Here is a 57,671-nt window from a genome sequence, read left to right as displayed (position 1 = left end):
ATGACGGAGACGCCATCGTCTTCTGGGGCGAGGATAGGGTGCGCCGGCGGCTGAGCTGGCGCGAGCTTTACGAGCGAGTCAGCCGTCTGGCGCAGGCTCTCGAAGCCGACGGCGTCGTGCCGGGAGACCGGGTCGCCGCCATCATGCCCAACCTGCCGGAAACCGTGATCGCGATGCTCGCCGCCGCATCGGTCGGGGCGGTCTTCACCTCCTGCTCGCCCGATTTCGGCGTACAGGGCGTGCTGGACCGGTTCGGGCAAGTCGGACCGAAGGTTCTCATCGCCGCCGACGGATGCTTTTACAACGGCAAAGCCCATTTCGCCGCCGACAAGCTCCGCACCATCGTGGCCAACTTGCCGAAGCTCGAACGCATCGTCCTCGTTCCCTATATCTCCGAGCGGCCCGAGCTAGAGGCGCTGGGCGAACGGGCGATTCGCTTCGACGATTATCTCGCGCCCTACCAAACGCGCGAGATTCCCTTCGCCCGGCTACCTTCCGACTCGCCGCTATACATTCTCTATTCGTCCGGCACGACCGGCATCCCGAAGTGCATCGTTCACGGCGCCGGCGGCACGCTGCTCAAACATTTGGAAGAGCTTCTGCTGCAATGCGATGTGAAACGGAACGATCGCGTGTTCTATTTCACCACCTGCGGCTGGATGATGTGGAACTGGCTGGCCTCCGCCCTCGCCTGCGGCGCGACGCTGCTCCTTTACGACGGTTCTCCCTTCCACCCCTCGGGCAATGTGCTGTTCGATTTCGCCGATGCCGAGGGCATGACCCATTTCGGCACCTCGGCCAAATACATTGACGCCTTGCTCAAGGCGGGATTGGAACCGAAGCGCACGCACCGGCTGACATCGCTGAGGACCGTTCTTTCGACCGGTTCTCCCCTGGCGCCGAACAGCTTCGACTACGTTTACGAGCGCGTCAAATCCGACGCCTGCCTGTCCTCGATCTCGGGCGGGGCCGATTTGATCGGCTGCTTCGTGGGCGGCAATCCGATGGGGCCGGTTCGGCGGGGCGAGATCCAGGCCAAGGTTCTCGGCATGGCGGTCGAAGTCTTCGACGAAAACGGCCAACCGGTCGTCGGCACGAAAGGCGAACTGGTCTGCACCAAACCCTTTCCTTCGATGCCGCTGGAGTTCTGGAACGACCCGGACGGAACCAAATACCGCGAGGCGTATTTTTCCATGTACCCCGGCGTCTGGCGGCACGGCGACTGGGCCGAGATCATGCCGCACGGCGGCATCGTCATTCACGGCCGCTCCGATGCGGTGCTGAATCCCGGCGGCGTGCGCATCGGCACTGCCGAGATCTATCGGCAAGTCGAAAGGCTCGACGAAATCGTCGAAAGTTTGGTCGTCGGCCAGAATTGGGATAACGATGTCCGCATCGTGCTGTTCGTGCGCCTGCGCGAAGGCCTGAAGCTGGACGAAGCGCTGGCGGCAAGAATCCGGAGGCAGATTCGCGAAAACGCGAGCCCGCGCCATGTTCCGGCCAAGATCGTGCAGGTCGCCGACATTCCCCGCACGCTCTCCGGCAAGATCGTCGAACTCGCAGTACGCGAGATCATTCACGGACGCCCCGTGAAAAACCGCGACGCGCTCGCCAATCCCGAGGCGCTGGAACTCTTCAGGAATTTGCCGGAGCTGGCGAGCTGAGGGATTTGAGCCGGGCGTGTCATGCCTGATGCCGTTCTCCCGCCCGGCCGAACGGGACGCGCGTTCGTGTCGGCAAAGGATTGCCGACCTACTTGGGTTTGCCTACAAGCGTAGGTCGGTAATCCTTTGCCGACGATGCCTGTATAACATCAATCAATCAAGCGGAGACACCCCGATGAATCAGCGCTCCACGAAAGAAATCTACTACGCCGACTACCTGCAACTCGAGCGTCTCTTGAGCGCTCAGACGCCCGAAAGCCGCCGGCATGGCAGGGAAGCCCACGACGAGATGCTGTTCATCATCACGCACCAGGCTTACGAGATCTGGTTCAAGCAAATCCTGCACGAACTCGAGTCGGTGCTCGGTGCATTCGCGGTCACGCCTTTGGACGAACACAGCATGGGCGTCATCGTCGCCCGTCTCGAGCGCGTCATTGCGATACAAAAGGTCTTGAATCAGCAAATCGACGTTCTGGAGACCATCACTCCGCTGGATTTTCTCGATTTTCGCGATTACCTGATCCCCGCTTCCGGATTTCAGAGCGTGCAATTCCGCGAGATCGAACTGCGCCTGGGGTTGGGCGTTCACGTTCCGCAACCGGTCACCGGCCGGCTCAGATCCGAGGATGTCGCATACCTGCGTGAAATCGCCAGCGAGCCAAGTCTTTTCGAACAGGTGGACGCCTGGCTGGCGCGCATGCCCTTCCTCAAGTTCGAGGGCTATGACTTTTGGGAAAGCTACCGTCAGGCGGTCATGGCTATGCTGGCGAAAGACCGGCGCTCGATCGAGACGAATCCTTTATTTTCCGATGCCGAGCGAAGCGCGCAGCTCGCCGAGCTGGAAAACACCCGGCGGAAATTCGATTACCTGCTCGATCCGGCAGGATTCGAGCGGCTCAAGGCGCAAGGCATGTTTCATCTCTGCCAAACGTCCGTGCTATCGGCCCTCTTCATCCAGCTTTACCGCGACGAGCCGATTCTGCACCTGCCGTTCCGCCTGCTCAGTCACCTGATGGACATCGACGAACAGTTCACCGCCTGGCGCAGCCGCCACGCCCTGATGGCGCAACGCATGCTGGGGAGCAAAATCGGTACCGGGGGAAGCAGCGGACACGAATATCTCCAGGAAACGGTGGACAAGAAGCGGATCTTCAAGGATTTGTTCAACCTCTCGACCTTTCTGATCCCGCGCTCGTCCTTGCCGGCCCTGCCCAAGCGGCTGAAGCAAAGTCTCGACTTCCACTTCACCGGAGAGAGGTGCAGCTGAGCCGGCAACATTTTGTATCGGTTTAGCGGTGAGGATCGTGAAATTCGTAGGTCGGCAAGGGATTGCCGACCTACTGGACCTTGACGGCGCTGCGCCAAACCTGAAAATGTGCTCAGGCCCACCCCCGCAGAGCCTTATCCAACAACTTAAACCTATCTACCGTTCGATGTTCGACGAGACAGAAGGCAGACATCGTCCACCGCTGGATCGGACGGACTAGGGCAGCGATGTCCATCCTGCTAAGCTGTCCAAATCACGCTCTTCACGTACACCCATGACCGATTTATCCGCCAGCGAACCGACGCCCTTCGAAGGATCGCTCACTCGTCCGGTGATGCGCGCCCTCCCCGAACTGCGGGAGCTTCTGATACTCGCGGAGCACGTGGTGGATGCGGGCTGGGATTGGGCGCAGGTGGAAGTTTTGACGGAGTTGCATCACGGTGAGGAATCGTTTCCGCTGCTGGCTTTTCGCTTTGGTCCATCCGATCCCGCCTTGCCGGCTCTGGCGCTATTCGGCGGGGTCCACGGGCTCGAACGTATCGGCACGCAGGTCGTGACCTCATATCTCCGGACCCTGGTGGAAATGGCTCGCTGGGACCGGGTGACCCGAGACATGCTCTCCACCACTCGCCTGCTGATCATGCCGCTGGTCAATCCGGTCGGCATGTATCTCAAACGGCGATCCAATGGCAACCGGGTCGATCTCATGCGAAACGCGCCGGTACGGGCGGAAGGATTATCCCGTTGGCATCTATTCGCCGGCCATCGCATTTCTCCCGCATTACCCTGGTATCAAGGGCAGGAAGACGCGCCCATGGAGATCGAAGCGCAAACCCTTTGCGATTGGGTGCGCCGCGAGATCTTTCCCGCCCGAACCGCACTCAGCATCGACGTGCACTCCGGCTACGGGAAGGTAGACCGCCTGTGGTTTCCCTTCGCGAAAACCCGGAAGCCCTTTCCGGCACTGGCGGAAGCCGTCGCCTTGAAGCACCTGATCGACAAGACCCATCCCAACCACGTCTATTGCATAGAGCCCCAGTCCCGCCAGTACCTCGCCCACGGCGACCTGTGGGATTACCTCTACGACGAATACAGAACCGTCCGGCCCGACGGCCGCTATATTCCCTTCACCCTGGAGCTGGGTTCGTGGCTTTGGGTGAAGAAGAACTGGTCGCAGGCATTCTCGGCCCTCGGCGTCTTCAATCCGCGCCTTCCTCACCGCGTGCGGCGGACCCTAAGGCGTCATCTTTTGCTGTTCGAGCTTTTCTACCGCGCCGTACGCTCGCCCGAGCCATGGACCGAGCTCGACGAAGCCGAGCGAGAGCGGTTAAGGCGTCAGGGCTTGGAATGGTGGTATGACGGATGATGAGACGCGCAAACGCCGGACCAATCGGCCGGGTGTCGATTGGCACGCACTGTGCCCATATGATTCGCCGACGCATATTCTGGTCTACGGTACATTTTCGTGCGTGCTGAATTCTCCTGTATGACGCGCAGGATCAGCGCGCCGCCGGGTTGTCTGCTGATTTCGCATCCTCCCTGGCGCTCGCCCGCTGGGCGCTTCACGCATCCAAATCGACTCCCGCCGGTGAAGTTCCTCTGCCGACCGCCGAACTTCCTGGCGATTTGGATCGCACGCTTACCCTTGATGTAGCCCACCACGTTCGAAACCGCATACTTCGGCGGAATGCTGATACACATATGAACGTGGTCGCCCATCAGGTGACCTTCAACAATTTTCGATTCCTTGTGCCCGGCGAGCTCCTGAAATATCTCTCCAAAATGCCGCTTGAGCGCACCAAAAATCAATTTCTTCCGCCGCTTCGAACCGTCCCCGCCGCAGAAGACCTGCAACAGGCCGCGCACTCCCCCTGGTTTTGCATGCTCTCCTCGATGGCCGCACCGGCGCGGCCTGCGTCGGCCAGGTCTTGAGCCGCTGTGAGCTTGGATGTCAGGGAGTCGGCGCTCCCCAAGCTGCCGATCGTCCCGAGTTCCTCTCCTGGAGCGGGCTGATCGTCTGCATGGTGCTGGGGATCGTAGTGACGACGTTCACGGTCACGGGGGCCGCGTGCGCGACCGAGGTCCCCGGAAACCCGACGATCCACAGCGTGTACGTGCCGGGCGTGACGGTGGACGCGACACCGATGGTGAGCGTGAAAGAGAAGGACCCATTGGGCGGGAGGGAGCCGATGTCCTGGGGGAAACCGGGCGCCGTGAAGCCGGCCGGCAGCGCCCCTCCGGTCGGCTGGGCGAAGATCCCGAGCTTCACGGCCTCTCCCGTGAACCCGTTCAGCGAATTCACCGTCACCGTCGCCAGGCCCTGTCCGCCTTGGGTGACGTTGATCGTAGGAAGGGGCGAGAAGGAGTAGTCGCTGACGAGGACGAGTTTGTCGGCGAAGCCATCGCTGGCGCCACCGCCGTACCTCGGCTGAGCGGCTCCCATCTGGTCTGCGTTGCTCGGTGGGATCTCGCCCGCCAGATAGACATTGAACCCCGAGATGGACGGCGGAACGGCGAGGGCGGTCGCGACGTCGGACGATCCAAAGGAGTTGAAGGACGAGGTTCGGAGGGCCGCCGGGTTCGTGATCGGGGTTTCGGCGAAGTCCTTCAGGTCGTACCCGAGTACCCACAGGAAGGCATCAGGGCCGGTGATCCCCTCCGGGTCTGTATCGAACGACCCCGCCACATTGACGACCGGTCCGAAGAACGAGCCGCCGATACCCAGCGCGAGCACCCGATCGAAGCCGCCGGCTCCCACAAAGCTCGCCTGGATCACGCTCGCCAGGCTGGAGTTGAGGCGAGCCACGAAGCCGTCCGTGGCCCCTCCGAACGTCGGTGTGTGCCCTCCCAGCGTTCCGGGGAAACTCGAGGCAGTGGTCTCTCCCCCCACGAAGACGTCCGGCCCTGAAACGGCTATGGCGTGCGCGATGTCCTGACCAAGCCCCCCGAGGTAGGTGGCCTGCACGAGCGAGGTCAAATCGCTGGTCAGGAGCGCCACGAAGGCGTCGGACTGGCCGTCGGGATAATGGATCTCCTGAGCGCCCCCTCCTGTCTTCGGAAAGTCCGTCGAGACGGTTTCCCCCGTCACGTAGACGAACCCCGCCGAGATCGCGATGGCGTTGATGAAATCGGAGGAGCGACCTCCCAGGTACGTCGCCTGCGTCAGGCTCTTCAGATCAGCGGAGAATGCGGCGATGAAGCCGTCGTTCGTGTTCTGCCCGACAGGGCGGATGATTGGGTCCCCGTTCAGCGGTTGAGCGCTGTTGAGAATCCTGACAAGATCATGCGAGGCCGTCCGGCCCGCCACGAACACGGCATAGGCGCCCCCGAAAAGAGCCACGCTGCTGGCGGCGTCCTCGTCGGTCCCTCCGAAGTAGGTCGCCTGGGTCAACGCCTTCAAGTCCGAGGTAAGGAGCGCGGCGAACGCATCTTTGCCCCCCGCGTTCTGCGGTCGGGCGCCTCCGGTCGTTCCCGGAAAGTCCGTCGATGTCGTCGAACCTGTGACGTAGATACCGGCTTCCGAGACCGCGAGGCCGCTCACGGAGTCGTCGCCGGTCCCCCCCAGGTACGTCGCCTGGATGATCGTCTTCAAGTCCGAACTGAGGAGAGCGACGAAGCCGTCGCTCGGACCCGCCAGGGCAGGTCGAGCCCCTCCCGCCGTCCCCGGGAAGTCCGTCGAGTCGGTAGTCCCCGCCACGAGCACGTTCGACGCCGTGGCCGCTGCGGCGGTGACGCGGTCCCCTCCCGATCCCCCGAGGAAGGTGGCTTGGATCAAAGGGTCGATCTCGAGGTCCTTCGTCCGATCGTACTGCCCGACTTCGAAGCGGTAGCTCGTTCCCTCGACCGCATAGGCGACCTCCACAGGGTGTGCGCGGCCCGCGACCGTCTGGTAGGCCTTCGGCCTGCTGAACACGACCGTGCCGAGCCCCGTGCCGACCTCCAGCTCGCCCTTGTCGTTCGCCCGGAGGAATGTCGCGCCAGAAATCCTCACTCCGATCTTCTCGGGCCTCGCGCCAGGCCTGACGTGGAAGAGTTTCTCGACGGTTGCGCCCGCCGCCCTCAGCTCGAGCTCGATCCCCTCGTACACCTCACCGAGGGTCACGCGATCGTAGGTCGGGACGTTCGTTCTCCAGGCGGATTCCTCACTCCCGATCAGATAGTTCACCTCGGTTGGGGCCTTCTCTGCGCCGTCCACCAAGGCAGCGGCGCCGCCGACGAGCGCCTCCTTCAGGGACCAACCCGTTGTCCCGGTCTTGCCGGACACCTTCGGGAGGTCGTACACGATCTCGCCGATGCGGGTGACATAGACAGTGCCGCCGTCGATCCCCGCATAGAACCTCACCCGCTCGTCGGTCTGCCCCTGGTTCGCGATGAAGGGGACGCTCGGATGAATGAGCTTCCCGCTCACCTGCGGCGAGGGCGAGCTCGAAGCGTCATGCGGCTCACCGCCATGCTTGGGCCGGGCGAGCAGGATCGCCCCCAGCAAGGCCAGCAGCCCCAGGAAAAAGTACCGTAAGCCCGGAAACCGGCCGCGGGAGCTCGGCTTCCTGTCCCTTTGCCGCGTCGAGTATTGCATGATTCCCTCTCCGGGATCGGACCTGTCCATGGCGCTCACCCCCCGTTTGGGCAGAATCTTAGCCTCGCAGAGTTTGAGTCCAGGAAAAATAAACGTCCTTTTTCTAATTCCTATGACCGGCTTCGCGGCATCAAATTCCGATCAGGGCTGTTCAATGCTTGATGCCCTGAGAGTTTATGAATCAGGCCCGTAAATACCCTCCTGGTATTTCGGGCCGCCGCCCAGGCCCGGTACACGCCCGGCCTGGGCTCACGCGGCTTGTCGCCGCGCCGGGGCATCCCTGCCCCGGATTAACCCGGCCTATATTTATAGGCCGGGTTAATAAGATGCGCTCCAGGTTAATGGCGTTGTCATAGAGAGCGGCAGCGATATTGGGGGCTGATCCCAAAATGGGAAATATAGTCCGCGTTGGGCGCAATAGGGTACTCCCGTATTGCGCCGCATGAGGAAGTTTCCCATGCGGCTCTACGGCCCTGTTCGATCTGTTCTACCGCGCCGTCCGCTCGCCGGAACCCTGGGTCGCACTTGGCGACGCCGAGCGCGAGCGGTTACGGCGTCAGGGGTTGGAATGGTGATATTAGGTGCCGCTGACGCGGCGCCCCCTTCAATCATGCTTCCAACCGTCGACCGCCAAGACGAAAAATACTCCGAGCCAAAACGGATCGCCTGCGGCGCTTGTCATCATTTCGTCACCAAACCGCAATATTTGCGTCATACCGCCTCCGTAAAGTGCCTTTCCATCGAAGCACAGACGGAAGGCTTACATGTCAGTACAAGACGCTATTTCTCTCTCGTCCCGTCCTCGCCGTTACGCCGCCGAAGTCGCCAGCGATCCGGCGACCGTCCGCGCAACCCAAGCCCTGCGCTACCACGTTTTCGCCGAAGAGATGGGCGCGCATCTGCATACCCGGATCGAGGGTCTCGATTATGACGAAATCGACGATTACTGCGATCATCTCTTGGTGCGCGACACCCAAACCGGGCAGATCGTCGCTTGCACTCGTTTGCTGGACGACATCCAGGCTGCGCGCCTGGGACGTTTCTACTCCGAGGGCGAATTCCAACTCGACGAGGTTCTGGCCTTGCCCGGACGCTTCCTGGAGATCGGCCGCACCTGCGTCGATCCGTCCCACCGCGGCAGCGTGGTTCTCGGAACCTTGTGGAACGGGCTGGCGGAATACGTCTACAACGGCCGTTTCAACTACCTGATGGGCTGCGCCAGCATCCCGCCTGGCCCCAGCGGCTTCGCCGTCGATGCGGTCTATCGGCAGATCGAGCCGCACCAGTTCGGCCCGTCGGAACTCTTGGTAAGGTCCAAAAATCCGGTTCCTGCGCACAAGCGCTGCGTCCAGGACGAAAGCGGCATTCCGCCTTTGTTGCAGGCTTATCTCAGGCTGGGCTGCTGGGTCTTGGGCGATCCTTTCTGGGACGAGGATTTCAACGTCATGGACGTGTTCATTCTGCTGGACCTCTCCCGCATGCAGGCCCGCTACGAGAAGCGCTTCATCGCCAGCAAACAGGAAAATTCGCGTGCAGCGCTGTCGGCAGTGGTTTAAAGCCCTGGCCATCGCCGCCATGTTCGTGGCCGGCATCGTGGCCGTCAGCACGGTCATGCCGGCCCTGAGGCTGCTATTGGGGAAGAAGTCGGCCGCCTTGAACGACGCCATCGTGGTGAGCTGGAACCGTGCCGTCTGCCGGATTCTCAATCTGCGCTTGCACATCCGCGGGCGGCCCGACGCGAACGCCCGATTAGTGGTGGCCAACCACATTTCCTGGCTGGACATCATCGCCCTCGGAGCGCAAGGCCCCTGCTTGTTCGTCGCCAAACGGGAAGTGGCGGATTGGCCGGTCATGGGCTACCTGGCGAAAGGCATCGGCACGCTTTTCGTCCAGCGCGGCGATACCGGGCAGAGCGCAGCCGTGGCCGAACGGATGGCCTGGCAATTGCGCCAGGGGAAACGCCTGGTGCTGTTCCCGGAAGGCACGACAACCACCGGCGACCGCGTGCTGCGTTTTCACGGCAAGCTGCTCCACCCGGCGCAGTTGGCGGGAGCGCACGTCCAGGCGGTCGCCCTGCGTTACGACGGCGCGGCGAAAGAATGCGCACCCTTCGTCGGCGAGGACGAATTTCTGCCGCATCTCCTCGACATTCTCAAGCTGGAACGGATCGATCTCCATGTGCACTATTGCCCCGCCGTTCCGCCCGGACCGGGCCGGAACGAGTTGGCGCAAACCACGCGGCAACAGATCGTGGCCGCGCTGGATGCCGGCCATTCTTGCCGCGGACTGGCCGTCATGAATTCTTAACCGGTCCGTCACGGCGCTTTAAGAAAATCGGTTTAAGTTCTTTGCCAGTTTCAACCGCAGCGAGGACTATCCATGAAGCTGAAATACCGTACCGTCTGGATTTCCGACGTACATCTAGGGACGAGGGGCTGCAAGGATGAATATCTCCTCGATTTTCTGCGGCACATCGAATGCGAACGCCTTTATCTGGTGGGCGATATCATCGATTTCTGGAAGCTCAAGAGCGGTGTTTACTGGCCCCGCCTGCACAACGAGATCGTCCGCACCGTCATGGCGATGGCGGCTCGGGGCACACGGGTGATTTACATTCCGGGCAACCACGACGAAATCTTCCGCGGCTATATCGGCACGGTGTTCAACGGCATCGAGATCCACGCCAGCGCGGTCCACGAGACGGCGACCGGACGCCGGCTTCTGGTACTGCACGGCGACGAGTTCGACGGCGTGGTCTGCTCCAGCCGCTGGCTGGCGGTTCTCGGCAGCGGCGCCTACGACTTCCTGATCGAGGTCAACCGCTGGTTCAATCACGTCCGCCGCATTCTCGGCTTTCCCTACTGGTCGATGTCGGCCTACATCAAGCACAAGGTAAAGAACGCCGTGAACTTCATCTTCGATTTCGAGCGGGCGCTGATTCACGAGGCCTATGAACAAAATCTGAACGGCGTGATTTGCGGCCACATTCACCACGCCACGATCCGGACGGCCGAGCACGGCACGCTGTACGGCAACTGCGGCGACTGGGTGGAAAGCTGCACCGCCCTGGCCGAAAGCCACGCCGGAACGCTGTCCGTCATCCGCTGGCTGGAAGAAAGCACCCAACTCCTGGAGGATCTCGCACTTGAAACTCGCCCTGATCACGGACGCCTGGCTCCCACAAACTAACGGCGTCGTCACCACGCTTCGCACGATCTCTGAGCAGCTCCGCGCGATCGGACATACGGTCGAAACCTTTACGCCGGATCAGTTTCGCAACTGGCCCTGTCCGAGCTATCCCGAAATCCGTCTGGCGCTGGGCTGCGGCTCGAAACTCCGAGCCCGGCTGAACGAATTCCAGCCCGATGCCATTCACATCGCCACGGAAGGCCCGCTCGGCATGGCCGCCCGGAGTTTTTGCAAACGGCGCGGGCTTCCCTTCACGAGTTCTTTCCATACCCGATTCGCCGAATATATCTATCTCCGCACCGGTCTGCCGCTCGCTGTCGGCTATTCCTTTCTGCGCTGGTTTCATGGCGAAAGCGAGCGCCTGATGACTGCGACGCCCACCTTGCTGGAGGAACTCAAGGCGCGAGGCTTCAAGAACCCGGTGCTGTGGTCGCGCGGAGTGGACACGGACTTGTTCCGTCCCCGAGACAAGGGTTTTCTGCCCGATGCCCGCCCCGTGCTGCTCTATGCCGGCCGGGTGGCGATCGAAAAGAATATCGAGGCTTTTCTCAAGCTGGATCTGCCGGGCGCCAAGTACGTGGTCGGCGACGGACCGCAGCGGGAGGAGCTCGAGAGCAAATATCCCGATGTCCGCTTCGTCGGTTACAAATACGGCGAGGAACTGGCCCGCTATCTCGCGGCCGCCGATGTTTTCGTTTTTCCGAGTCGAACCGACACTTTCGGCCTGGTGATGCTGGAAGCTCTGGCCTCTGGCGTTCCGGTCGCGGCCTTTCCGGTGGAAGGCCCGAAGGACGTGATTCTGAGCGGTCGGGTCGGCTGCCTGGACGAAGACCTCAAGAACGCTATCACCGAGGCGCTGAAACTCGATCCCAAAGACTGCCGCCAGTATGCCCTGCGCTATTCCTGGCGCGATTGCGCCCTCCTGTTCGAAAGCTATCTGGCGCCGATTCCGAAAAACGGCGCGCGTTCGACGGCGTGGTGGCAGCGGTATTCGTGATCTCCGTGCCCGAGCCATGGGCATCTGCACCCTCGCGATTGATGCCTGTCCTGAGCCTAGTCGAAGGGCGCTCCACTTCGTTCAGCACATCCTACGAGTTCTAAGCGCTGTCATGGATCGTTCATCTTTCCGTCACCGGATTGTCATCTGCCCCGGCTAAGGTTTAGGAGTAGCCCTTAGGGAGTAGCGTGCCATGAAATTCATGCAGACGATCCAAACCTACGACGTCAATCTGTTTCTCTGGGTAACGCAACGGAAATCCCGGCGCGTGCTGGTTCGCGGTGCGCGATGCGTCTCGAAGACCGGCGACGGGCACTTGTACCTGATCCTCGGCCTGGTGCTGGCATGGTCCGGGCAGCCTGCGGGCTCGGTTCTGCTGGCTTGCCTGTTAACGGGCTTCGCCATCGAGCGTCCGGTCTATTTCATCCTCAAGAATCTGTGCCGGCGCGACCGGCCCCAAGCCGCGCTGAATATTCCGAGCTTCATCATTCCGTCCGACCGTTTCAGCTTCCCGTCCGGGCACACCTCCGCGGCGTTCCTGGTAGCGACGTTGCTGAGTTTCTTTTATCCGGCCCTTGCGCCTCTGCTCCTAACCTGGGCTGTGCTGATGGGCATGGCGCGGGTGGTGCTCGGCGTTCACTTTCCCACCGACACGCTGATCGGCGCGCTGATGGGAATCCTTTTGGCCCTTCTGAGTTTAGAGATCCATCTTACGTGAAAGTGTTTTATGGCGTTCAGGCCACCGGCAATGGTCACATTACCCGAGCGCGAGCCATCGCGCCCAAACTCGAGCAAGCCGGAGCCGAAGTCACTTACCTGTTTTCCGGCCGCCCTTGGGAAAAGCTGTTCGAAATGGACGTCTTCGGCGACTACCAATGGCGTGCCGGTCTTACCTTCGAAACCAAAGCCGGCAATGTGCGGTACATCAAGACCGCATTTCGCAACAATCTTCCGAGCTTCGTCCGCGACGTCAAATCCCTGGACTTGAGCCAGTACGACATCGTCGTCAGCGATTTCGAACCGGTTACCGCCTGGGCCGCACGGCTGCAGGGCATCAAAACCGTCGGCATCGGCCATCAGTACGCCTTCGGCTACGATATCCCCAAGGCGAATGCCGATGTCATGGGAAATCTGGTGCTCAAGTATTTCGCGCCGGTCACGGTGGGCCTGGGCGTGCACTGGCATCATTTCCATCATCCCATCCTCCCGCCCATCATCGAGACCGATCTCGAACCCGCGGCGGTTCAGCCGGACAAAATCGTCGTCTATCTGCCCTTCGAAGACATCAATCAGGTCGTCCGCTTGCTGAAGCCGTTCCACGATCGTCAGTTTCACATCTACAGTTCGACCATGCCGGACGAACGCCATCCGCGGCCCGAGCACATCCACATCAAACAGCTTTCCCGGAAGGGATTTCAGCACGACTTCGCCGACGCCGCCGGCGTGATATGCAACTCCGGGTTCGAATTGACCAGCGAAGCGCTTCATCTCGGCAAGAAGCTCCTGGTCAAGCCGCTGCACGGCCAGATGGAACAGAACTCCAATGCGCTGGCCCTGGAGGTCTTGCAGCTCGGCCAAGTGATGCAGACCTTGGACGGCCCCACCGTCGAGGCCTGGCTGCAACAGAGCCGGGCCACACGGGTCGTCTACCCCGATGTGGCACGGGCCGTCGCCGATTGGCTGATGCAAGGCGATCTGAGGGTCGACAAATCCTGGGTGGATAATATCTGGAGCCAGGTTCACCGAACCGATGGGTAAATTCGAAGTTATGGCAGGTCAGAATCTCACCGGCTGGTCCCGCATTCATGCGGCGTTTTTCAACTCCATGAAAGGACTCAAAGCCGTCTGGCTGAGCGAGGAAGCTTTCCGTCAGGAAATTTATCTGCTCATCGTTACCGGACCTTTGGGATTCTGGCTCGGACAAACCGGTTTCGAAAAGGCATTGCTGGTGGGCAGCATTCTCCTGGTCCTGATCGTCGAACTGCTCAACACCGGTATCGAAATCGTGGTCGACCGGATCAGCTTCGAGCATCACGAACTGTCCGGCCGGGCCAAGGACGTGGGTTCCGCGGCGGTGTTCCTGGCGCTGGCGTTGGCCGGCATCATCTGGCTGCTCGTGCTGCTGCCGAGATTCGGCTGACGGTGACGGTTTTGTCGGCAAGGGATTGCCGACCTACGAACCACGGCCGCACAGTAGGTCGTGAATCCTTTCACGACATTAACGGGTCGGCCAGCAGGTTTTATCGGCAGAGGATTGCCGACAAGCTTCCTACGCCTTTGCCGGAAACGCTTCGCTTATTCAGGCCTAACGACTAGAACATGGTGAACAGCGCCCTAAGTACATTCCGCAAATATTTGCGGAGTCTCGACAGATTGGCTTGATTGGCGGGGTTGTCCGGCAGGTTGCCTATGCCGCAAGACTTCCCTGAATGTACTTAGAGCGTTTTTCATGTCGGTGTGCGGATTCGCGTCGGGAAGGAAGAACGTAGGTCGGCAATCCCTTCCCAATCGCAAACGGTCGCTTTAGTCGCGACCCTTCCAATCGCAAACGGTCGCTTTAGTCGCGACCCTTCCGACAACGCCCTTTGCCGAGCCGGTACGTCGGCAAAGGATTGCCGACCTACATATCGGGATCCCTTACACCGAATCGGAAAATGCTCTAAAGCGCCTTGATTCCGACGATCACGAAAGCCGCCATGGCCCCGATCGATATCGCCAGGCTGGCGGCGCTTCGCCGTCTCAATACGAACTCCACGCCGTAGAGCACCACGGCCGACTGAATCGCCAGCTTGGCGTAGTTCACTTCGCCGAAGACAGGCAGGTTGGCTGCCGCCAGCAGGATGAATACGACCAGAAAGTCCGACGGGGTAACGGAAAAATAATAACGTCCGGAGAAGCGCACACCCACGGCGGTAACGGCCGCCAAGACCGGGAAAAAGTATTTCAGCCCGATGTGCCAAAGACGCCGTTCCGTAACGCCGGAGAGCTCGATCGAATAGATCACCAGGATGACGCAGGCATAAATCACGAACCGCTCTATCCATCTGGCCGCTGGCAGTCGCGATACGCGGGCGACCAGCCAGGCCGTCATACTGACGGCTACGAAGTAACGGATATCGGACGCCAGTTCCCTGGCTACCACGGCCCCCATGATCAGAAATCCGGTAATGAGCAGGCTCAATACCAGATTCGGGGTTTCGTCCAGTCTCGCCCGGTCGCGCGCGCGCTTGAGAAAACCCGTCACGGGCGAGGTGCCGCCATGCAGCCGCCATCCGAACTTTCGGGCGAGCGGGTAAAACAGGACGATCGCCGCGCTCAGAGCCAGATAAAGCGCCGCGATCAGCCAGTAGGACTCGTACCGGAACAGATAAGCGGATACCACGAATAGGGATTGAACGGCGTATATGGCGAGCACCGCTTCGTACTGATCGAACCCCAGGGCCAATAGCTTGTGATGAAAATGGCTTTTGTCCGGTTTGAACGGGGATCGGCCTTCGGCCATCCTTTGCGTCATGACCATCAATGTATCGATGATGGGCAATCCGAGAACGGGCAAGGCGAGTCCCGGCGTCAGCGCGGTATTGACTTGCTCGGTCAGCATGAGCACCAGCACGCCCAGGCTGAAACCGAGAAACTGGCTGCCGGTGTCGCCCATGAACACCATGGCCGGATGGGTGTTGTAGCGGAGAAAGCCGAGCGTCGCGCCGATGATGGCCAGGCTCGTAAAAACCAGCTCGTCGCCTTCCGCGAGATCGGCCAGGGAAGCGATACAGGCGAGACTCAGGAGACTCAAGCCGGCCGCGAGCCCGTCGAGGCCGTCCGACAAATTGGTGGCGTTGGTGGTCCCGAGGAGAAAGAAGACGGTCAAGGGATACGAAACGAACGGCGGAATTTCCCGGCTCTCGAACCCCGGCAATCGTTCGATCGCCACACCGCCGAGCCAAACCACCACGGCGATCGCCAATAGCTGCCCGGCGAATTTGGTCCGGTAATCGAGATTGACGCGATCGTCCCACAAACCGAAGACCGTGATCACACCGATAGCGAAAAGGAACATCTCGGTGCTTCGGCTCAAATCGATCCAGGCCAAGACGGACGCGACGGCGCCCAAGACCATCCCGATACCGCCGATCCGCGGAATAACCGCATGGTGAATCTTGCGTCCGTCCGGCACGTCGACAAACCTCAGGCGGGGCGCCAGCCGCATGAATACCGCGACCAACACCATCGCGACGAACAAGGCGGTGAGAAAGACGAAGAAATGAAACATAAACCGAGGCAGCCCCACACATCCTTTGCAGTGATATCGACGGCGATTCGCCGTAGTAGCCTCTCATTCCCCTAGCACTCCGCTTTCCGCCCGACTTCCGCTCCTGAGAGATCATGGGATGGACATCGATGCGAGTGCCGCTTTGCCCACCCATGGGATTCCGGCGTTCAGTTCGCGACGTACCGGTCCAATCGCGGTATCAGCGAAGCGAGAAAACTGACGAGGCGCTTCTCGGTCGCCGCGAGATCCTCGCCCGGAGGTGCGCGGGTCGTAAGTCGCACCAGCGCGCCGTCGCTACGGTTCAGGGTCAGCGCGTCCCAGAACAGATACCACTTGACGTGATATTCATTGGTCAGGTTCCGGCCACGCTGCTGAAACCAGTAATGAACCAGTTGCCTTTCGTCGCCTTTCTGAATCAGGACCCGATTGACCCTGAGATCGCCGGCGTAAAGCCGGATGCCCGGAATCGACACCGTCTCCAAGGACTTGATCTGCCATCCGCCGCCCGGTATGCAGGAACGCGGGGAATGCACCGACTCGCCCTTGCGCTGCGAAGCGTAATAGGCCGCGTAGAAATTCACCGGCGGCGCGCCGCCCTTGCTGAAATCGGCCAAGATGTAATCGTCGAACTTCAAGGCATCGACATACTGCTGTTCCATGATCTCGCGCCGTCCCTGCCAGGCGTCCATTTGCATCGGAAACTCGGCGAACGATGTGCGCGGCGGAACCGATTCCACCCGCTTCTCCAGAGTCAGCGATAATCCGGCCGCAACGATCAGCATGCCTCCGACCGTCCAGAACTCCCGAGGCAGCGTCCGCTTTCGAGGTGCGATATCCTCATCCGGCCCTTCGGGCCACCTTCTCCCGGAAGGAGAAGGAGCCAAGGCGCGGCCTTCGGCCGCGGAGTTTCGGGCAGGCTCGGGAAAAGCGATGTCGAAAAGCTCCCTCAGCGGGCGCTTGTCTTCACCGATCCGCGCCAGCAAGCAAATCTCGCCGATCAGAATGGCGGTACAGGCCATGAAGATGGCCCAGCCTTCGAAATCGTGCAGAAAGCCCTCCGCCATCGACGGGCCCCGATATTCCACGAGCACCCCGATGAGCCCGACGCGAAGGCTGTTCATCAGAACGGTAATGGGAATGCTCGACAGGAACACGAGCACCCGCTTCCAAAGCGCCGCTTTGAAAAGGTAAGCACAGATAAACGCCAGCCCCATGAGAGGGAACAAGTATCTAAGCCCGCTGCACGCTTCCACGACCTGGAGCTTGTACGCGCCGAGGTCGATGACGTTGCCCTCGAGATAGACGCTGATATCGCACAAGCGAATCAAGCCGACCCCTAGCCGGGAAGAGAGAAGCTGCAACTCCGAAGACAGTTCCTGATAGACGAAACTGGGCAGCGGGATCGCGAAAAACAGAAAAAACAGCGGAACCCGGACAAGCCGGAAAACTTCCGGTCCGAGAACGGTGAGAACCACGCCGAAAAGCACGATCAGGAATGCGTACTGCTCGATGATGAGCAGCGTGCTCAATTCGCCCAGAAAGAAGAACGCCAATCCGGCGGCGACGAGCGATAAACCGGGCGGGCATCCGGACATCCTCGCGGCCGCGATATCGTTCTTTTTTTGCCAGATGAGAAAAGCCGTGACGAAGGGGATGAGGATGCCGTGGCTATATTCATCCGAATTGAGCCAGGCATCGACCGTATAGGTCAACGCGTCGAAAAAGATGATGGCTATCAAGACACCGAGTATGGCGAGCCTCGACCAGACCCGGCCTGATGCTCTCCGTTGTAACTCGGAGTGAATTCCCTTCACGATATGTTGATCCATCGAGGCATCCTGCCCGGAGCGATGATGCATCAGTTCATCGCTACGCCCGAGCGATTCGCCCACTTCTCGCGCATCACCCGCCATGCGAATTTCGGCAGTTCGGCTTGCCGCCGGAATCTTTGGGGCTCGCGGGCGAGCCGGTAAAACCACTCGAGATGCATGCGCCTGAACAGCGCCGGAGCGCGCCTCACCTTTCCGGCAATGACATCGAAACTGCCGCCCACGCCCTGACACACTTTTACCGAGAGCTCGGGGGCGTGCTGCATCATCCAGAACTCCTGCCGGGGGCTTCCCAGTGCGACGAACAGAATCTCGGCCCTCGATGCGTTGATGTCGGCCACGAGCTTCGGCATATCGGGTTCGCGGACATAGCCGTGCTGAAAGCCGGCGATGCGAAGTCCCGGATACCGCTCGGGAAGAATCCGCGCCACCTTTTCGTTCACTTCGGGGCTTGCTCCGAACAGAAAGACGTTTCGGCCTTGGGCCGCGCCGATTTCGCAGATGGCCGGCATCAGATCGGCTCCCGGCACCCTGCTCGGCCAGCCCAGCCCCAGCCAGCGCGCGGCCCAGACCACGCCGATGCCGTCCGGGATGAGCAGCTTCGCGCTCTTCAAGGCCTGCAAGAGCCGCGCGTCGTCGCGGGCCCGCATGATCTTTTCCGGATTGACCGCCGCGATAAATCCGCCCCCATCGCCTCGAAGGATATCGTCGACAGTCGCCAGCGCCCTGGGGAAATCGACAACGTCCACGGGCACGCCGAAAATATCGATTCTCTCGTTATTCATGGAATCCCTTCCCTGACGAGTTCTACAGATCGAGAACGACTGACTCCACCCGTCGATCCCTGCTTATCGCGGGTTATCGACGCTCATACCATATCGACACGATCCGCAGTGAAATCGTCACACCCCCAGTAATGCTACGTATCGTTTTCGTATCGAATGGCAAGCTCAAGTGACGTCGTCAGGGCACGATTCAGGGACTTATTCCAAATCGCTTTCAATAAGGAATTCATGTTTGTAGGGTGGGTTAGGCGCACATCAGCACTGACCGACCGCCGATCACTGCGCTTCGCGTGCGCCGTAACCCACCGAGCGACCGTCAATCGGTGGGTTACGCGGAGCCTGTCCTGAGCTTGTCGAAGGGCCTGTCCCGAGCGGAGACTAGGGGCCTGTCCTGAGCCTGTCGAAGGGCTAACCCGCCATCGATGGGTTTCGCTTCGCTCTACCCATCCTACGATGAATGTTCATTCGAATGCCGAATGGAATTACATGGTTTTCAAAGGCTCCATCGCGCGCTCCAATAACAATTCCAAAGCCGCCATTCCGTCGCGATGTGCATCATCGAAAGAGAGCGCAGTGTGGAATTGGTGGGGAAATTCGCCGGCATATCGGACCAGAATGGAAACCGCCGGCTTTCGGACTCCGTAACACGGAGACTGCCAGCCGAGTATGGGATCCGTTTCTCCGCGGTGCAGGGTCATGACGCCTCCGGCAAGATCCAGCCGGGCGCCGATGTCGTTGCCGCTCAAGACGAACCCCGCTCCGGCGGGCGCCGCCTCGACGCCGAGATGCCAGATCAGTTCGGCGACATGATGCCCCTGCCCTGCCAGATAATCCCGGATCAGCAGATGATCCGATCCGTCGAAGGCGATCGCCCGCCAGTGGGTGATTCCTAACCGGCGATATCCGTCATGCCGGGCCAGCAGCAGAATTCTTCCGCTTTCGTCGCGATGACACTTCACCAGGGAAGCGTCGTGGCCGTTCGACCATTGGAACGACGTTTCCTGTCTCGCCTGATCCCGCCCGTCGACGCGCACGGTATTGTGGGCGGCGGTGCTTCGAAACCAGCGCCGCCAGGTCGGATCGCCGGTATAGGTGTATGTGTTGGGATCGATCAGAAGCTCGCAGCCGCCGACCTTCACATGAAGGGACAATGCATCGGCATGGGCGTGCCCGAAGCCCGGCGCCATGCCGAGCGGACCGTGATCGAAGATCAACCGCACCGGCCGTTCGCCGCGTCCCCTGACGACCGTATAACCCGTATTCGGAAAGATCGCCGGGTTTTCCGCCGGCGCCGGTCCGCTCCAGCTGATGCGGAGATGGCGGGACAGCGCGTAGCCGTCGTCGCAATCCCCTATTCGCGGCAAATCGTCCGGACCGTCGGCCAGTGCTCTCAAGAAGCGCCGGCCACGGCGAACGGCATCGGCCAAGGCTCGCGGTACCCGGTGCCGGCGGTGTTCGAGCAGCGCTTCTACCAGCCCGAGCAAATCGACGATGAAAAGCTGATACCAGAAGGCCTGCTCGATTCCGCCCCCGTCCGGGAGCACCTGGCGCTCGGCTTCGTGCTGGAGAATGCGAAGTCCCCGCGTCCGCCATCGAAAGGCATCCGGCAGCTCCGGGAACAGGGTTCCGGCATAAACCAGCCCCGCAGCCTCCGCGACGGTGTGATTGCCGGCCGAGGAATGAAGCGACAGCCTTTTCGCGATGAGAGGCGCGTGGGACGAAACGAGCCTCAACAGATTGCCCCAAGTCTGTTCGGGCGCCGTTAGGCGATCTCTCGTCAGATCCAGCGCATGGCACGCGGCGATCACCCGCAGTGCGCATTCCATGGCGGACACGTAATGAATCCCGGTCAGGGGCGGATTGGCCTTCACCCAGGAATCGAGCACGGCTTCCATCAGTTCGACCGCTTCCCGCGCCCGGTCCTCGTCCGCGTTCGCCAGCAGCGCCAAATTCACCAATTGCTGTAGACGGGAGGGTTCCCACACCACGCGCGCATCGCCATACGGATTGCCCTGTCGATACGCAATCGATCCGAAGAAGGTTTGCGGCCAAACGTGGCCGGTATCGGGGGCAACATGCCAAATGCCCGGATCGGGTGCCCAGGCCCACCGGCATCCCAAGGCCGGCCACTCCCCGGCCAGCCAGCTTTCGGTTTCGGCAGCGGTCGGCAGAAAGGCAAAGGGAAGATCGGGCATCTGCCGGACGGAGCCACGACAGAACGTGAAGCCGTCCGGACGACGGTCCGCATGCCGGCCGCCAAGGCGATGCTCCCGCCGCAACCGCCGCAGCGTCCACAGCTCGTTGAGCCGATGAACGATCTCCCCGCCGCTCATGACGCCGAGGCGTTTGACGTACCAGATGATGCTTTCCATAGCTTTATGGGCGCCTATCGGAGTTCGAATCGGCTCCTATCCCTGGGAAACGATGATTCGCCGCGTCTTGTAAAAAAGGAGCGCATACATCACGGCCATGCCGATGGCATATGAGAGCACCGCCGTCGTCAAACCGATGTCGTAGTGTCCGCTCGCCGAAAAAATCGCGATCACGACTAGCGTTCTCGCCAGATCCCAGAAAAATAGCCATCTTTCATGACGCATGATCGTGATGACGGACGAAAGCGGCGACGCGATGATTTGAGCGACGATGAAGGGCGTCAATGCGGCGAGAACTTCGCCCGCACCGCTCCACTCCTCTTTTCCAAAAATCAGCCCCACGTACCAGGGACCCGCGAGACAGGCGATCGCGACGGGGATGCTCAGAAGCATGAGCCGGCTCGAGGTCCGCTCGAACAGCGCCCGAAGCGCTTTGGAATCGCTACTGGCCAGGCTCCGCGCCTCGCCCCAGAAGCTCTGCCCGACCGCGCCGGTGAGCGTACTTACCGGCCCGGTGGCGAGGCGGTACATGAGCGCGTACCACCCCAACTCGACGGCCGAAAAATGGTGGGAAATCATGATGGCGGGCAATAGCAAGCCGCTGACGTTGATGATCCCCGTACTTCCCGAAACCAGCACGCGCCGCCGGATCGCTCGGGCTTTCGCGCACAGCGCGAGCGCGCGGATATTCGCGAGGCTGCGCCGCAGATCGTTCCGGGCGTGCCGGTACAGACCTCCGACACCGATGAAGGCGCCGAGCACCGTGGCCCCGATCAGTCCCAGCGCCCCGAGAGAATAGATGCCGCCGATCAGACCGAGCGCGACCCCGGCCAGGCTTTGTCTCACTCGTGCCCGTGCTACCGGGGTGAGATGGGCCGCGCGAACGAACCAGCCCGAAAACAGGGTGTGAAGACCGCTCCCGAATACCGCCACAGGCATGAGCCAGAGAAAAGGGTCGATAATCCGCCAGTCGACGAGCGCGATCGTATGATGGAGACCGAAAAAGGAGACGCCGAAATAGGCTAAGGACATCAGCAAGAGATAGAGGATACCGATCACCTCGATATAGGCGGCCGATTTTTCTGTGTGGGCCGCGGCGACCAGCCAATCGAAGCGCATGGTGGCGATGGCCACCGCGACACCCAGTATGGCGGCAAAAAGAGCGAGAACGCCGTAATCGTGCGGCGAGTACAAGCGAGTCATGATCGGAGAGACCAGTACCGGCAAGGCCTGGGCAAAGAGGCTCGCCGAGGCGACTTTAAGAAAGTTTTTCTTGAAGCGCGAAGAGGCATCGAAACGTGCGTGCAGTTTTCGGCGCCACCCATAGAACATTTCCATTCCGTAACCGCGCAAGAAAATACTCAATCAGCGGAAATATTCATTTCTCCAAGATATAAAAGAGATGATACTCGTTGTCGCTGGCGAAAAATCGGTAAGCGATACGCCCAACCCTGGATATGGAATTTTCAATCCGCCTCCTTGAATAGAATTTCGTGCCTATTTCCCAGTAATGCTGTCCGTCGAATTTCCAATCCTGCCAAAAGCAAGGCAAAGTCAAATTGAGCGAGATCGGCGGTGTCTTCGGCAATTTCATTCGCAAACCGGCAAGCGTCACGTGAGCGTAGGGAAGGCTTAACACGACGCGCTTTCTGGCAATCCCTAAAATCCCTTTGAGCGTTTCTTCGAAATGTTCGTACGGAAGATGTTCGAGAACTTGGCAACACACGACGACATCCGCACTGCCGACGGGCACGATCGAAGCGATTTCCCGCACGTCTCCGGTGAAATCACAGCCAAGACTCGGATCGAAATCGAATCGCTTTACCCTGATGCCCCGCGCCTCCAGAACTTTCGGCACTATGTCGTCCCCGATCCCGATGTAAAGCGCGTCATCCGGCTTCGCGACAACAACCTCCCTGATTTGATGCCAGTACGAATTCCATCGGGCGAGCGTAACGTAGCTCTCGAAGCTGTAGTGTTGCGGCGGCACTTGGCTGGGCATCGCGGATCTTCCTTGAAAGCGCGCGGAATCAGGTTAGAGCCGCAGAACTTACGCCCGGCACAACCGTGGTCGTGCCTATCGGATAACATTCGCCGGTAACGAAACCCCGTTCGGCCGCGATGCAGGCGCGCGTCACTGCCTCGATTTCGTCGAAAGCCGGTAATACGACATCGGGCCTGAGCAGGCTCGCGCAAAACAAGGCCATCTCTTCAAAGAAACCCTTCTCCTGTTTCCTGGTGCGGAAGGCATGCCGCCTTCCGCCCGAGTAGAGTTCGGTCGACGTGAAATCGTCTATGACGGCGGCTCTGCCGCCGCCGAACGCCTCGAAGCGCTCCTTGGCCAATCCGGTATCTCCCGCCGCCGCGTAGATCAGCGTCCCTACCGAGCCGTCGGCGAATTCCAAAGCCATGATGCTCTGGTCGTTGGTAATGCCGGTTTGGTGATATCCGACCGAAACGCTCCGAACCGTCGTCACCGGAGAACCGCAAACGGACTGCATCAAATCGACGAAGTGACAGCCTTCGCCGATGATGCGTCCGCCGCCGACGGTGCGGTCCTGGATCCAATGGCTCGGATCGATCGCTCCGGCATTGACCCGGTAAACCATGACCAGGGGACTCGTGCGCCCGTCAAAGTGGGCTCGGATTTTTCGCGCATGCGGCGAATGTCTCCGGTTGAATCCCACCATCAGCCGCAGCCCGGAATGCGCCGCCCGGACGTAGGCCTCCGCGATCCCGTCGAGTTCGTTTTCGTCGAGGCACAAAGGCTTTTCGACGAAGACGTGTTTCCCGGCGCCCAGCGCCTTTACGACCATGGCCGCATGGCTGTCGTGGCGGGTCCCGATCAGAACGGCGTTGATGTCCCTATCGTCCAATATCGCCTCGTAATCGTTCGAACAGTAGGCCGCTTGAAGCTTGTCCGCCACCGCGCGGGCACCGATCCCGCTGCCGGTGCACAAGGCACGGATTTCCACGCCGGGCCGGCCCCGAAGATGCGGAATCAGCATGTCTTTAACGTGGTTGCCGGCGCCGATGATGCCCAGGCGCACGCGGGATTCGCTCCTAGACGGCCGCAGCTCGACCACCCGAGCCGGCCGGTCTCCGGCAATCGCCGGATAATCCAGCACGATGCCGAGATAGGGCTCGGTCTCTTCCATGATCAGGGTGTAAGCGTCCGTCGCACGATCGATGGGAAAGCGATGGGTCGTCAGTCGCTTCAGGTCCAGATGCCGTTTTCGGACCAGGTCCAAGAAGGCTTCCATGTTGCGCCGCTCGGTCCAGCGGACATAGGCATAGGGATAATCCACTCCCTTCTCTTCGTAGACCCGATCGTGGCGGCCGGGGCCGTACGAGGTCGAAAGCCGGAGATCGATCTCCTTGAGATAAAACGGCTCGCGCGGAAGATTCATGCTCACCGCGCCGACCACGATCACGCGGCCGCGCTTGCGGCAGACCGCCGCGGCCGCGCGCACCGGTCCGTTGTCCTTGGCGCTCGCCGTGATGATCGAGGCGTCCACCCCCTGCCCCTTCGACAGGCTTTCCGCCGCTTCCTCGAGTTGCTCCGGCAGCACGGCGATTGCACCGGACTCTCGGGCCATTTCCAGCTTATAGGGGTCCGGGTCCGATCCGATCACCGTGCAACCGTTGGCCAACAACAGCTGAACCGTCAACTGGCCGAGCAGTCCCAAGCCGATGACCGCGACCGTTTCTCCCAACCGCGGCTCGGCCTGGCGAATGCCCTGCAAGGCGATGGCGCCCAGGGCAACATAACTCGCGTCCTGGAAATCGACCCCCTCCGGGAGTTTTACGCACAGATTCTTCGGGACGAACACGATTTCGGCATGGGACGCATAGTTCTGTCCGGCGCAGGCGACGTTATCGCCGACCTTGAAACCTTGTACCTCGTCCCCTACTTCGATCACCACCCCGGCGCAGCTGTAGCCCAATGCCACCGGAGCATCCAGGCGATTGAGAACCAGTTTGGCGGTTTCCACCAATCCTTTTTTCTTCACCTGGTCCATCACTTTCCTGGCCTGATCGGGTCGTTCCATCGCCTTGCCCATCAGGCTTCTCTGTGCGACCCGCACGCTTGCCCGCTCGGTGCCGGCACTAATCAGCGAGCACCGGCTCGCAACGATCAATCCGCCCGACCGCACCATCGGTGCCGGCACCTCGCAAACCTTCAACAATCCCTTACGATAGTTTTGTACAAGCTGTTTCATTCCTCGGCGAACCTCCCTATTGTTTCGGAACTTCCGTCATTCCATTCGGCATTCGAACGAAGATTCATCGTAGGGTGGGTTAGCGGAGCGTAACCCACCGATTCGAGGCCGCGCAGTGGGTTACGGCCCTGCGGCCTAACTCACCTTACCAAATCCGGCAACGCTGACGTCCGATGTGCGAAGCCCGGCGGACGCCGTCAGCCTGTAGGCTTCCGGCTCGGTCAGCGACAATGTGCTCATGCCGCGCCTGGCCATTTCCGATGCAGCCAGATACATCCTGCATACCTGCAGCAAATCCTCCGCCGGATACGAAGGCGGCATCCGATTCTCGACCGCCTTCAGATAATCCCGATACATTTCGGCATGGCCCTTGTTTCGGAACCAATAACGAAATACCTGATGTCGCGCCCCAACCTGAACCTCCAGCTTCAGAAAATCGTGGATGGTCAGAGTCATATCCCCTCGCCGTATATCGACGTACTCCTGTACCCCGCGCAAGGAATTGCCCCGGTCGGTCGAGACCAGCGTCGCCTTGGAGCCATCCCTGAACGCAATGACAATGGAAACCTCGTCTCCGGCCGGAATCCCGCTCGGCGAGGCGAGCGTTATCCCGACGGGCGGAGCGCCGATCAGGTAATAGGACAAGTCGATCCAGTGGCACAGGTTTCCGGTAATTCTCGTCCCCTGTGCCGGCCAGTAATACCAGTGGCTAGCGGGAAGACCCAGCTCCTTGACGATGCACGTCACGGTAATCTGACCGCTCCTAAGCGATAACAGATCCCGGCACCGTTCGATGATCCGGCTGTGTCTCCGGTTGAATCCGATTTCGATGAAGGCGCCCTCCTGCCGGCGCAGCTCGGAGAGCCGGCAAAGCTGCTGATAATCGGTTACCGGAGGCTTCTCCATGAATATCCTGGAACGTTCGTTGATCGCCAGGGCACGCTCCGCCAGTTCCAGATGGGTGGAGTGATAGGTACAGATGACCACGGAGGGTTCGTCCAGATGCCGCAACCTCGCCAAGGCCCGCGTGGCGGAGGTATCCCAGTAACCAAACCCTTCCCTTGCTCCGACCACCGCCGCCGCGGCGGGATTCAGGTCGACGACGGTATGCCTATATAGAGGTCTCAGGCTGGGCAGGACATAAGCTTGGGCATAGGCGCCGGCGCCGATCAGGAAAAGCGCTCTTTCATTTCCTATCGTTGGCTCTTTTCGTTGGAACCGGGATTTTCGCGGGGACGGCTTGTACCGCCGCTCGATCATCGGATCGTTGCCGCCGTCGTCAGCGGCGTGCGAATCGAGGTCTTGGAGAGCGTTTTCCAAATCGAACTCGACATGGGTCCCGGAGTAAGGCGACCAGCCGTGCATCGCCTCGAACCCCTCGGGATGTTCGCTCAAATACCGGAGAACGCGGTGCAAAACCGGCCGCCACTGTTCCCGGTCGGGAATCTTGACGCACCAGCGACGGGGAAAGGCCAATACCGACGAATAGGGATATTCCTGAGGTCCCAGACCTACGAACAGATCCGAGCCTTCCCTGATTTTTCCGTAGGCCAATACCAAGGCACGCTTTGCGTGGAGCCGCCGCTGGAATCCGGCGGCTCTCGCTTTCGACAGCGCGAGCCTCGGGCCCTCGTGCAAAAGAAAGAAGATGATTTTGGACAGGCGGTTCGGATAGTCGAAGCGGTGGGCTTCCGATTGAACCGGCTTCCTGAAAGCGACAGCCTCTTCCACCTCGATCAAGACCGACGGGTAAGGGGGCTCCGGATCGGGCAGAAGGTACGACTTGTCGGCGAATTCAATTTCCATTGGCGCTGGCTATCCCTTCCAACGATAGGCTTGTGTCCGTTCGATATCCGAACCGGCGACTTCGTCCGAGATCAATAAACTACCGTTCGACAGGGTGACATCAGGCGGTGCTAGCCGTCGACTCGCCTCCGGCGCTATCAAACACCGATACCATGTCCTTGATAAAACGCTCCTTGGTATACAGGGCCTCGTATCGCTTGCGCGCATTTCGCCCCATCTCTTCCCTGCCCGTCCGGTTGTCCATCATCCATATGATGCGTCTTGCCACGTCTTCCGCATCGTTCGCCGTCACCTCCAGTCCGGTGACGCCCTCGATCACGGTTTCCCGAAGGCAACCGCGATCGGAGTACAAGACCGGCAACCCCGCCGCCATGGCTTCGAGGACGACCAGAGGTTGGCCTTCCTGCTGAATGCCGGCGAACACGAACAGATCGGCGGAGGCATACAGTCTCAGCTTTTCTTCTCCGGAAACCGGTCCGGAAAACGTCACGGCAGCGCTCAGATCATGCTCCCGAATGAACGCCATGGCCTCATCCCGATCCTCGCGATTCGACCATTCGCCGGCGATGACGAATTCCGCACGATCCCCCTTGGCGCGCAGTACCTGCGGAACGGCCGCCAAAAGCGCCAAAGTGCCCTTGGCTCGGTTGAGCGTACCGACATGGAGAACCCTGAATCGCGCATCCTGTCTGGGACGCTCATAGTCTTTGACATATTGACGAGGCCAATCGATGCCGTTCGACACCACCGCGACCCGCCCGGCATCCGCCAATCCGTCGAATATCGGCCTCAGCGAATCGCCGAGCACGACGATGCGTTCGGTTCTCCGCAAAAAGGCGCTTACGTACGCCTTGACCGGTTTCCCCTGCGCCTCGTACCACGTCCTGAGATTGCCGCCGTGCAGATGGATTACCAGGCGGCATCCGGACAAATAAGCAAGCCAGAAAAACAGGCTGTCCCTCAAAATGCCCAGGGTGGATTGAGATATCGGCAGATAAGCCAAGTGCGGCCGCTCGGTGAATACGATCTTGGCCAGGCTGAGCCATTCCTTTACGAACAAAACCACGTCGTAGGCATCGGGCTTGTATACATTCGCGATGCCCCGCCTATCGGCCGTGTCCACCAACGATACCTCGAACGCCCGGGCAAGCTCGGAGTGGAGCAGCATATCAGTCGCAACGGCCACGCCGTGATACGGCGGCGGCGTCGGTCCTATGATCAGGAGCTTCCGTTTCATTCCTTGAACCATCATCTATGTCTGATAGCGCGAGAGGCTCCAGGTTTCACCTTCGAGTGGAAAAATTCGATCATCCGCCGGGCCGAACCCTCGATGCCGATGTTTCGGGCCCGCAAGAAAGCCTCGCGTCCGACTCGGCGCAGCTCCTCCTCGGGCATGGCGAGAACCTTCAATATGGTTTGGATTGAGCCGGAAATATCGAGGGGGTCGATGACAAACCCGGTTTTGCCCTCCTCGATCAGATCTTCCGTGGCAGCGGCATGGATCGACGAAATGACCGGAAGTTCAGCCGCCATACCCTCCGCGATAACGGCGCCGAACGTATCGGCGAGGCTTGGAAAGACGACGATGTCGGCGAGCGCGTAATAGGTCATCAAATCCCGCCACTGAACGTGTCCGACCAGATGCAGGTTGCCCCACCCGCGCGCTGCGATATGGTTTACATACCGTTCTCTCTCCGGACCGTCTCCGACCACCAGGAGCGTCGTTTCCGGCCGCGTCTTCACGATCTCCGCGTACATGTCGAACAACTGCGGATAACCCTTGGCGTCGATGAGCCGCGCGACCGACAGCAGGACCGGCCCCGGATACCGGCTCTTGATGTCCCGAAACCCGGGATGCGCTCTGCACGCCGCCACTTCCGAATTGACGTAGTCCACATCGATCGGCATCGGTGCCAACAGAATGTCTTTTTCGTCGATTCCATAGTGCATGAAAACATGCTTCGCTTCGCTCGAAGACGCGATCGCTCCCGAGGAAAGCCCGCAGATCAACCGCCTGAGCCCATGGCGCAGTCGACTGCCGCCGGCGCAGCTCCTAAGCGCCAACTCGCCCCAGGCCAAATACGGTTTTCGATGTTTCGCGCAATACAGAAGAGCCCCCCAATTGGCGGGGGCGAATCCGCCGCTAAGAACGAGATCGGGATTCAGTCGGCTTAGCCGCTCGGTTACTCCGTAGTTCATGTGAACGGCAGTCTCACGGCCCCGGATCGGCAAATGAAATCCCGGCAAAACGTCCGCATCGAAACGGTAAGCGTCCAGAATCCAATCCCGGTTCTCCTCGGTTTCCGCCATGAGCAAAACCGATAAACGGTCTACTTGCCGGGATATCGCCTCGAATAACGGAATCCGATACGGCGTCAGTATATTCGTTACGATGGCCAGGTTCATACCTGCTCCATACTGCCCCGGACAAAATTCATGACCTGCCATTTAATAACCGCATACCAGGGAATCAAATCATAAATCCTCGCCCATTTCGGCAGCGGTAAAATAGTTCTGGCTCGGCGCCGGATAATCCGTAAATTATGCAGATAACTTATTGAACTCTTGGTTTTGAAGAAACTCGAGGGATTTCGATAATAAATGACCGCCGGCAGCGGGAGTAATACCACTCCCCCGTGCCGCATCGCACGAATGAAAAGATCGTAGTCTATGCACATCTCCAGGCTTTCGTCATACCCTTTGACGCGTCGCCATATCGATCTCGGATATATCGCCGTGGAATGAACCAATGGGTTACTGCGATAGAGTCTGGCTACCGTAATTGAAACCGGCCGTTCTCCCGCGGCGGCCGCGGGCTGGCTCGATATTTCGGGGATGGTCGCCGGAAAATGATCGGCCGGTATATATCGGGTAGCCGCGATCGCCACGTCCGGATTATCGAGCAGAAATCCGACCACGTAAGACAGACGCCAAGAAACGCTCAAATCGTCGGCGTCATTAATCGCGATATAGTCCCCGGATGCCCTTCGAATCGCTTCGTTAAGCGCTCGCGACCGGCCCATGCGTTCGCACCTGATATAGTGGAAACGCGGATCCTTTATCGCTTTGCAAATATTTTCCGTCGCGTCGGATGATCCGTCATCCAGAAAAACCACTTCGAAGTTCGCATAATCCTGAGCCAGGGCGGCGGATATCGAGGATTCGATATACCGATCGGCATTGAATGCCGTCATGACGATCGATACCTTTGGCGGTTCGGGTCTATTTTCCAATGATGAGCTCATACATTCCCTAATCATCAAACCCTGGCCCGCCTCCAAGACGGCTTCGCCTTGTCTCGAAAAACCCCTTTTCGCAGAGTCTCGATCTGCCGCTCGCTCAGCTGTCCGTAAAGATAAACAGCGACGCCATTCCCCTTCGATAAGGCTCGCGCTTTAGAGATAAGCTCGGACAGCCGATCGGGACGGCGATCGACCACCTTGTTCCCCGGACCGACACGGTCGAAATTTCCGACCATGACGACCATCGCCTCGGGACGCTTCATTTTGGATTGAATGGTTTTGATGATGCCGAAATCCGGATTGGCGTGATATTGCATGGAATAAACGACATCCACGATTCCTTCGTCGGCCCATTTCGGAGCGTTTTGACCGAAGGTTTTTATATCGTCCTTCCATGGGGCGGCATCGACACTGACCACCAAATTCGGTTTCAAACGTTTTCCTTCCTTATATATTCTCCCTATAACCCCTGATATCGCGCGCTCCGCTTCGTCGGCCCGCTTGCCCTGCGGTACCGAAAAGCGAACATAATCGAGATTCACGCCGTCGACGGGATATTTCGCGATCACTTCCAACACGATCTCGGCAATTCGATCCCGAAACGCGGGCTTATACCAGTCGAACGATTTCGCGCCTTTTACCGCCAATTCCGGAAATAAATCGTCCCGGTTCCGGAGCCCCATCGAGAACCAGGGATGAACCTCCAAATCATGTTTTTTCGCGGTATCCAGCAGGATGCGCACCGGGTCGAACTGTTCGCCTTGGCCTTTGATATAACCCCGCAGCCGCTCGTCTCGGGGTGCCAGACGGCTAGGCCATGTGGTTCCCCGGCCGTCCCAGATACACGGCACCAGCACATTGAAGCCGGCTTCTTTCACCCGACGGCATATCTTTTCCGCGTTCGAATACCCCAGCCAATGCAATCCCTCGTCGAGAATCGCCCGGCTTTCGTTCATCTCTTCGGCGGAGCCGCCGGACAGCGGATAAACGCACAAAGACGCGGTTGCCGCCAAAAATTGCCGACGATTCAACGTCATCGGGCACCTCCATGTTTCTCGGACAATTCGTTCGCTTTTTCGGCCATGGCGACCAAAGAAAACACGAATATCGCGAATTGCGTCACGTAATCGAAACCGTTATCCGTGGCGATGAAAATCACATAAGTCGTCAAGCCTCCGACACCGGCAAGCGCATATTTCCTGGTTTGAGAATCGTCACGAAACCGCAAGATACGAAACAATCGCCATAAATAGCCAAGGATGACCAATATGAATAAGGTCAGACCCACGACACCGATTTCGCTCAGCATCCTCACGTATTCCGAGTGAATGACACCCAATCCGCCCGCCGAGCGTTCGTAAAAAAAATCCTGGGTCGCCCCGATCCCGGAGCCCAGCAAGGGATGGGGTTCGAAAAATCGATTCAGCACCATTTCCCAGGCGTCGAAACGGCCGGAGCCATGAATTCTTCCCACGGCATCCTCAGGATTTGCGATTACCGTATCGAAACTCATCTCCTCGCCGCCGATAAACATCCTGCTTCGGAATTTCGGGCTGAGCAAAAACAAGGCCGGGAAACTCACGATGCTGAATACGGGAAGAATAATTCTGCCGATACCTCGGCGGCCCAGGAACAGAATCACCGAAAATCCGATGAATATCGCGGCTATCGTGATACGGGTAAACGCGGCCATCACCACGATCGAGAATCCGATAATCATTAGTCCTCTGGATAAGGTTTTATCGGCAACGGCAAACCCGGCCATGGCAAGCATGCTCACGGCGACGATATGGGCAGAAAACGTGGCCGGGCTGGTATGAGGAAGCGTAAGTCTCGGATCGGAACTCAGACCGAAGAGCCGCGCCATCAAGGCCAACACCACCATGGCGATGCCGCTCGCCAGGATGATTCGCTCCGTCTGCAGAAGCTGGCGCGTTGAGGACACGGCGGTCATGACGAGCATCACGAACAGAAGCGGCGCGCTCAATTTGGCGATCATCCTGAGACCGAACGACAAGCTCGGCGCCCACAAGATCGACGTCAGGCAGAACGCGAGAAACAGCAAGTGAAGCTTGTAGCGGGACAGGTATTTGAGTGTCTTCGATAGGCGGGGGACCAAAACCAGGCAAACGGCAACCCATAGTCCGAACAACCGCACGGCTGCGAGACTCATGTGCCCCATCGGCGTCGAGCTGATCTCATCGCTCCCGGGCGTCAACGGAATCGGCCCCGTCAGCAACGCATAATTGAGCAGGAATACCGGGGACCAAAGAGCCAGCAGGCCATACAGGCCCACGGCGACGAGAAGCAATACGAAAAACATAAGGGATTACGTCGGCATACTGTGGAATCATTCCAATAAACCACTGAGCTACCTTGCAATTCGGCTTCGGACTATGCGAGCCGCGGCCGAAACGTACTGCCGAAAAATGACGCCGGTCGGCCTCGGATCAACCCGAGTGGCAATCCGACCGGTTCGGGGCGCGTGCCGAGGCCTCAGACTGCGTCTTGAGGCCGGGACTAGAGCGTTTTTCACCGCCGCTTAGCGGCGAGGATTAGGAAAATCGTTGGTCGGCAATCCCTTGCCGACACACAGGATCGGCCAGGGACTTTGTCGGAAGGGTCGCGACTAAAACAACCGTTTGCGATCGGGAAAGGATTGCCGACCTACAGCACCTCGGAGCGCGATGCCAAACCGGAAAATACTCTAGAAAAAATCCGGCTTTCGCCTTCGCATAAGCTCCGTTTACTTCGCTTCGCGCCTCCTGCGATGAACTTGTTCAGTCGGCACGCATAGCGTCCGAAAGAACGGATAGAATTCGGGCCGATGCTTTACCGTCCCATAACTCCGGCTTTTTCCTTGCCGCACCCGATCCGCTCAGCACTTTTCGAGCTTCCGCCACGATACGCGCAGGATCGGAACCCACGATCACGTTCGTACCCTCTTCGACCGTAATCGGGCGTTCCGTGTTGTCGCGCAGGGTAATGCAAGGGACGCCGAGCGCCGTGGTCTCTTCCTGAATGCCGCCGCTGTCCGTCAACACCATCCTGGCGTCTTTGAACAGGTTCAAGAATTCCATGTAGGACAGAGGTTTCGTGGTGACGATGGAATCGGGAATCGTCAGGCCGAATTTCTGGATGTTCGCCTGAGTGCGGGGGTGTATGGGAAATATCAGAGGCAATGCGGTGCTCACCTCCGCCAATGCCTCGACGATGCCGGCCAGCGTTTCCGGACTATCCACATTGGAAGGCCGATGCAGCGTGACGACGCCATAGGACGGATTCCGCTGCTTGAAGATCGTCGTCTCGAATGCCGTCGGCGCGAGGTGTTTCAGCTTTTCCACCTGATGAAACAGATTGTCGATCATCACGTGGCCCACGAAGAAGATGCTGTCCTTCCGTTTGCCTTCGGCCAACAAGTGACTTACGCCGCTTTTTTCGGTCACGAAGAAATAGTCGGATATCGAATCGGTCACGATGCGGTTGACCTCCTCCGGCATCGTGATGTCTCCGCTCCGAAGTCCAGCCTCCACGTGAGCCACCTTGATCCCGAGCTTCTTCGCCACGATCGAGCAGGCCAGCGTCGAATTCACGTCGCCCACCACCATCACCAAATCGGGCCGGTCCTTCAGGCAGATCTCCTCGAAACGGACCATCACTTTCGCCGTCTGCTCGGCATGGGAGCCGCTGCCCACCTCCAGGTGATAATCCGGCGACGGTATCTCCAATTCTTCGAAGAACACGTCGCTCATTTCCTTGTCGTAGTGCTGCCCGGTATGGACCAGCTTGTATTCGAACGGATACGAGCCCTGCCGAAGCTCCCGGATGATCGGGGCGATCTTCATGAAATTGGGCCGCGCACCGGCGACGATAAACATCTTGTAGGTCTGGGCGATTGTATTCAAAGCATCGTCTCTCTTCGGTTTTTCGTGTTAGCACTGCACCAAACGGCCATTCGCATTACAACGATTCCGCGCCACACGCTTCGAGAATTGAACAATCGCCGAGCGATGTAACGAGTTTATGCGTGGACGTCCTAAGAAGTTTATACGTAAGAGCGCTTAAATCGCCCCCAAGCCTTGTGCCGAACAAACTTCCCCTCATTTCTGGTGGCGGTAGCCGCAGGCCGACAAAACTTTGCCGGCAATTCTGTCGGGAAGGGATTCCCGACCTACAACTGACTTAGTGTCGTAGGCCGGCAATCCTTTGCCGGCGCTTCTTTGAGCCTTTAGAACAAGCCCGTAATCCGGCCGTTGTCGTCCACGTCTATGGCCTCGGCCGCCGGCATTTTGGGCAGTCCCGGCATGGTCATCATGCTGCCGCAGACGGCCACCACGAACTCGGCGCCGTGGGAAGGCCGCACTTCGCGGATGGAGAGCACGTGGCCGGACGGCGCTCCCTTGAGATTCGGATCGTTCGAAAACGAGTACTGCGTCTTGGCGATGCACACCGGGAAATAGCTGTATTCCTCGCTCAAGCGCTCGAGCTGCTGACGGGCCTTGCTGTCCGCGGTGATATCCGCCGCCCCGTACAGCTGGGTGGCGATCGTCTTGATCTTGTCCCAAAGCGGCGCTTGCTCTTCATAAAGGAAACTGAAATTCGACTGACCGGCATCGACCATCCGGACGACTTCCCGAGCCAGGTCTTCCGCGCCCTTTCCGCCCTCGGCCCAGTGCCGGCAGACGATGACCTTGGCCCCCATCTCCTCGACCTTGCGCTTGAGCAGCGCGATTTCGGCGTCGGTGTCCGAGGTGAAATGATTGATGGCGACGACGCAGGGCAAGCCGAACCGCTGCTGCACGTTGCCGAGGTGCCGTGCGAGGTTCACGAATCCGGCTTCGAGGGCTTCCAGGTTCTCCTGTTGCAGTTCCTTGACCGGCACGCCGCCATGCGACTTGAGCGCCCGCACGGTCGCGACCAGCACCACGCCGTCAGGCTTGAGGCCGGCCTTGCGGCACTTGATGTCGATGAATTTCTCCGCCCCGAGATCGGCGCCGAAGCCTGCTTCGGTCACCACATAATCGGCCAGCTTCAAGGCTGTCTTGGTCGCGACCACCGAGTTGCAGCCGTGGGCGATATTGGCGAAAGGACCGCCGTGGACGAATACCGGATTGTTTTCCAGAGTCTGGACCAGATTCGGCCGCAGAGCGTCCTTCAGCAGCGCGGCCATGGCGCCGTGCGCCTTGAGATCGCGGGCGAAAACCGGCTTATTGTCGAAACGGGTATAACCCACCAGGATGTTTCCGAGGCGCTCTTTCAGTTCTTTCAAGGAGCTCGACAGGCACAGGATGGCCATCACTTCTGAGGCGGCGATGATGTCGAAGCCGTCTTCGCGCGCAAAGCCATTGGCCGTTCCGCCCAGGCCGATGACTATGTCGCGCAGTGCGCGGTCGTTCATGTCGATGACACGCTTCCAGGCGATCTGGCGCGGATCGAGGTTCAACCGGTTGTCGTGGTGGATGTGGTTGTCGATCATCGCCGACAGCAGGTTGTGGGCGACACCGATGGCGTGGAAGTCGCCGGTGAAATGAAGATTGATGTCCTCCATGGGCACGACCTGAGCGTAGCCGCCTCCGGCCGCTCCGCCCTTGACGCCGAAACACGGCCCCAGAGCGGGCTCCCTGAGACAGATCATGGTTTTCTTGCCCAACCGGTTCAGCCCATCGCCCAAACCCACGGTCGTGGTGGTCTTGCCTTCCCCCGCCGGCGTCGGGCTGATGGCCGTGACCAGAATCAGCTTGCCGTTGGGCCTGTCCTTGAGACCGTCGATATAGTCCAGGGACAGCTTGGCCTTGTAGTGGCCGTACGGGTCGAGATGTTCGGGCGCTATACCCAGCCTGTCTTTGGCCAGATCGATGATCGGCAGCATCTTGGCTTTTTGAGCGATTTCGATGTCGGACATGAATGCACCTTTTTATCTATCTCGGTCGTGGATATGGAAGTCGGGATCAAAAGGGCAGCGAGCACAAGGCGTCAAACGCCGTAACCGAACCCTCGAAGTTGGCAGATATTAACAAGTTGCCGAAAGCAACGCAGCAAGCCGGCCGAGTTCTTGGCTACACTATCGCGTTGGGCTTTGTCGCGAGCCGGCGACGCGTTCGGCTTGCATGCTCTCCATACGTCAGCCGGAATGAGCGTCCTTCAGGGATGGCTTGCGAATTGCTTTACGGCCGAGCGGATAACAACAATCACTTTTCGACAATAAGAGGCAACCATGTCGGCGACGAAAACGTCACCCGTATTCGATCGGTTCAACCCATTCGTTTTTCTCGGCGGAGTTCTGTTGGCGCTTAGCCTGAGTTTTCCCCAGGACGCGTACAGCGATCCCCCCGACTGGGCGCCGGCCCACGGCTACCGGAGCAAACACAAGGACAGACATCGCGATGACTACGACGACCGTTACGAACACCGCGAAACCCGTCATTACCATGACCACGATCACGACTACGGCGTAAGATCGGGCCGCTGCGACCGCACCATGGTCGGCAAGGTGCTGGGCGGCGTTGCGGGAGGTGCGCTAGGCGGCGTCATCGGCTCCAAGGTCGGAAACGGCGACACTGCTTCGACGGTCATTGGCGCCGTCGCCGGCACGGTGATCGGCGCGATCATCGGAGACCAGATCGCTCGCCGCATGGACGCGAGCGACATGTTCTGCACCGGACGGGCGCTCGATTTCGCCGACGACCGCCGCAGCGTCCATTGGATGAACCCGGACAACCAGGTGGACTATCTGGTCACGCCCTTGCGGACCTTCAACGACAACGGAGAACGCTGCCGCGAATTCTCCACCCGCATGACCTACGGCAAGCAGCGCGACTCGGTCAACAATATCGCGTGCCGCCAGCCGGATGGGAGCTGGGTGATTCGGAATTGAGCAGGGGCAAGGCCCGCAATGCCCGTACGGAGTCGATCGGAAGACATCCATCCTTCTTACGGGCTGGCCTTTTCGGCGGGTTACGCTTCGTTAACCCGCCCGACGAGTTCTTCTCACGTCATAACATCGCAAGCAAAAACCGGGCCGCGCAGTCGGTTCTTTCACAGCCGTCCGGTTCGTAGGGTGAAACAGCGCAACGCTTTCCGCCTTACGGGTACCGCCGGTACACGGCGGTACCCTATCGCCTTCACGCCGCGTCAGACTCCGTCGGCTGCGGGGCCAGCAAACGCTCCACGACCTCCAACTGTTCCGGATTTCCGAGCAGGCCGATGCGGTCGCCCGGAAGGAATACGGTCTGGGTAGACGGGTTGACCATCAGCTCGTTCTTGCGCTTGATCGCCACCAGGGTGGCGCCGGTCCGGGTACGGAGGGCGGCCTCGCCCAGCATCTTCCCGGCCAGCGGACTTTCCTCGGGTACTTTTCGCCAGGCGATGTCGATCAATTCGGAAGCATCGAGCAGGTCCCTGAGTAAGGCGTGCTCGCCCTGCGACTTGACCAGGGCCTCGTAGTTTTCGCGGCGCACGGTATCCGCGTAGCGCCGCACGTCGTGCAGGGGAAAACCCAGTTGCAGCAGCGTGTGCCGCAGCACCTGCAGGCCGCCTTCCAGTTCCGGATGGATCACCAGCTGTGCGCCCAATTCCGAGAGTCGCTTGACCCCGGCTCGGGTGGCGGCGCGGGCGATGATCGGGAGATCCGGGGCAATGTCCCGAGCTGCCGCGACGGTGAGTTCGGTGGCCGCTTCCTCGGGCAAAGTCACCACCAGCAGACGGGCCCGGTGCAGCGCCGCATGGGTCAGGATGTCGGAGTTGGCCGTATCGCCCAGGAGCGTGGGGACGCCTCGTTTGGCCAATTTTTCGATCCGGCTGATACGGAAATCGATGACCAGATAGGGAATGCCCAGCTCACCCATCACGTCGACGATATGCGAACCTACCCGTCCGTAGCCGACCACCACCACATGGTCGGCCACGGAGTCCTCCACCGGCGTCTGCGTCGAGCCGTGGCGGTCCAGCCATCGCCATAACGGCTGGACCCCTCTTAAGCTCCGTTGCAGCGGATGAACGCTGTGCAGCATGAACGGGTTCACGACGATGGACAGAAGAGCGGCCGCCAATATCAGCGCGTGTTGGCCCTTATCCAGTATGCCGAGACTCAAGCCGGTCTGATCCAGGATGAAGGAGAACTCGCCGATTTGGCAGGAGCCGGCCGCAACCACCAGCGCGGTGCTGGCCGGACGCGGGAACGGCAACACCCAAAGCCCCGAGACGATGAACTTTCCGATGACCACCAGAGCGGTAAGAATCAGGACCGGTTCGAGGTGCTCCACCAGAAAGCCGGGATCGAGCATCATGCCGACGGACACGAAGAACAAGACGGAAAAGGCTTCGCGGAACGGCAGCAGATCGGATGCGATGCGGTGACTGAGCGGCGACTCGCTCACCACCGCTCCCGCGACAAAAGCGCCCAGCGCCAACGAAACGCCGAACAATTGCGATGCACCCAGAGCGATTCCCAAAGAAATGGCCAGGATAGCCAGAATGAACAGCTCGCGGGAGCGGGTATGGGCCACCCGCAGCAGCAGCCAGGGAATGAAGCGTTTGCCCGCAAACAGCATGAACACGAGAAAGCCCAAAGCCGACAGCAGCGCGAGGCCGAGAGTGCGCCATTCCATGGGCTTGCCGGTGTCGGCCAGGTTGGGCAGGATCATGATCATGAGAACGGTGGCGATGTCTTCCATGACGCGCCAGCCGACCGCGACTTGCCCGTCCGGGGTGTTCAGCCAGCCGCGGTCCATGAAGCCGCGCAGCATGACGATGGTGCTGGCGATGGACAGCACCAGTCCCAGCACCAGTCCGGACTTGGGCGTCCAGCCCCAGTATTGGCTCAGGCCATAACCCAGGGCCGCCATGGTCAGCATCTGTCCCAACGTTCCGACGATGGCGATATCTCGCACTTTCCACAGATCGGCAAAGGAAAAATGCAGCCCCACGCCGAACATCAGGAAAATGATGCCCAGCTCGGCCAACTGGTTGATGGTTTCGGCATCGGCCAGATAACCCGGCGTGAACGGGCCGATGACCACGCCCGCGAGCAAATAACCGACAATGGACGGCAGGCCGATGCGTTGAACGATCAGCCCTCCTAGAAAGGCAACGCTCAGCGTAACGGCGATATTTTCGAGCAAACCCAGGTTATGCATGAGATATGTGGAGTATGGTGCAGGCAGGTAGCCAAGAAGTTTATCAGGGTGCGTCGATCAGCGCCGATTTCCCGCGCCTTGAATCGCCGACACTCATAAAGAGCTCAGGCACGATCGACACCGGTGGACAGCAAACTGTACGGCAACGGCTTGCAACGCTGCTCAAAAGGGCTCCCCATGCCTTCAGGCGTTCTTGAGTCAGGCTTGATTTGGAAAGGAAACAACCGCACCGCCGCGGTTGAACCGACTCCCGGATGATGCGGCGGCCCTATCGGTCGGTCATGCGTTATGCGGCGGGCGAGCCGGTAGCCGTGGAACCCTCGTGCACGATCAGCACGTCGCACTTCGAATCGGAAAGGATGCGACGCGTCACGCTGCCCAGGAGCATTTCCTCGACGACGTTTTTGCCGTGTTTGCCCATGACGATCAGGTCCGCTCCGAACGATTCCTCCTTGGCGAGAATCAGGCGAGCGGCATCCTCGAGCTCCACGAATCGGAAGAGCCGACGCGAACCCTCGGCCACCTCATCGATCAGGCTGCTGATGCGGCTCATTGCCTCCTGCTGAGCCTGACCGCGGAATCTCTCTATCTCGTCGTCCAGCACGCCGCCCTGCCGAAGCATCCCCTCGAAGGGAACGGCGGAAGCATGGACAACCATGATGTCGGCATTTGGAGCGACCCGCATCGCCGTATTCAGCGCGGCGATGGAGTGGGGGGAGAAATCCACCGGAACCAGTGCACGCCGGTAGCTTGTCTCCGGCGGACGCTTGATGACGAGAACCGGCCGCGTGCACATACGCAACAAACGGTCCGCGGTCGTACCCAGAAACATTTCGCGCCAACGGTTAGAGCCGTGCGCTCCCAATACCAGCAAGTCCGCCTGTTCGGCGGCCGACAGAATCTCGTCCAGCACCGCTCCGATGGCGATTCGAGAAACCGCGGCCATCCGGGTATCCTCCGCAACCCGCGATCCCAGGGTATCCAGCATGCGTTGCGCGTCATCGATCAGCTTCGTCTCGGCGTCGCCGTACGAGGGAATCAATTCGCGCACGGCCTTCAGGGACGTTTCACTCAAGACATGCAGCAGCTCCAATCGCCCCTGTTGTTCCGCGGCTAGGAAGGCCGCCCGATAGGCGGCGTTAGTGGCATCATCCGAGAAATCGGTTGCTGCCAATATAGTTCTGAACATATCCACGCAGCTCTCCTCTTCGGGTATGCATGGGGATTCCATTCCCGTTTTGGCGGCAGGCAGCGGCGGTGCCTGCTTCTGAATCTGCAGCGCCCCTCGGTCCACGCTGGCCCTCCGAATGGAGCCGTTCGGTCGCCTGCCTGGCGCCGTTGCCGAGAAAAACCGTAGAACGAACCCATACGTCCAGTGTCATCGGCCGCGAGGGAAAAGTTAGGATAAAAACATGCCGAGCTTACACGCACCTTACGGAGCCATTGGCTCACAGCTTGTTTTCCCCGTGGAATGGCGCGGTGTTGTGAAACCAACGACTAGATACACCCCGGCGGCTTGGGCAGTCCCGCGATCAAACAGGCGTACTTCAACGGGCTTTCCGGAAACAGCCGGTGCAGGTAGCGGGAAGTGCCTTTTTCTTCCCCGAATTCCTTCTGTACCGCCTTGACGAACATGCGTGTGTTCGGAAGATGGTGAAATCTGAGATAGTAGCTGCGGATGAAGCGCACGATCTCCCAATGCGCTTCGGTCAATGCTATGGGTATGCTCGCCGCCAGAGCGGCGGCGACATGCTCGTCCCAGGCGTTCGCATCGGTCAGAAATCCGCTTTCGGTCGTTTCCAGAATCTTGCCGTTCACTTCGATCATGGCTCAAAACCACGACTGGACAAGCCGGCTTTCGACGGTCAAATCGACGAATCCGCCGTAGTCGACGATTCGAATCGTCTCGAGAATCTCGGAAGTTTCCACGCCGCGCGCGTCGAGATCCGGCCCCAAGGCATAAAACCTGACGCGTCCCATAGCCGACTTCAGGACAGCGTCGAAATCCCCGCCTTTCACCGCGGCGTAAACCCCGTTTTCGATCAGCAGAATCGCATCGCCCTCGCCCGCCCGGACGAGACAATCTTCCAGGGCGCGGCTTTCCTGGGGCGAACGGCTAACTATATGCAGGACTGCCATCAGCATGAGATTACGATGTCATGTTCCGCCGTCAATCCGGCGATTTCCGTCCTGTCCACGACGCGCACGGGGATGACGAGATCCTCGGTCGTCAAATGCCTTCCCCGCAAAGACTCCCGCTCGACCAAAACATCCTCCACATCGTACAAAGCCAAGGCTTCGAACAAGGGAGCGACGGGTTTCAGCCCGCTCGGTTCGGACCCCTGCCCCCGTTTGAGCAGGAACACGCCATCGTCCAGCATCAGGAGCCGTACGGCCTGATCGAAGGCGGCGGCGGTCATGGCCATGTCCAGCGATTCCCGGACTCTTGCGCCGTCCCGAGGGGCACTGCGCATCACAAACAAGAATTTTTTTTGCACCGCTTCAACCACCAAAAACCAATACCCGGTCGGCCTTCAGACAGGCGTCCATCCATTGTCCCAAGCCGCCGATCCGAAAACCGTCCGCCCCGGTTGCCGGCATGCCGCGCCGCTGCGCGGCCGAAACGCACAGCACCAGGTCGATCCCGTGCTTATCGGCGAGATCGGGCCAGGGCGGAACCGAAACTTTGTCCTCCGCCGATAAACCGGATCGCAGCGCGTTATAAACCCCGTCATGGTAAAAGAACACGCACACGATTTCGTGATCTTTATCCAACGCGGCTTTGATAAACTGATAGGCAGTGCGCGCCGATTGAGCGGAACAAGGCCCGGCATTGACCTGAATGGCGTATTTCATCGCGGCGACACCCTTTCGAAAAAACGGTTCATCGAGTAACCGTACACCGTGGACTCATTCACACCCGCGCCGCACACGGCGCTGAAACACCATGAAATTCGACAAACTGCTTGCATCGCTGTTGATTCTCAGCTACGGCTCATTGGCGCTGCAACCCGCCCATGCGCAACTCAACCTGGAGTTGCCCGAAATCGGCGACCCGACCGGAACCCTCATGACGCCGCAGCAGGAGAAGGAACTCGGCGCAGCGTTCTACCGCAAGTTGCACGCCCAGCTCGAAGTCAGCCAAGATCCGGAAGTCAACGATTACATCCAGTCCATAGGGCAGAAACTGGCCGGGTCCAGCGACAACCCCGCGCAAGCGTTTCATTTCTTCGTGGTCAGCGATCCCACGGTCAACGCATTCGCGGGGCCGGGCGGATACATCGGCGTCAACTCCGGACTGATCCTGACCTCGGAAGCCGAGAGCGAACTCGCTTCGGTACTGGCCCACGAAATCGCGCACGTCACGCAGCGGCATCTTTATCAAACGTTCCAGGCCGCCGGCCGCCTGGCGCTGCCCACCGCCGCGGCCATGCTGGCCGCCGTTCTGCTGGGCGCGAAATCCGCGCAACTGGGCCAAGCCGCCTTGATGGCCGCGCAAGCCGCCAATATCCAGTATCAAATCAATTTTACCCGCGACAACGAGGCCGAAGCCGATCGCGTCGGCATGCAGATTTTATCGAAGTCGGACTTCGACCCGCGCGCCATGCCGACGTTCTTCGAAAGAATGCAGCAATCCACCCGCTTCGTCGGCCGAGAATTGCCGGAGTTCCTGCTGACCCACCCGGTGACCGTGTCCCGTATCTCGGATACGCGGGGACGCGCGGAACAGTTTCCGTATCGGCAATATCCGGATTCTTTCGCCTATCAGCTCGTCCGCGCCAAGCTGCGGGTGCAGACCGCCGCCCGCCCGCAGGACGCGCTGAATTATTTCAAGGCGGTCAGCGGCCAGGGCACCAAGCTGCAACAGGATGTTTCCGCCTACGGTTTAGCCTTGGCACTGATCGCCAACGCGCGTGCCGGGGAAGCCAAACCGATCCTGCAGCGGCTAATGGAGATTTATCCCGATCAGTCCCATTTCGCCAATGCGCTGGCCAGCGCCGAACGGGAGACCAAGAATTACCCGCGCGCGATCCAGCTTTACGAATCGGCCCTGCAACGCTTTCCGGAAAACCGGGCGCTGACGCTCAACTATGTCCGCACGCTGCTCACCACCGGCAAAGCGGAACAGGCGCGCAAGCTGCTGCAGAACTACGCCCGCCGCCATCCGCCTACTCCGGAAGTCTACAACCTGCTGGCGCAAGCCTATAGCCAGCTCGGGAACGATGCCGAATCGCACCGCTATGTCGCCGAATCCTATTACGCCTCGGGCCAGAACCGCGCCGCCATACTGCAACTTCGGCTAGCCAGAAAAACGGCCGGCGACAATTTTTATCTGAATTCCGTCATCGACGAGCGCTTGAAGCAGCTGCTCGCCGAAGAGGAAGAGCGCAGAAAGCAGTGAGGCATAGAAACCGCGGCGGCCGGAGTTTATTCCAGATCCTGCACGCCACGCTCGATTTCGCCGTGCTTTCGAAGCTGCCGCTTGAGGATCTTGCCCGCGGCGTTTTTCGGTAACTCCGGCTGAAAGACGATCTTGCGGGGAATTTGATGCCGCCCGAGGTGCTCCCTGCAGAAAGCGCGGACTTCGCTTTCCGTGATCGGCTTGGACTCGTCTATCGCGATATACGCGACCGGAATTTCGCCGTGCAAATCGTGCGGCTCCCCGACCACCGCGGCCTCGCGGATCGGCGGAAAGCGGTATAGCACCTCCTCGATCATGCGTGGATAAACGTTCATGCCGTTGACGATGATCAGATCCTTCTTGCGATCGACGATGCTGAAATAGCCGTCTTCGTCCCGCGTACCGAGATCGCCGGTCAGAAGCCATTCGCCGCGAAACACTTCCCGGGTCGCGTCCGGCTGCATCCAATAGCCCTTCATCACGTTGGCACCGCGTACGGCAATCTCGCCGACTTCGCCGCACGGCAACTCGCGCCCGTCTTCGTCGACGATTTTCATCTCGACTCCGGGAACCGGCAAACCCACCGTTCCCGGTTTGATGAGGCCGTCGATCGGATTCACGCAGGTTACCGGGGAACATTCTGTCGGTCCGTCGCCCTCGTAGATCCTGATGCCGAATTTTTCTTCGAAGCGCCGCAACACGTCGACCGGAAGCGCAGCGCCGCCGGAAACGCAATAGCGTATGGAGGAAAGGAGCGGCGCACGCTCGTCTTTGAGTCGCAACAGTACCGAATACATGCTGGGCACGCCGAGAAAAATCGTGGCTCGGCTGGCATGGATCGCGTCGACGACCTGATCGGGCTCGAATCGCGGCAGGGGAATGAACGCACAGCCGTTGGTCAGGGGCGTGAGCATGCCGACGGTTGCCGCGAATGCGTGAAACATCGGAAGAACCAGCAGCACGACATCCTGCCCCGGACGCCAGTGCATGGCTTCGCGGACGCTGCGCGTGTTGGCGACCAGATTGCCGTGGGTCAGCATCGCCCCCTTGGGACGGCCGGTGGTTCCCGAGGTGTAGAGGATGACGACCAGATCCTCTTGCGGGTCGCAATCGATATTCGGTACCGGCGCGTCGGATCTTAGAAAAGCATCGAACGCCTCGGCGCCTTCGACTTCTCCGCCGATGGATACGCGAAACTCGATTCCCGGCGCAGCCTGAAGCGCGGATTCCGCCTGTTTCGAAAAGGCTTGATGGAAAATCAAGCCCTTGGCGCCGGAATCGTTGAGAATGAAGCCGATTTCTTCCGTGTTCAGCAGCAAATTGATCGGAACGACCGTGGCCCCGGCTTTCACGATGCCGGTATAGGCAATGGCGAATTCCGCCGAATTGGGGCAGTAAAGGGCAATCCTGTCCCCTTTGACCACGTCTCGGGCCGCCAAGGCCGCCGCCACGCGATCCGATCGGTTGCCTATGGTGGCATGATCGATGACCTGAGAGCCCTGGATTACCGCGGGCCGATCAGGATAAAGCCGGGCGCTCTCCCGGAGTGCATGGATCAATGACGACATCCTGGCACCTTCTCGTCGGTTTATGCCCTCGTCAGGGCAGCAAAAACGGAAAAAATAATCCCGCCGGGCTAGAGGCACAACGGCGGGATTATTTTATTTGACCGATTGCTTACTTAATTGACGACTCTGTGTCCCCGATTGCGGAGGCAATTGATGTAAGACCGCTTGTATTGATCGTCGCCCGAGACCCCGCTGTAACCAGCGCCGCCGAGGCCGCCCGCGGCAGCGCCGATCGCGGCACCGCCGCCGGGATTGCCAGCGACAGCGCCGACCGCGGCGCCCGTTGCGGCACCTAGCAATGCGCCTGCAGCAGCACCCTTCGCCGCTTCCGTTCCGGTACTGCCCGCTTGGCGAGCGAGCATTTTGCACTCTTCCATATCCTGCTGCAGCCGATAGGCATTCGGATCGTTATACGTGTCCACCACAGGCTCCCATCCGGTGTAGGTTGCGCAACCGCTCAGAGTCAACACGGTGCAAAGAAATACAGGTAGCTTTTTGACCATAAGTCGTTTCACTCGTATAGGACGTTAATCGATATCTCAGCAACAGTATCCGGAACACAGGTACTGAATTGCTCTGCCTACTATAGCAAACTCACTCTGCTCAATCCGCAGGAATACGTATCGTAATGTTTCCGACCGTCATTCAACCCAGAATGGCTTCGCCACGGGCCAAATTCGGGAGCTGGCCGCCCAAGCCCATCGCGTATCGCATGACCAATTTCTTGGCCGGCGTGATTCGCTCCGCCAAACCCAGCCCCAGATTCCGAATGAATCGGAGCGGACGGTTCGCGTTTCCGAACACGCGATAGAACAGGTCCATCGTCGTCATCATGACCAGGTTGTTGCTGCGGCGCATGCTTTCGTAAGTTTGCAGCACATGGGCTGCGCCGATGTCCTGGCCATTCTTGTGAGCGCCGACCAGCACCTGCGCCAGCGCCGCAGCGTCCAGAAGACCGATGTTGACGCCCTGCCCCGCCAGCGGATGAATCATGTGGGCCGCATCGCCGATCAAAGCCACGCCCTCTTTACTGTAACTCAAGGCATGCTGACGCTTGAGCGGGAAGCTGCCTTTCGCCTCGATACGCTTGATCTCGCCCAGAGCCGAGGGGAACGCAGCGATAAGCTCCCGGAGCAGCGCGTCATCCGGCAAAGCCTTCAGGCGTTTGATGTCCTCCGGCGCCTCGTACCAGACGAGAGATGCATGAGGCCCGTCCAGCGGCAGGAAAGCCTGGGGTCCCTTGGGGGTAAAGCGTTGCCAAGTGATGTCCTGCTGGCTGTATGCGGTTTCCACCGTCAGCACCAGGGCGTGCTGCTCGTAATCCCAACCGCTTACTCCCATGCCGGCCACTTGCCGCACCCGGGAATAGCCGCCATCCGCGGCAACCAACAAGCGCGCCGACAAGACGCGGCCGTCGTCCAATTCGACGGTCGAGCCTTGCGGCCCGTAATCGATCATTTTGGTTCTGGCGGGACAAAGAAAATCGATATTGGAAAATTCGACCAGGCGGTCGAGTAAAGCCAGCTGGATTACCCGGTTCTCGACGATATAGCCCAAGACCGGCTCATCGATGTCCTCGCTCCGAAACTCGACATCGCCCGACTCTTCCCATACCCGCATCCTCCGGAACGGGCAAAACCGGCGCGAAGCGATGCCTTTCCATGCGCCCACGGTTTTGAGAATGCTGGCGGACGCGATGCTGATCGCGGACACGCGAAGATCGTGGGGCTGCTCCGACGCAAACGCCGGCGGCGGGGCATCCTCGATCACGGCAACTCGCAGACTGCTGCCTCCGAGGCCACTCCCCAAAGCGGCACCGACCATGCCGCCGCCCACAACGATCACGTCATATTTTTCGGTCATTCTCTATTCCTCATGCTTGGCTTGGCGCGCATGTTCAACCACGCTGCGAAACCGCCTCGAATTTCCGGCCATAAAGTAAAGGTAACCGGGCTCGGCAAGCAATACCGGCTTTGTCTCGCCGGCTCGGGGGCGGACGGTCGGGCGGCGAGCGGGTCCATTCTCTATCGAAACAAGTCGTTTCACCACCTTATTCACAACAAACACTGAGTGCGCAAGCTTGGCGCCCTTGAAAAGACCGGCCGGATTCTTTATATTTCTTGCCCATTTTGGCTAAATGGGCGGCCTCACGTCGCCATTTCGGATATTTCAAAACCAACTGCGAACACGAATTCTTGACTGTCGCGGCGGTCCATTACTGGAGCCGCAATATTCTCTTGTAAACCGCGAACCGGCAAACGACAGACCACACCCCTGACAGAGGTACACCATGAGTTTCAATGCCATACCCGCCAAGCAAGGTCTATACGACCCGCGCAACGAACACGACGCTTGCGGCGTAGGTTTCATCGCTCACATCAAAGGCCATAAGAGCCACGACATCGTCTGCAAGGGGCTGGAAATTTTAAGAAACCTGACTCACCGTGGAGCGGTTGGTGCCGATCCGTTGGCGGGCGACGGGGCCGGTATTCTCATTCAAATACCGGATGCTTTTCTCCGCGACGAATGCTCCGCACTCGGGATCGCCCTTCCGGATTACGGTCACTATGGCGTCGGCATGCTGTTTCTGCCGCGCAATCCGGAACATCGCGCGACCTGCGAACAAATCGTCGAAGATTTCATTCGCACCGAAGGCCAAACCGTTCTCGGCTGGCGCGATGTTCCGGTAGACAACTCGACGCTCGGGGAATCGGTCAAGACAATCGAACCCGTGATTCGCCAGGTTTTCGTGGGGCGGGCGGAAAGTTGCCGGGATCAGGACGCGTTCGAGCGCAAGCTGTTCGTCATCCGCAAGCAGATCGACAAGAAGATTCGTGCCTTGAATCTCGAGGAAGGCAAGATGTTCTACATCCCTTCCTTCTCGTCCCGCACTTTGGTTTACAAGGGCATGCTGCTCGCCGATCAGGTCGGCGTGTTTTACCGCGACCTCCGCAACGAGCAAATGGTGTCGGCGCTTGCCCTGGTGCACCAGCGGTTCTCCACCAACACCTTCCCGACCTGGGATCTGGCCCATCCTTTCCGAATGATCGCCCACAACGGCGAAATCAACACCTTGCGCGGCAACATCAATTGGATGGCCGCTCGACGCCATTCGATGTCGTCCGAAGTTCTGGGCGAAGATCTCGACAAGATCTGGCCGCTGATCGCCGACGGCAAGTCCGATTCCGCCAGCTTCGACAATGCGCTGGAGCTTCTGGTCATGGGGGGCTATTCGCTGGTCCACGCCATGATGCTGCTGATCCCGGAAGCGTGGGCCGGCAATCCCTTGATGGACGAAAAACTCCGCGCCTTCTACGAATACTACTCGGCCCTGATGGAACCCTGGGATGGTCCGGCCGCCGTGGCCTTTACAGACGGACGGCAGATCGGCGCCACGCTCGACCGTAACGGCCTGCGTCCGGCGCGCTATCTCATCACCGACGACGACACCGTGGTGATGGCCTCCGAGATGGGCGTGCTGACCATTCCGGAACACAAGATCGTCAAGAAATGGCGTTTGCAGCCCGGCAAGATGTTCCTGATCGACCTCGAACAGGGCCGCATCATCGACGATGCCGAAATCAAATCGGAACTGGCCAATCGCGAGCCGTATCAGCAGTGGCTCAACGATACCCAGATTCAATTGGAAAAGCTGCCGGCCGAAATCGCCGCGATGCCGCCCGACTCGGAGACCCTGCTCGATCGGCAGCAGGCTTTCGGCTATACCCAGGAAGACATCAAGTTTTTCCTGACCCCCATGGCCTTGAGCGGTCAGGAACCGGTCGGCTCCATGGGCATCGATGCGGCGCTCGCGGTGCTCTCCAAGCGTTCGCGATTGCTCTACGACTATTTCAAGCAGGGTTTCGCGCAAGTTACCAACCCGGCCATCGACCCGATCCGCGAAGAACTGGTCATGTCGCTGGTGTCCCACATCGGCCCGCGGCCGAACTTGCTGGCGCTCCACAATGGCGGCAGCCACAAGCGGCTGGAAGTGCATCAGCCGATCCTGACCAATAAGGATCTGGAAAAAATCCGCCGTATCGAGGCCCGCACCGGAGGCGCGTTCAAGACCAAAACCATCAGTTTCTGCTACTCGGCCGATACCGGCGCCGGCGGCATGGAACCGGCGTTGAAAGCCTTGTGCGCACGGGCCGAACAGGCGGTGCACGAGGGCAACAATATCCTGGTGCTGTCCGATCGGGAGATCGACGCGGAGCACATCGCGATTCCGGCCCTCCTGGCCACCTCCGCGGTCCATTACCACCTGACCCGGACGGGCCTTCGCACCAAGGTCGGCCTGGTTGTGGAAACCGGCGAAGCGCGCGAGGTACACCATTTCGCGCTGCTGGCGGGCTACGGCGCCGAAGCCGTCAATCCGTATCTGGCTTTCGACAGCCTGTCCGATCTGCGCGAGAAGCTGCCGGAACAGCTGTCCGAAGACGAGGTGCACAAGCGCTATATCAAGGCCATCGGCAAAGCCCTGCTCAAGATCATGTCCAAGATGGGCATCTCGACCTATCAGTCGTATTGCGGCGCTCAAATCTTCAATGCCGTGGGCTTGAGCGAAGAGTTCCTGGACGAATATTTCACCGGCACCGTCTGCACGATCGGCGGCGCGGGACTCCGAGAAATCGCCGAGGAAACCGTGCGCCGGCATCGTGTAGCTTTCAGCGATGCCCCGCTGTACCGGAATGCCCTGGACGTAGGCGGCGAATACGCCTACCGCGTTCGCGGCGAAGATCATGTGTGGACTCCGGAGACCATTTCCAAGCTGCAGCACGCCACACGCACCAACAGCTGGGAAACCTATGTGGACTACACCCGCTCGATCAACGAGCAGAGCGAACGTTTGCTCACGCTGCGCGGCTTGATGGACTTCAAGTTCGACGAACGGGAGTCGGTACCGCTGGATGAAGTGGAACCGGTCGCGGAAATCGTCAAACGCTTCGCCACCGGCGCCATGTCGTTCGGCTCGATTTCATACGAAGCCCATACCACGCTGGCGATCGCCATGAACCGCATCGGTGGCAAATCCAATACCGGCGAGGGCGGCGAATTGCCGGAACGCTTCAAACCTTTGCCCAACGGCGACTCCATGCGCTCGGCCATCAAGCAGGTAGCATCGGGCCGCTTTGGCGTGACGACCGAATATCTGGTCAATGCCGACGATCTGCAAATCAAGATTTCGCAGGGCGCCAAGCCCGGCGAAGGCGGCCAGCTGCCCGGCCACAAGGTGGATGCCATCATCGCCAAGGTGAGGCACTCCACGCCAGGGGTCGGTCTCATTTCCCCGCCGCCGCACCACGACATCTACTCGATTGAGGATCTGGCGCAGCTTATCCACGATCTTAAGAACGTTAACCCGGCCGCGCGCATCAGCGTCAAGCTGGTGTCCGAAGTCGGCGTCGGCACGATCGCCGCGGGCGTTGCCAAGGCTCATGCCGATCACGTCACCATCGCCGGCTACGACGGCGGCACCGGCGCCAGCCCGATCACCTCGATCAAGCACGCGGGGCTCCCTTGGGAAATCGGCTTGGCCGAGACCCACCAGACTCTCGTATTGAACAAGCTGCGCGGGCGCATCTGCGTGCAGGCGGACGGCGGCATGCGCACCGGGCGCGACGTCGTGATCGGCGCGCTTTTGGGCGCGGACGAATTCGGCTTCGCCACGGCACCGCTGATCGTCGAAGGCTGCATCATGATGCGCAAATGCCATCTGAACACCTGCCCGGTAGGCGTCGCAACCCAGGACCCGGAACTCCGCAAGCGCTTCACCGGACAGCCGGAGCATGTCGTCAATTTCTTCTTCTTCATCGCCGAGGAAGTGCGCCAGCTTATGGCAAAACTTGGTTTCCGCCGGTTCGAGGAAATGATCGGGCGCTCCGACAAGCTCGATATGCGCAAGGCCATAGCCCACTGGAAAGCGGCCAAGGTCGATCTGTCCAGGATTTTGTACCGGCCGGAGCCCGGTGAGGGCGTGGCCATCTCCAATTGCGAACCGCAGGATCATGGCCTGGACAAGGCACTGGATCACAAGCTGATCGAACTGGCCCGCCCCGCACTCGACGAACGCAAGCCGGTCCGCATTGAAATGGGCGTGCGCAACTACAACCGCACGGTCGGCGCCATGCTGTCCGGCGAATTGGCGAAGCGTTACGGCCATACCGGTCTGCCCGAAGATACCATTTACATACGGATGAAAGGCACGGCCGGGCAAAGCTTCGGTGCTTTTCTGTCGGCCGGCATCACTCTGGAACTTGAGGGCGACGGGAACGATTACGTGGGCAAAGGGCTATCGGGTGGGCGCATCGCCATCTATCCGTCCCCGGAATCTCCGGTGGTGCCCGAGGAAAACATCATCGTCGGCAATACCGTGCTGTACGGCGCCATCAGCGGCGAATGCTATTTCCGCGGCGTCGCGGGAGAACGCTTCGCGGTGCGGAACTCCGGCGCCATCGCCGTCGTCGAAGGCGTCGGCGATCACGGCTGCGAATACATGACCGGCGGCGTCGTCGTGGTTCTGGGCTCGACCGGCCGTAACTTCGCTGCGGGCATGTCGGGCGGTGTCGCCTACGTGCTCGACGAAACCGGCGATTTCGAGCATCGGTGCAACCTGGCCATGGTCGAACTGGAACCGGTTTTGGCCGAGGACATCGCCCTGGAAAATCTCGATCACCAGGGCGGCGATCTGGAAACCCACGGAATGGTGGACATCATGCATGACATGACCCGTCACGACGTTCAGCGCCTGCGAACCCTGATCGAAAAGCACCGCCGTTACACGGGCAGTGGACGAGCGAAGCAGATTCTCGAGAACTGGTCGGCTTACGCGCCGCGTTTCGTCAAGGTCATGCCGGTCGATTACCGTCAGGCGCTCGAAAAAATGCAGAAGACAAAAACGCAGACCGAAGTTCACCACTAGACGCGGGGGGCGTGGCGTAAACGCGCCCCTCGCCGACCCGGACCGATCGGAAAAATGGAAGGCACTTCGGCAAACAAGACCCCGAGGTCTAGAGCTTTCTCGTGCAATAAAGCACAGTAACGAGGTAGAAACAGAATGGGCAAACCCACGGGATTCATGGAAATCTCACGTCAGGACAGACGCTACAAGCTGGTGGCGGACCGTCTCCAGCACTACCAGGAATTCGTCGTCCCGCTGACCGAAGAGGAAGTCAGCCGTCAAGGCGCGCGCTGCATGGATTGCGGCATTCCCTATTGTCATCAGGGCTGCCCGGTCAATAACATCATCCCCGACTGGAACGACCTCGTTTATCAAGGAAATTGGCGTGAAGCCATCGAGGTACTGCACAGCACCAACAACTTTCCCGAGTTCACCGGCCGTATCTGTCCGGCGCCGTGCGAAGCGGCCTGCACGCTGAATCTGACCGACGAACCGGTCACGATCAAAACTATCGAGTGCTCCATCATCGACAAAGCTTGGGAGATGGGCTGGGTCAAGCCGCTGATACCCCAGCATCGAACCGGCAAAAAGGTGGCGGTAGTGGGTTCCGGTCCCGCCGGTCTTGCCTGCGCGCAACAATTGGCCCGCGTCGGCCACAGTGTCGTGGTTTATGAAAAGGCCGACCGCATCGGCGGACTGCTGCGCTACGGCATACCCGATTTCAAGATGGAAAAGCATCTGATCGACCGACGCATCGCGCAAATGCAAGCTGAAGGCGTGGTGTTCCGCCCCAATAGCCATATCGGCCGAGACGTTCCGGTTCAAAAGCTGCTCGACAACTACGATGCCGTCATATTGGCCGGCGGCGCGGAAAAACCGCGCGATCTGAACGTACCGGGCCGCGAGCTCAACGGTGTTCACTTCGCGATGGAATTTCTGCCTCAGCAGAACCGCCGCGTGGCCGGAGATACGCTTTCCGAGGACACCAGCATTTGGGCGACGGGCAAGCATGTCATCGTGATCGGCGGCGGCGATACCGGTTCCGACTGTATCGGCACCTCGGCTCGGCACGGTGCAGCCTCCATCACCCAGTTGGAAATTCTGCCGAAGCCTCCGGAAAAGGAGAAAAAAGAGGTCACCTGGCCGAATTGGCCCAACAAGCTGCGCACATCCAGCTCCCACGAAGAAGGCTGCGAACGTTTCTGGAGCGTCGCCACGAAGTCGATCGAAGGGGAAGACGGTCGCGTTACCCAAATCCGCTGCGTCAAGCTCGAGTGGAAGCAAGAGGGCGGACGCTGGGTTATGAACGAAATCCTCGGCAGCGAATTCACCTTGAAAGCGGACCTGGTACTGCTTGCCATGGGCTTCGTCCATCCGGTGCACGAGGGCATGCTCCAGGATCTCGGCGTGACTCTCGACGAACGGGGCAACGTCAAGGCCAATACCATAGACTATCGCAGCTCGATGGATAAGGTTTTCACCGCCGGCGATATGCGCCGCGGCCAGTCGTTGGTCGTCTGGGCCATCCGCGAAGGCCGCCAGTGCGCCCGAGCCGTCGACGAATACCTGATGGGACACTCGGATCTCCCTCGGTAAGTTCCTCCTCTCAGCCGCCGATTCATGCGTTTGATGAGTCGGCGGCTTGTCGACCAGGCGTCGAACCGCGGCGGGGTACACCCAGCCTTGTATGCCTGCCAAACTCAGCCCAGTTTTTCTCACGGCGTCGCGTCAGTCCCGCAGGCCGGATTACGTGGAACCGGCCGGAAGTGCCGCCGTCCAACTGCAATTGATCGCGCAATCCCGCCGACTCATTCCGCCGTCCGTGGCACACTGTCCAAGATCGATTTGTCCCAATACTCAGCAGCTAAAGGACAATCGCACAAACCGCAAACCGTGGAGCACGTCATGGCAAAACCATCGTTCACCCCCGAGGAACTGGAGCAACTGCGCTGGGCGTATCAGCATCTGGAACACCCCTCCTTCGCCGCGCGCCTAAGCAACGTGATCGGCACGCCGATCGAACAAACGCTCAAACTATTGCCGAAGAGCTGGCACCAACGAGTCAATAGAGCAGCCGAATTTAGTATCCGTCAGGCTATGAGCATGGCGGTAAAGACTCTCGACGCGCGCGCGGTTTCCGGAGCGCGTGACACCTACCACAAGTTTGCGGCATTCACAGCCGGAGCCGTCGGCGGCTTTTTCGGTCCAGTAGGGTTGACGGTCGAGTTACCGGTCATAACCTTGCTGATGCTGCGTTCGATTGCCGATATCGCGCGCAGCGAGGGCGAGGACTTGGATACGCTCGACGCGCGCCTCGCTTGCGTGGAGGTGTTCGCCTTGGGAGGGCGATCGACTGAAGACGATGCAACCGATACCGGCTACTATGGGTTGCGATCCACATTGGCTTTCCATTTCGCCGGTGTTGCCAATTATGGCGGAGCCTCCGGCCTCAACGTTCCTGCCGGCGTCGAGTTGATTCGCGGAATTTCCGCCCGTTTCGGCGTCGTCATTTCGGACGAGGTCGCCGTGCAGATGGTGCCGGTAGCCGGCGCCGTCAGCGGCGGCCTGTTGAACCTCGTATTCATGCAACACTTTCAGGACGTGGCACGCGGTCATTTCACCCTGCGCCGTTTGGAACGAAAATACAAGCCGGACGTTGTGCGGAAGGAATACCAGCGGATTCAAAAAGACGAAATTGAATCGATCAAGGGATTTAGCCACTTGGAAGGATGGTGAATGGATCGTGCGGGGCTCCACTTCGAACCTTATTAGGGCCTGGCGCTTTTATCTCGCTTCATCTTCTCAAAGCTCGCCATAAAACAGATAAACGATCAGCGTCATGCCGAGCAGAACGACGACCAGATTCGCGAGTATCCCCAGACCGGCCCGATAACCGCGCGGAATCTCCACGGGCTTCAGCGTTTTCAGGACCTTTCGATACTGAATCGTGGACAGTATCGCAATGACGACTCCGAAAAACACAAAAGCGATGCCGAGCCAGAACGAAATGCCTTTTTGCAAGGGCTCGCCGGGTTTCGAAAAAACCAGATGCACGAATAAACCGAAGCGCTCGATCACAAATCCGAACGCCATCCAGGCCAAGCTGGTCCGGTTCCAGGCGAGAAGAGTGCGCTCCGCCGCAAAAAATACGCGCGGGTCATTAAGCTCGGACATTCGGATAGTCTAGCGGTAATTTTGTCGAATGGATTAAACGATACGGCCACAACTGGCTCGGTCACATTGCGAAACGTACATCGGCCAGCGACCGGCGCAAGCGGTGGCTTCCCACATAAAGTGCTCAGTGTGACATTCCCGGCGCATTTGTGACAGAATTGCAAGTTTAATTAACCACGGAGTCCATGACATGCGCGTGATCCTTCTCGGAAGCCCCGGGTCCGGAAAAGGCACTCAAGCCAAAGCCATAATGGAAAAATTCAACATTCCGCAGATCTCGACGGGCGACATGCTGCGCGCTGCCGTGAGAGAAGGCACGCCATTGGGTCTCGAAGCGAAGAAGGTCATGGACTCGGGCGCCCTGGTCTCGGATGAAATCATCCTGGGACTGATCAAGGAACGCATTGCCCAGGACGATTGCAAGAACGGTTTTTTGTTCGACGGATTCCCCCGAACCATCGCTCAGGCGGAAGGGCTCGCGGAGATGGGCGTCGATATCGACCATGTCATCGAAATCGTGGTGGACGATGAGGAAATCGTCAAGCGCATGAGCGGTCGGCGCGTCCATCCTGCTTCCGGACGCACATATCATGTCATCTTCAATCCGCCCAAGGTCGAGGGACTGGACGATGTCACCGGCGAACCCCTGATTCAACGGGACGACGACAAAGAAGAAACCGTGCGCAGGCGTCTTGAGGTTTATCACGAACAGACCAAGCCATTGGTCGGCTATTACAAGCAAAAGGCCGAACAGGAAGCCGTCAAATTCTCCAGCATTGACGGCGTCGGCAGCGTTGAAGCCATTCGCGATAAGATTTTTTCGCTGTTGGAATAACTTCGGTTTATCGGACAAACCCCAACATCCATGGGAAGCCGCCCCTGAGTAATTAGCTGGAGCGCAGCATTCCCCGTGTAAAACCCGCCACTCATAAGAGCCCATGGCCGCCAAAACCCTTTATGACAAATTATGGGACGATCACGTGGTTTACTCCGAACCGGACGGATCGACTCTCATTTACATCGATCGCCATTTGATTCACGAGGTAACCTCGCCGCAGGCCTTCGAAGGGCTGAGGCTCGCGGGCCGTAAGCCCTGGCGGGTTACAGCCAATCTGGCGACGGCCGATCACAACGTGCCGACGGCCGAACGCGAACATGGCCTCAGCGACCCCATTTCACGGCTTCAGGTCGAAACGCTGGACCGGAACTGCGCCGACTTCGGCATTACCGAATTCGGCATGAACGACGATCGCCAAGGCATCGTCCACGTGATCGGCCCCGAACAGGGTGCGACCCTGCCCGGCACGACCATCGTCTGCGGCGATTCCCATACCTCGACGCACGGAGCCTTCGGCGCTCTCGCCTTCGGCATCGGCACCTCCGAAGTGGAGCATGTGCTGGCCACGCAATGCCTGGTTCAGAAAAAAGCCAAGAACATGCTGGTCAAGGTGGAAGGGCAGCTCGGCCAAGGCGTCACGGCCAAGGACATCGTACTGGCCGTGATCGGCAGAATCGGCACCGCCGGCGGCACCGGATATACCATCGAATTCGCAGGATCGGCGATCCGCAGCCTATCGATGGAAGGACGCATGACCGTGTGCAACATGGCGATCGAGGCCGGAGCCCGAGCCGGACTGGTGGCCGTCGACGAGGTGACGATCGCTTATCTGAAAGACCGGCCTTATGCTCCGAAAGGGAATTTGTGGGACAAGGCGGTGGCGGCTTGGCGGCAACTTCGGAGCGACGAAGGTGCCGTATTCGACAAAGTGGTCGAGATCGATGCCGCCGCTATCAACCCCCAGGTCACCTGGGGCACTTCGCCCGAGTTGGTATTGCCCATCGATACCGCGATACCCAACCCTGAGCGGGAAACGGACCCCGTGAAACGTGAAAGCATGAAGCGCGCCCTGCAATACATGGATTTGAAGCCAGGCACGGCCATAACCGATATTCGCGTAGACAAGATTTTCATCGGTTCATGCACCAATGCCCGCATCGAGGACTTGCGCGCTGCCGCCGAGGTGGTCCGGGGCCATAAGCTCGCGAGCAACATCAAGCAGGCCCTGGTGGTTCCCGGATCCGGCTTGGTGAAACGTCAGGCGGAACAGGAGGGCCTCGACCGAATTTTCCGGGAGGCAGGTTTCGAATGGCGAGACCCCGGATGCTCCATGTGCCTCGCGATGAATGCCGATCGCCTGGAACCGGGCGAGCGCTGCGCGTCCACATCGAACCGCAACTTCGAAGGACGCCAGGGCTACGGTGGCCGCACCCA

General features: G+C 59.7%; 43 protein-coding genes and 1 pseudogene (2 of these 44 cut by a window edge). 17 read left to right on the top strand and 27 right to left on the bottom strand.

All coding sequences use genetic code 11. The features are described from left to right. From ACR2TX_RS15255 to ACR2TX_RS15245, 3 genes are all read left to right on the top strand, one after another. Positions 1-1,664: the 3' portion of an acetoacetate--CoA ligase gene (locus ACR2TX_RS15255; protein WP_156879388.1), read on the top strand. It extends 292 nt beyond the left edge of the window; the window shows 1,664 of its 1,956 coding nt (coding positions 293-1,956); its start codon lies off the left edge, out of view; the stop codon is at positions 1,662-1,664. Positions 1,665-1,839: 175 nt separating this feature from the next. Then, a complete protein-coding gene (locus ACR2TX_RS15250) occupies positions 1,840-2,931 on the top strand; it encodes a tryptophan 2,3-dioxygenase family protein (RefSeq protein WP_077729165.1) in 1,092 nt (363 codons plus the stop codon). A 274-nt stretch (positions 2,932-3,205) separates the two neighbouring features. Continuing rightward, entirely contained in the window at positions 3,206-4,297 is a 1,092-nt protein-coding gene (locus ACR2TX_RS15245) for a M14 family zinc carboxypeptidase (protein WP_156879387.1), read from the top strand. 218 nt (positions 4,298-4,515) lie between these two features. Here the strand turns inward: ACR2TX_RS15245 and tnpA are convergent. After that, positions 4,516-4,755 (bottom strand): annotated as a pseudogene (gene tnpA, locus ACR2TX_RS15240) (IS200/IS605 family transposase); the annotation flags it as partial. A 127-nt stretch (positions 4,756-4,882) separates the two neighbouring features. After that, positions 4,883-7,507: an SBBP repeat-containing protein gene (locus tag ACR2TX_RS15235; RefSeq protein WP_434130005.1), complete on the bottom strand. Its 2,625-nt coding sequence runs from the start codon at positions 7,505-7,507 to the stop codon at positions 4,883-4,885. Between the two features lie 764 nt (positions 7,508-8,271). On the opposite strand from ACR2TX_RS15235, the gene ACR2TX_RS15230 reads away from it, so the two are divergent. The 7 genes from ACR2TX_RS15230 to ACR2TX_RS15200 all read left to right on the top strand — a co-directional run bounded on the left by ACR2TX_RS15230 (position 8,272) and on the right by ACR2TX_RS15200 (position 13,833). Next, a complete protein-coding gene (locus ACR2TX_RS15230) occupies positions 8,272-9,063 on the top strand; it encodes a GNAT family N-acetyltransferase (RefSeq protein WP_077729168.1) in 792 nt (263 codons plus the stop codon). Further along, positions 9,038-9,814, top strand: a complete 777-nt coding sequence (locus tag ACR2TX_RS15225; RefSeq protein WP_077729169.1) for a lysophospholipid acyltransferase family protein — start codon at positions 9,038-9,040, stop codon at positions 9,812-9,814. The genes ACR2TX_RS15230 and ACR2TX_RS15225 overlap by 26 nt, the downstream gene beginning before the upstream one ends. A 72-nt stretch (positions 9,815-9,886) precedes the next feature. Beyond that, complete coding sequence (locus ACR2TX_RS15220; protein ID WP_434130003.1) at positions 9,887-10,696, top strand: UDP-2,3-diacylglucosamine diphosphatase; 810 nt, start codon at positions 9,887-9,889, stop codon at positions 10,694-10,696. Beyond that, entirely contained in the window at positions 10,653-11,693 is a 1,041-nt protein-coding gene (locus tag ACR2TX_RS15215) for a glycosyltransferase family 4 protein (protein ID WP_434130001.1), read from the top strand. The genes ACR2TX_RS15220 and ACR2TX_RS15215 overlap by 44 nt, the downstream gene beginning before the upstream one ends. A 193-nt stretch (positions 11,694-11,886) precedes the next feature. Then, positions 11,887-12,411: a phosphatase PAP2 family protein gene (locus ACR2TX_RS15210; protein ID WP_077729172.1), complete on the top strand. Its 525-nt coding sequence runs from the start codon at positions 11,887-11,889 to the stop codon at positions 12,409-12,411. After that, positions 12,408-13,451, top strand: a complete 1,044-nt coding sequence (locus ACR2TX_RS15205; protein WP_086135462.1) for an MJ1255/VC2487 family glycosyltransferase — start codon at positions 12,408-12,410, stop codon at positions 13,449-13,451. The genes ACR2TX_RS15210 and ACR2TX_RS15205 overlap by 4 nt, the downstream gene beginning before the upstream one ends. 10 nt (positions 13,452-13,461) lie before the next feature. Further along, positions 13,462-13,833, top strand: coding sequence for a diacylglycerol kinase (locus ACR2TX_RS15200; RefSeq protein ID WP_434129999.1), 372 nt, complete (start codon positions 13,462-13,464; stop codon positions 13,831-13,833). 519 nt (positions 13,834-14,352) lie between these two features. Here the strand turns inward: ACR2TX_RS15200 and ACR2TX_RS15195 are convergent. From ACR2TX_RS15195 to ACR2TX_RS15125, 15 genes are all read right to left on the bottom strand, one after another. Next, positions 14,353-15,963, bottom strand: coding sequence for a glycosyltransferase family 4 protein (locus ACR2TX_RS15195; RefSeq protein ID WP_434129997.1), 1,611 nt, complete (start codon positions 15,961-15,963; stop codon positions 14,353-14,355). A gap of 167 nt (positions 15,964-16,130) precedes the next feature. Then, positions 16,131-17,876, bottom strand: a complete 1,746-nt coding sequence (locus ACR2TX_RS15190; protein WP_434129995.1) for an exosortase C-terminal domain/associated protein EpsI — start codon at positions 17,874-17,876, stop codon at positions 16,131-16,133. Beyond that, positions 17,822-18,577, bottom strand: coding sequence for a WecB/TagA/CpsF family glycosyltransferase (locus ACR2TX_RS15185; protein WP_434129993.1), 756 nt, complete (start codon positions 18,575-18,577; stop codon positions 17,822-17,824). The genes ACR2TX_RS15190 and ACR2TX_RS15185 overlap by 55 nt, the downstream gene beginning before the upstream one ends. Positions 18,578-19,059: 482 nt before the next feature. Next, a complete protein-coding gene (locus tag ACR2TX_RS15180) occupies positions 19,060-20,949 on the bottom strand; it encodes a heparinase II/III domain-containing protein (protein ID WP_434129991.1) in 1,890 nt (629 codons plus the stop codon). Between the two features lie 36 nt (positions 20,950-20,985). After that, positions 20,986-22,281 (bottom strand): lipopolysaccharide biosynthesis protein, encoded by a 1,296-nt coding sequence (locus ACR2TX_RS15175; RefSeq protein ID WP_434129989.1) that lies wholly within the window; start codon positions 22,279-22,281, stop codon positions 20,986-20,988. Between the two features lie 46 nt (positions 22,282-22,327). Continuing rightward, a complete protein-coding gene (locus ACR2TX_RS15170) occupies positions 22,328-22,951 on the bottom strand; it encodes a hypothetical protein (protein WP_434129987.1) in 624 nt (207 codons plus the stop codon). Between the two features lie 28 nt (positions 22,952-22,979). After that, positions 22,980-25,172 carry a bi-domain-containing oxidoreductase gene (locus tag ACR2TX_RS15165; RefSeq protein WP_434129985.1) on the bottom strand — a complete coding sequence of 731 codons (2,193 nt, stop codon included), beginning with the start codon at positions 25,170-25,172 and terminating at the stop codon, positions 22,980-22,982. 135 nt (positions 25,173-25,307) lie between these two features. Beyond that, the gene (locus ACR2TX_RS15160) at positions 25,308-26,978 is read right to left on the bottom strand and encodes a Gfo/Idh/MocA family protein (protein ID WP_434129983.1); all 1,671 of its coding nucleotides are present in this window, start codon (positions 26,976-26,978) and stop codon (positions 25,308-25,310) included. 100 nt (positions 26,979-27,078) lie between these two features. After that, positions 27,079-28,215, bottom strand: coding sequence for a glycosyltransferase family 4 protein (locus ACR2TX_RS15155; protein WP_434129980.1), 1,137 nt, complete (start codon positions 28,213-28,215; stop codon positions 27,079-27,081). 11 nt (positions 28,216-28,226) lie between these two features. After that, on the bottom strand, positions 28,227-29,384 hold the full coding sequence (locus ACR2TX_RS15150) for a glycosyltransferase family 4 protein (RefSeq protein WP_434129978.1): 1,158 nt from the start codon (positions 29,382-29,384) through the stop codon (positions 28,227-28,229). Further along, on the bottom strand, positions 29,381-30,223 hold the full coding sequence (locus ACR2TX_RS15145) for a glycosyltransferase (RefSeq protein ID WP_276205382.1): 843 nt from the start codon (positions 30,221-30,223) through the stop codon (positions 29,381-29,383). The genes ACR2TX_RS15150 and ACR2TX_RS15145 overlap by 4 nt, the downstream gene beginning before the upstream one ends. 14 nt (positions 30,224-30,237) lie before the next feature. Then, positions 30,238-31,257 (bottom strand): family 10 glycosylhydrolase, encoded by a 1,020-nt coding sequence (locus tag ACR2TX_RS15140; protein WP_434129975.1) that lies wholly within the window; start codon positions 31,255-31,257, stop codon positions 30,238-30,240. Then, positions 31,254-32,543 carry an O-antigen ligase family protein gene (locus ACR2TX_RS15135; protein ID WP_434129973.1) on the bottom strand — a complete coding sequence of 430 codons (1,290 nt, stop codon included), beginning with the start codon at positions 32,541-32,543 and terminating at the stop codon, positions 31,254-31,256. The genes ACR2TX_RS15140 and ACR2TX_RS15135 overlap by 4 nt, the downstream gene beginning before the upstream one ends. Positions 32,544-33,000: 457 nt before the next feature. Next, positions 33,001-34,098 (bottom strand): non-hydrolyzing UDP-N-acetylglucosamine 2-epimerase, encoded by a 1,098-nt coding sequence (gene wecB / locus ACR2TX_RS15130; protein WP_086135517.1) that lies wholly within the window; start codon positions 34,096-34,098, stop codon positions 33,001-33,003. Positions 34,099-34,448: 350 nt separating this feature from the next. Then, a complete protein-coding gene (locus ACR2TX_RS15125; RefSeq protein ID WP_434129971.1) occupies positions 34,449-36,122 on the bottom strand; it encodes a formate--tetrahydrofolate ligase in 1,674 nt (557 codons plus the stop codon). A gap of 312 nt (positions 36,123-36,434) precedes the next feature. On the opposite strand from ACR2TX_RS15125, the gene ACR2TX_RS15120 reads away from it, so the two are divergent. Next, on the top strand, positions 36,435-37,094 hold the full coding sequence (locus ACR2TX_RS15120) for an RT0821/Lpp0805 family surface protein (protein ID WP_434129969.1): 660 nt from the start codon (positions 36,435-36,437) through the stop codon (positions 37,092-37,094). A gap of 247 nt (positions 37,095-37,341) precedes the next feature. Here ACR2TX_RS15120 and ACR2TX_RS15115 read toward each other — a convergent pair whose 3' ends face one another. From ACR2TX_RS15115 to tusD, 6 genes are all read right to left on the bottom strand, one after another. Beyond that, complete coding sequence (locus tag ACR2TX_RS15115; RefSeq protein ID WP_086135447.1) at positions 37,342-39,354, bottom strand: cation:proton antiporter domain-containing protein; 2,013 nt, start codon at positions 39,352-39,354, stop codon at positions 37,342-37,344. Positions 39,355-39,640: 286 nt separating this feature from the next. Then, the gene (locus ACR2TX_RS15110) at positions 39,641-40,543 is read right to left on the bottom strand and encodes a universal stress protein (protein ID WP_434129967.1); all 903 of its coding nucleotides are present in this window, start codon (positions 40,541-40,543) and stop codon (positions 39,641-39,643) included. Positions 40,544-40,851: 308 nt separating this feature from the next. After that, entirely contained in the window at positions 40,852-41,181 is a 330-nt protein-coding gene (locus ACR2TX_RS15105) for a TusE/DsrC/DsvC family sulfur relay protein (protein WP_143735096.1), read from the bottom strand. A gap of 3 nt (positions 41,182-41,184) precedes the next feature. Continuing rightward, complete coding sequence (gene tusB, locus ACR2TX_RS15100; protein WP_434129965.1) at positions 41,185-41,499, bottom strand: sulfurtransferase complex subunit TusB; 315 nt, start codon at positions 41,497-41,499, stop codon at positions 41,185-41,187. Continuing rightward, positions 41,493-41,852, bottom strand: coding sequence for a sulfurtransferase complex subunit TusC (gene tusC, locus ACR2TX_RS15095; protein ID WP_434129963.1), 360 nt, complete (start codon positions 41,850-41,852; stop codon positions 41,493-41,495). Before tusC ends, tusB begins: the two co-directional genes overlap by 7 nt. Positions 41,853-41,856: 4 nt before the next feature. Beyond that, positions 41,857-42,210: a sulfurtransferase complex subunit TusD gene (gene tusD / locus ACR2TX_RS15090; RefSeq protein WP_086135443.1), complete on the bottom strand. Its 354-nt coding sequence runs from the start codon at positions 42,208-42,210 to the stop codon at positions 41,857-41,859. Positions 42,211-42,301: 91 nt separating this feature from the next. On the opposite strand from tusD, the gene ACR2TX_RS15085 reads away from it, so the two are divergent. Next, the gene (locus ACR2TX_RS15085; RefSeq protein ID WP_077729193.1) at positions 42,302-43,756 is read left to right on the top strand and encodes a M48 family metalloprotease; all 1,455 of its coding nucleotides are present in this window, start codon (positions 42,302-42,304) and stop codon (positions 43,754-43,756) included. 26 nt (positions 43,757-43,782) lie between these two features. On the opposite strand, the gene ACR2TX_RS15080 is transcribed toward ACR2TX_RS15085, so the two are convergent. From ACR2TX_RS15080 to ACR2TX_RS15070, 3 genes are all read right to left on the bottom strand, one after another. Further along, the gene (locus ACR2TX_RS15080) at positions 43,783-45,324 is read right to left on the bottom strand and encodes a long-chain-fatty-acid--CoA ligase (protein ID WP_077729194.1); all 1,542 of its coding nucleotides are present in this window, start codon (positions 45,322-45,324) and stop codon (positions 43,783-43,785) included. Positions 45,325-45,437: 113 nt separating this feature from the next. After that, the gene (locus ACR2TX_RS15075; protein WP_077729195.1) at positions 45,438-45,827 is read right to left on the bottom strand and encodes a glycine zipper family protein; all 390 of its coding nucleotides are present in this window, start codon (positions 45,825-45,827) and stop codon (positions 45,438-45,440) included. A 142-nt stretch (positions 45,828-45,969) separates the two neighbouring features. Continuing rightward, positions 45,970-47,187: a UbiH/UbiF/VisC/COQ6 family ubiquinone biosynthesis hydroxylase gene (locus ACR2TX_RS15070; protein WP_077729196.1), complete on the bottom strand. Its 1,218-nt coding sequence runs from the start codon at positions 47,185-47,187 to the stop codon at positions 45,970-45,972. Between the two features lie 427 nt (positions 47,188-47,614). On the opposite strand from ACR2TX_RS15070, the gene gltB reads away from it, so the two are divergent. From gltB to ACR2TX_RS15055, 3 genes are all read left to right on the top strand, one after another. Further along, the gene (gene gltB / locus ACR2TX_RS15065; RefSeq protein ID WP_086135440.1) at positions 47,615-52,246 is read left to right on the top strand and encodes a glutamate synthase large subunit; all 4,632 of its coding nucleotides are present in this window, start codon (positions 47,615-47,617) and stop codon (positions 52,244-52,246) included. A 135-nt stretch (positions 52,247-52,381) separates the two neighbouring features. Beyond that, a complete protein-coding gene (locus ACR2TX_RS15060) occupies positions 52,382-53,821 on the top strand; it encodes a glutamate synthase subunit beta (protein WP_434129960.1) in 1,440 nt (479 codons plus the stop codon). Positions 53,822-54,130: 309 nt separating this feature from the next. Beyond that, positions 54,131-54,961 carry an EcsC family protein gene (locus ACR2TX_RS15055; protein ID WP_077729199.1) on the top strand — a complete coding sequence of 277 codons (831 nt, stop codon included), beginning with the start codon at positions 54,131-54,133 and terminating at the stop codon, positions 54,959-54,961. Between the two features lie 66 nt (positions 54,962-55,027). On the opposite strand, the gene ACR2TX_RS15050 is transcribed toward ACR2TX_RS15055, so the two are convergent. Further along, a complete protein-coding gene (locus ACR2TX_RS15050; protein WP_077729200.1) occupies positions 55,028-55,399 on the bottom strand; it encodes a YidH family protein in 372 nt (123 codons plus the stop codon). A 190-nt stretch (positions 55,400-55,589) separates the two neighbouring features. Between ACR2TX_RS15050 and adk the strand changes: the two genes are divergently transcribed. Beyond that, positions 55,590-56,234, top strand: coding sequence for an adenylate kinase (gene adk, locus ACR2TX_RS15045; RefSeq protein WP_077729201.1), 645 nt, complete (start codon positions 55,590-55,592; stop codon positions 56,232-56,234). Between the two features lie 103 nt (positions 56,235-56,337). Continuing rightward, on the top strand, positions 56,338-57,671 hold the 5' portion of the coding sequence (leuC, locus tag ACR2TX_RS15040; protein ID WP_077729202.1) for a 3-isopropylmalate dehydratase large subunit. The gene runs 226 nt beyond the window's last position; the window shows 1,334 of its 1,560 coding nt (coding positions 1-1,334); it begins with the start codon at positions 56,338-56,340; its stop codon lies off the right edge, out of view.

Source organism: Methylocaldum sp. GT1BB (assembly GCF_051027545.1).
Lineage (GTDB): Bacteria > Pseudomonadota > Gammaproteobacteria > Methylococcales > Methylococcaceae > Methylocaldum.
Note: the sequence above shows the minus strand (reverse complement) of the source record. Positions and strands in the feature narration are given on the sequence as shown.

Bases quoted from the DNA above. Each gene is read 5' to 3' on its own strand.
- ACR2TX_RS15250 (WP_077729165.1), top strand. From the start codon at position 1,840: ATGAATCAGCGCTCCACGAAAGAAATCTACTACGCCGACTACCTGCAA.
- ACR2TX_RS15245 (WP_156879387.1), top strand. From the start codon at position 3,206: ATGACCGATTTATCCGCCAGCGAACCGACGCCCTTCGAAGGATCGCTC.
- ACR2TX_RS15235 (WP_434130005.1), bottom strand. From the start codon at position 7,507: ATGCAATACTCGACGCGGCAAAGGGACAGGAAGCCGAGCTCCCGCGGC.
- ACR2TX_RS15230 (WP_077729168.1), top strand. From the start codon at position 8,272: ATGTCAGTACAAGACGCTATTTCTCTCTCGTCCCGTCCTCGCCGTTAC.
- ACR2TX_RS15220 (WP_434130003.1), top strand. From the start codon at position 9,887: ATGAAGCTGAAATACCGTACCGTCTGGATTTCCGACGTACATCTAGGG.
- ACR2TX_RS15210 (WP_077729172.1), top strand. From the start codon at position 11,887: ATGAAATTCATGCAGACGATCCAAACCTACGACGTCAATCTGTTTCTC.
- ACR2TX_RS15200 (WP_434129999.1), top strand. From the start codon at position 13,462: ATGGCAGGTCAGAATCTCACCGGCTGGTCCCGCATTCATGCGGCGTTT.
- ACR2TX_RS15195 (WP_434129997.1), bottom strand. From the start codon at position 15,963: ATGTTTCATTTCTTCGTCTTTCTCACCGCCTTGTTCGTCGCGATGGTG.
- ACR2TX_RS15190 (WP_434129995.1), bottom strand. From the start codon at position 17,876: ATGGCGGGTGATGCGCGAGAAGTGGGCGAATCGCTCGGGCGTAGCGAT.
- ACR2TX_RS15185 (WP_434129993.1), bottom strand. From the start codon at position 18,577: ATGAATAACGAGAGAATCGATATTTTCGGCGTGCCCGTGGACGTTGTC.
- ACR2TX_RS15180 (WP_434129991.1), bottom strand. From the start codon at position 20,949: ATGGAAAGCATCATCTGGTACGTCAAACGCCTCGGCGTCATGAGCGGC.
- ACR2TX_RS15175 (WP_434129989.1), bottom strand. From the start codon at position 22,281: ATGTTCTATGGGTGGCGCCGAAAACTGCACGCACGTTTCGATGCCTCT.
- ACR2TX_RS15170 (WP_434129987.1), bottom strand. From the start codon at position 22,951: ATGCCCAGCCAAGTGCCGCCGCAACACTACAGCTTCGAGAGCTACGTT.
- ACR2TX_RS15165 (WP_434129985.1), bottom strand. From the start codon at position 25,172: ATGAAACAGCTTGTACAAAACTATCGTAAGGGATTGTTGAAGGTTTGC.
- ACR2TX_RS15160 (WP_434129983.1), bottom strand. From the start codon at position 26,978: ATGGAAATTGAATTCGCCGACAAGTCGTACCTTCTGCCCGATCCGGAG.
- ACR2TX_RS15155 (WP_434129980.1), bottom strand. From the start codon at position 28,215: ATGAAACGGAAGCTCCTGATCATAGGACCGACGCCGCCGCCGTATCAC.
- ACR2TX_RS15150 (WP_434129978.1), bottom strand. From the start codon at position 29,384: ATGAACCTGGCCATCGTAACGAATATACTGACGCCGTATCGGATTCCG.
- ACR2TX_RS15145 (WP_276205382.1), bottom strand. From the start codon at position 30,223: ATGAGCTCATCATTGGAAAATAGACCCGAACCGCCAAAGGTATCGATC.
- ACR2TX_RS15140 (WP_434129975.1), bottom strand. From the start codon at position 31,257: ATGACGTTGAATCGTCGGCAATTTTTGGCGGCAACCGCGTCTTTGTGC.
- ACR2TX_RS15135 (WP_434129973.1), bottom strand. From the start codon at position 32,543: ATGTTTTTCGTATTGCTTCTCGTCGCCGTGGGCCTGTATGGCCTGCTG.
- wecB (WP_086135517.1), bottom strand. From the start codon at position 34,098: ATGTTTATCGTCGCCGGTGCGCGGCCCAATTTCATGAAGATCGCCCCG.
- ACR2TX_RS15125 (WP_434129971.1), bottom strand. From the start codon at position 36,122: ATGTCCGACATCGAAATCGCTCAAAAAGCCAAGATGCTGCCGATCATC.
- ACR2TX_RS15120 (WP_434129969.1), top strand. From the start codon at position 36,435: ATGTCGGCGACGAAAACGTCACCCGTATTCGATCGGTTCAACCCATTC.
- ACR2TX_RS15115 (WP_086135447.1), bottom strand. From the start codon at position 39,354: ATGCATAACCTGGGTTTGCTCGAAAATATCGCCGTTACGCTGAGCGTT.
- ACR2TX_RS15110 (WP_434129967.1), bottom strand. From the start codon at position 40,543: ATGTTCAGAACTATATTGGCAGCAACCGATTTCTCGGATGATGCCACT.
- ACR2TX_RS15105 (WP_143735096.1), bottom strand. From the start codon at position 41,181: ATGATCGAAGTGAACGGCAAGATTCTGGAAACGACCGAAAGCGGATTT.
- tusB (WP_434129965.1), bottom strand. From the start codon at position 41,499: ATGCTGATGGCAGTCCTGCATATAGTTAGCCGTTCGCCCCAGGAAAGC.
- tusD (WP_086135443.1), bottom strand. From the start codon at position 42,210: ATGAAATACGCCATTCAGGTCAATGCCGGGCCTTGTTCCGCTCAATCG.
- ACR2TX_RS15085 (WP_077729193.1), top strand. From the start codon at position 42,302: ATGAAATTCGACAAACTGCTTGCATCGCTGTTGATTCTCAGCTACGGC.
- ACR2TX_RS15080 (WP_077729194.1), bottom strand. From the start codon at position 45,324: ATGTCGTCATTGATCCATGCACTCCGGGAGAGCGCCCGGCTTTATCCT.
- ACR2TX_RS15075 (WP_077729195.1), bottom strand. From the start codon at position 45,827: ATGGTCAAAAAGCTACCTGTATTTCTTTGCACCGTGTTGACTCTGAGC.
- ACR2TX_RS15070 (WP_077729196.1), bottom strand. From the start codon at position 47,187: ATGACCGAAAAATATGACGTGATCGTTGTGGGCGGCGGCATGGTCGGT.
- gltB (WP_086135440.1), top strand. From the start codon at position 47,615: ATGAGTTTCAATGCCATACCCGCCAAGCAAGGTCTATACGACCCGCGC.
- ACR2TX_RS15060 (WP_434129960.1), top strand. From the start codon at position 52,382: ATGGGCAAACCCACGGGATTCATGGAAATCTCACGTCAGGACAGACGC.
- ACR2TX_RS15055 (WP_077729199.1), top strand. From the start codon at position 54,131: ATGGCAAAACCATCGTTCACCCCCGAGGAACTGGAGCAACTGCGCTGG.
- ACR2TX_RS15050 (WP_077729200.1), bottom strand. From the start codon at position 55,399: ATGTCCGAGCTTAATGACCCGCGCGTATTTTTTGCGGCGGAGCGCACT.
- adk (WP_077729201.1), top strand. From the start codon at position 55,590: ATGCGCGTGATCCTTCTCGGAAGCCCCGGGTCCGGAAAAGGCACTCAA.